Raw genomic sequence first — 44,829 nt, 5'->3', positions numbered from 1 at the left:
TCGTTGATCTCCGCCGAGGTGCCTTCCTGGGCGCGGATGCAGCCGGCGAAGTAGCGGAAGTGATCGGCGGCCAGCGGCACGTCGGCGTTCAGGGTCTCGCGTACGGCCTTGCCGTTGTCCCAGGTTTCGGCCACGGCCAGCAGCTCGAGGTTGGCTTCGATGCGGTCGGCGATCTTCAAGAGGATCAGCGCGCGGTCCTGCACTGACGTTTTGCCCCAGGCATCGGCGGCAGCGTGGGCGGCATCCAGGGCCTTGTCGATGTCCTTGGCATCCGAGCGCGGAAATTCGCCGATGGCCGAGGCATCCACCGGGCTGGTGTTGGTGAAGTACTGACCGCCCACCGGCGCGACGAACTCGCCGCCGATGTAGTTGCCGTAGCGCGATTTGAGGGTGACGACGGCGCCTGCGGTACCGGGTTTGGCATAGATCATTGACGTTCTCCCATTACGAGTTCTTGTAGTTTTCAGGGGCGGGTCGCGAGCACGACCGGGGCTCGCCATGAACTATGAGACGAATTCATGTGGCCGACTTGACGCTAGGCGAGGCTGGCTGTTCTGCAAAGTCAAATTTCGACGTTGTCGTGTGGCGTGTCGCGCTGGATCAACTGGGAGTGCTTAATTTCGGTGCGAGTGTTTCCGAATGACCCGTTTTAGGGCTTTTCAAGCAGGCCGTAGGAATGGTGTGCAGCGAGGGACCCGGCAGGGCGCGGTTATTGACGACGTATTCAATAACCGGCGTGTTTCTTGCTTTCAGACACAAATTGTCACCAAGGAGGCGCCATGAGCTCTGTCCTCGTCCAGCCTGACCTGTCCGCCGGCCTGCCGCTGCTGTCCGGCAGCCCGTCCAATACCGGCGTTCTGGCCGCCGCCGCCAGCGGCCTGTGCGGCTTTATCGAAAAGCACGGCGGTGATCCCGATCGCATCCTCGGCGTATCCGGCATCGACCCCGAATCCCTGCGCCATCCCACCTTGAGCCTGGCCTTGCCCAATTATTGCCAGGTGCTGGAAGAGGCGTCGCGCCAGTCCGGGTGCGACAACTTCGGGCTGTACTACGGTCAGCAGTTCAAGCCCCAGGCGCTGGGGCTGCTTGGCTATATCGGCCTGTGCTCGGCGACCGTCGAACAGGCGCTGATCAACTTCGCCCGTGCCTTCCCGCTGCACCAGCGCAACAGCCTGATCCGCCTGGTGGACGAGGGCGAGTGCTACCGCTTCGATTACCAGGTGCGCCACGGCGCGATTCTCTGTCGCCGCCAGGACGCCGAGTTGACCCTGGGCATGGCGCTGAACCTGGTGCGCCACGTACTCGGCCCACAGTGGGCACCGCGTGCGGTGCACTTCGAGCATCCACGGCCCGAGCACTGGCACGAGCACTGCAAAGTCTTCGACGCGCCGGTGTACTTCGAGCAGCCGTTCAATTCGCTGGTCATCCCCAAGCGCGGGCTCGAGCGCGCCATGCCACAGGGCGACCCCGTGCTGCTGTTGGTGATGCAGGACTCGCTCAGCCAGCTCAGTGCCCTGAGTGGCCGTGGCGAACGGGACCTGGCCGATGACGTGCGCGAGCAGATCCGCCAGCAACTGCTGATGGGCGAGCCCGTGCTGGAACTGGCCGCCGAGCAACTGAGCATGAGCAGTTGGTCACTGCAGCGTCGCCTACGCGACCAGGGCCTGACCTTCACCGCCATGGTGGACAAAGTGCGTTGCGAACTCGCCACCCACTACCTACGCCAGCATCAACTGCCCATCTCCAACCTGGCACCGCTGCTCGGCTACTCCGAAGTCAGCGCCTTCTCCCGCGCCTTCCGCCGCTGGTTCGGCGTCAGCCCACGGCAGTGGCGGCATGAGAGTGATGGGGTCGGTGGGCGTCGGCACTAAGTGCTGGACGCCTTCAGGCGCGTACTAGCGATTCGCCCGTTGCTCGACAGTTGCACCAGGGCAACACCTACCAGAATGAGCGCGATGGCGACCCAGGCGCTTGCGGTGACCGGCTCGCCGAGCCACCAGCCGATCAGCAGCGCGACCACGGGCGGGATGTAAGTCACGGCAGAGGCTGCCAGTGCGCCCAGGGCGTCGACGATGAAGTAATACGCCAGGTAGGCAGCGCCCGTTCCCAGCAAGCCGAGGCCGAACACCAGGCCAACCCAGGCATGGGTGTCATCGAACACTGCGCCGATGCCGTGAAAAGGCGTGACGATTGCCAGCAGCGCCAGGGCAAGACCGGTCTGGTAGGTGGTCAGTGCCACGGCCGGCAGGCCCAGGGGGATGATGAAGCGCTTGGCGTAGACGAATGAGCAACCCACGCTCAGGGAGCCGAGAATCATGTAGATCACGCCGTTGAGGTCGATGCCGCCCTGTGCCGACCAGGGCTTGGCCACCACGACGATGCCCAGAAACCCAAGGCTGATGCCGAGCGTCTTCAATTGAGTCAACTGTTCGCTACGCAGAAAGAGCCAGGCGCACAAAAAGGTGAATAGCGGAATCGCGCCACCCAGCATGCCGGCGATGCTGGTATCGAGTAGCGCGGTGCCCTTGGCGAAGGCGAAGTAGTAGAGCGCCGTTGCCAGCAATGACATGACGAGAAAGTGATGGGCGTGTTTCCAGTGCTCACGACGCAGCGCGCCCGTGGCCACTGCATAGATCAGTACCGGGAGAAACCCGAACAGCACGCGCAGCAGGGTGATCTGCAGCGGCGAGATAAACGCGGCAGCCGTTTTGACGAAAACAAAATTGCTGCCTCAAATAATGCCCAGAAAGGCGAACACGGCAATCGCAGACTTGTTCATGGCGGTTCTCGATTCAGAGATGGATACGCTACTGGCAGCGCTGCCCTATCGATGGGCAGTTGACGTAGCGCCAGCGCAGCGAACGCTATAGGCTGACAGCAGCGTAACAAGCTCACGCACTCTGCAGAGAGGCAGAGAAACTTTTTCGAGCCAATAGAAAATCCATCGTCATGCAGCCAGGCTTTGCCAGATTGCCGTCACTCAACGCGTTGCGCGTATTCGAAGTGGTGGCGCGTCACCTGAATTTCCGTATCGCCTCCGAGGAGCTGGGGGTGACCCAGGCTGCAGTCGCCCAGCAGATCCGTGGGCTGGAGGCGAGCCTGGAGGTTCGCTTGTTCGAGCGCCTGCCGCGCGGTCTCGCACTTACCGATGCCGGGCGCAGCTACAGCGAAAGCGTGCGTCGCGCATTGGCAATGATTGAGGAGGCGACCCGGCTGCTGCGCCCCATGCCTTCGCAGCTCACGGTCAGCGTTACGCCCACCTTTGCCTCCAAATGGCTGATACCGAAGCTGGGAAACTTTGCCGAAAGCAATCCGCAAATCGATCTGCGGTTACTGGCCAGCGAGCGAATCTGCCATTTCCAGACCGATGGCGTTGATCTTGCCGTGCGCTATGGCCAGCCGCCGTTTGGCGCGGGGCTCAATGTCGAGTTGTTGATGGAGCAGCAGATCGTCGCGGTGGCCAGCCCAGCGCTGTTGACGGATAAGGGCACGCCTGACTCCTTCGAAGCCTTGCAGCGCTTTGTCGCGTTGCACGATGCGCATAACTTCTGGCCCGAGTTCACGGCTACGGTCTTTCACGAGCATCCATCACCTACCGGCAGGAATCTGCACTTCAACCAGACTTCACTGGCCATCGAGGCCGCCATCGGAGGGCAGGGCATCACGCTCGCCAGCCATGCATTCGTAAAAGACGACATTGCCGCCGGCCGGTTGGTGCAGGTGTTCGCCCAGCAGTTGCACCTCAACAAGGCGTTCTATCTGGTCTGGCCGCGCAAAGCGCCGGAGGCCGAGGCATTGGGGGTGGTTCGCCAATGGCTGAAGAGCCAGGCTGCAGACAACTCGTCAAAGGGCTAGGCGAAGTCGGCCTATCTCCCGCGCCTTCGCCGCGGGGGGGGCGCGTCAGCCCGTGCTGGTCTTGCAGTCAGGTGTTTGGTTGCGCTCATTTATAAAGCTCGACGGCGCGACGCCGAACTGCCGGCGGAACGCTGCGGCGAAGGCGCTCTGGCTTTCGTAACCATGCTGCAGGGCCACTTGCAGCACGGGCTGGCCTTCAGCCAGGGCCTCCAGCGAGAGCAACAGGCGCGCCTGTTGGCGCCAGCGGCCAAAGGTGATGCCGGTACTGGTCAGAAAGCGGCGGTGAAAGGTTTTCGGGCTCATGGCCAGTTGCTCTGCCCAATGCTCGGCGCTGTCGTCCTGCGCCGGGTTTTGCGTCAGAGTCAGGCACACGCGGGTGATGCGTTCGTCATCCGGCCAGGGCAGGTGGAAGGGCAGTACCGGCAGGCTACGCAGTTCATCGAGCAGAAAGCGCATTAGTCTCCCGTCACGGCTGTCCGCACTGTATTGCGCCGGCACCTGGGTCGCGGCCAGGATGAGTTCGCGCAGCAGCGGTGATACGTCGATCACGCAGTTGCCGGTCGGCAAGCCATCGATGGCGTCGGGGTGGACGAACAGGCTGCGCATGCAGGCTTTGCCGCGAATGCGCAGGGCGTGCTCGACGCCTGCCTGCACCCACACGGCGCGGGTCGGCGGTATGACCCAGCGGCCAGCCGGCGTTTCCACCACCAATACCCCGGAAATGGCATAGATCAACTGCGCACGCGGATGGCTGTGGGCGGGTACTTGGTGGCCGTTGGAGTAATCGACCGAAACGCCGGTGACCGGCATGGCCTGGGATTCTTGGGGGAGATGGCTGTGGTCGACCATGGGAGCGTCCATGCTATGCGGCCTATCAGCTTAGCGGTAGGAATGACCATTTGGCGATAACGAGCGACCATTTGTCGTGAGTGGTCAGCCGCCCGGCTGCCTATGCTGGGCACCTGTCTGACCGGAACCGCGCCATGAACCTTCAGCTGCCCTCGCTACCGCTACTAGCCCTGAGCTTCGGCCGGAGTCTGTCGCCGCGTGTGTGGCGTCGACTTGCGATCTCCCCCAGATCCCGGCCTTGAATCAGCCCGCCATGGCGGGCAGGGGAGATCGGTACCGTCCGCTTTCCCGCTCAAGGTTCACTCCATGCTGCGCAATCCGCAAACCAAGTACCGCGCTTTTCCCGTCATTGATCTGCCTAATCGTCGCTGGCCATCGCGCCGTATTACCCAGGCGCCGGTGTGGCTGTCCACCGACCTGCGTGACGGTAACCAGGCGCTGTTCGAGCCGATGAATCGGCAGCGCAAGCTGCAGTTGTTCGGCGAGTTGGTGCGCCTCGGTTTCAAGGAGATCGAAATGGGCTTTCCAGCCGCCTCGCGCACCGATTTCGAAATCATCCGCAACTTGATCGACGAAGGCGGCATTCCCGATGACGTCACGCTCATGGTCATGACCCAGCTGCGCGAGGACCTGATCGACGAAACCGTACGCGCCGTGGCAGGCGCGCGGCGGGTGATCGTGCACCTGTACAACGCCATCGCGCCGGTCTGGCGGCGGGTGGTATTCGGCTTGTCGGTGGACGAAGTGGAGCAGCTGGTGGTGCGCCACGTGCAATTGCTCAAGGAAAAGGTGGCGGCGCACCCCGAGACCGAATGGGTGTTGCAGTACTCCCCGGAAACCTTCTGCATGGCCGAGCTGGAGGTGTCGCTGCGCATGTGCAACGCCGCCATCCGCACCTGGGATGCCGGCCCCGGTCGGTCGATCATCATCAACCTGCCGACCACGGTGGAAGTGGCGACGCCCAATGTGTTCGCCGACCAGATCGAATGGATGGACGAGCGCCTGGAACGCCGTGAGCATGTGGTGCTCTCGGTGCACCCGCACAACGACCGCGGCACCGGCGTGGCCTGCGCCGAGCAGGCGCTGCTGGCTGGCGCCCAGCGGGTGGAAGGCTGCCTGTTCGGCAATGGTGAGCGCAGCGGCAACCTCGATCTGGTCACCCTGGCGCTGAATCTCTATACCCAGGGCGTCGACCCGCATCTGGATTTTTCCGATATCGCTGGCGTGGCGCGCGTCGCCGAAACCTGCACGGGGCTGCCGATCCACCCGCGTCATCCCTATGTTGGCGATCTGGTTTTCACCGCCTTTTCCGGCTCGCACCAGGATGCCATTGCCAAAGGCTTCGCGGCACAGGACCCGAATGGCGTCTGGGAAGTGCCGTACCTGCCGATCGACCCCAAGGATCTGGGGCGGACCTATGACAGCATCGTGCGGGTCAACAGCCAGTCGGGCAAAGGCGGCATCGCCTACCTCTTGCAGCGCGACCATGGCGTGTCGATGCCGCGGCGAATGCAGGTCGAGTTCAGCGCCATCGTGCAGAAGATGGCCGACAGCAGCGAAACGGAGCTGGCCAGCGCCGAGCTCTGGGCCTTGTTCCAACGCCCCTATCTGGCCCCGGCACGTGCCGGTGGCGAACTGGCCTATCTTGGCCACCAGTTGTTCGAAGATGAAGCTGGGCAGGGCGTAACGCTGGAGATCATGTTGCCGGACGGGCGCCGGCAGACGCTGCGGGGTATCGGCACCGGCCCCATCGACGCTGCCGTGGCGGCGCTTGGCTTGCCGATCCGCATTGACAGTTACGAGGAGCGCAGCCTAGGTGGCGGAGCCGCCGCCGATGCCCTGGCGCTGGTCGAGGTGGCCTGGCCGGGTGTGGCCGGCTCGCGCTTCGGTGCCGGCAGCCACGCCAATATCGTCGTTGCCTCGATCCAGGCGTTGCTGGTCGCGGTGTCACGCTTTGATGATGGCCTGGCACAGCTGGCCGCAGATTGAGCGAGAGCGCTCGATAGCCGTTAAGGGCACAGCAGCGCTGACCTCACACAGAGCCAAGGCCTGCGTGAGGTCAGCCCTCGTTTCGCTCCAGCCCACCGGCAACCTGCAGAACCTGCTCGCGCAGCCAGATGCTGGCTGCATCCTCATGGTTGCGCGGGTGCCAGTAGGCGTTGAGCGACAGCGATGGCAGATCGATCGGCGGTTCGAACAGATCCAGCGAGCTGGCGAACTGCTTCAGCAGGCGGCGTGGCAGCGTGCACAGCAGATCGGTGCCCGCCACCAGCGCTGGCGCGGTGGCGTAGCTCTGCGTCGACATCAGCACCTGGCGGCTGCTGCCCAGCTTGGCCAGAACCCGATCGACGATGCCGACAAAGGGATCGCCCGCTGATGACACCAGCAGATGCGCTGCGCTGCAGAACGTTTCCAAATCCAGCTCTCGCGCCCCGCGCGGATGACCTTTGCGCTGCGCGCTGACGAAGTGATCGGTGAACAGCTGACGGCCCACCCAGCCTTCGTTGACCGTCTCGCCAATACCAATGAACAGGTCGATTTCACCGTGCTCCATCTGCTGGGAAAGGGTATCGAGATCGGGCTGGACGAAACGCAGACGCGCCAGCGGCGCCTGTTCACGGATGCGGTTGAACAGATCGGCGCCCACCATCAGCGCCGGGTTCTCATGCAAGGCCACCACAAAGATGCGCTGGCTGGTGGCGGGATCGAACACCACAGGCTCCAGCAGGGCGGACATGCCGTTGAGCACCTGCTGCAAGGTCAGGCGCAGGGCCAATGCCCTGGGTGTCGGCAGCACACCGCGCCCGTTGGGCGCCGCGATGAACAGTCGTTCACCGAACACCCGGCGCAGGCGTGTCAGACGGGCAGACATCGCTGGCTGGCTGATGCCCAGGCGCAGAGCCGCGTGGGTGATGTTCTGCTCGTCCAGCAGGGCATCCAGGGTCAGCAGCAGATCCATGTCGATACCCGAGGGCAACTTCATGCAGGCAATCTCCTAGGGCTCTTTGCGATCGACATAGGTCAGGGGAACCCAATCATAGCCGCCGCGGGCATTGCCACGCAGGTGGCCCATGCCGGGGTAGGGCAGGTGGGGCGCGGCGATCAGGGCGCGCTGCTTGGCGAAGGCGGCGAACTGCGCCTTGCGCACGGCGGCGGCCTTGGCCTGGTTCTGGTCGAAGGTGATCGTCACGCCGGGCATGGGAAATTGTACTGCTGCCACGTGAATGAGATCGCCCACGAAGGTCAGGCTCTCGTCGGCGCTGGTCAGCTTGTAGAAGGCCGAGCCCGGCGTATGCCCGGGATGCAGCGTGGCGGTGATACCTGGCAGCACCTCTTCGCTTTGCGAGAAGGTGCGCAGCTTGCCGGCGTCCAGGTAGGGCTGCAGGGTCAGGCGGGCGATGTCGAAATACTTCTGCTCGTAGCCGGTGCGTTTCTGGTTGATTTCATCGAAGAAGAAATCCACGTCGGGTTTGCCGACATACACCGTGGCATTGGGGAACACCCGTTGCCCGTCCCTGACCAGCCCGCCGGAGTGATCCGAGTGGGCATGGGTGAGCAGCACGTCGGTGATGTCTTCAGGCTTGAGGCCCTGGCCGGCCAGGTTCTCGAGCAAACGCCCACCGTTGCCGGGGCCGAACAGCTGGCCGGCGCCCGTATCGACGAGCACCTGGTGGCCTGGCAAGGTTACGAGAAAGCTGTTGATCGAGGTTTCCAGCGGGTTGCGCTGGAAGCTCTTCATCAACAGCCTGTCGATGTCCTCGGGTTTGGCGCCCTTGAGCAGGGCATGCACGTCGATGGGGATGGTCCCGTCGCTCAGCGCCGTCACCTGCACATCGCCAACCCGCATCTTGTAACCGCCAACCTGCTGCTACACGACGTGCGCGGGTAGGGGATCGGGCTGGGCGTGTGCCAAAGGGAATTGCCACAAGGTGGCCGCGAGTAGAACGGCAGCGAATGCTTTGTTAGGTTTGCGCATGGTGATGTCTCCTGAATGTGAGGCATCAGCGTAGAGGGGCGAGTGGTATCCAGGTAGGTAACTGGGATTGATATCGGGTATCCATGATATGGATGGGTCGCCGGCCTACCGCTTGCAGATGGGTAACCTCTTGAGCAGGTGAGCCTGTTTTATGATGTGCACTCGCGAATATCGGAAAAGCCCGGGAGGTAGTCATTGAGCATTGAGATCAACCTGCAGGACCGCTATGTCGGATGCCTGCTCGGCCTGGCTTGCGGCGATGCTGTCGGCACTACCCTCGAATTCAGCCCTCGCGAGACGCTGAGGCCCATCACGGATATGGTCGGCGGTGGCCCCTTCGCCCTAGCGCCTGGCCAGTGGACAGACGACACCTCGATGGCGCTCTGCCTGGCAGAAAGTCTGCTCTCGAAGAACGGTTTCGATGCCCGGGACCAGATGACGCGGTATCTCAATTGGTGGCATTGGGGTTACTGGAGCGCGACGGGGCAGTGCTTCGATATTGGGACGACAGTCAGGCAGGCGCTGATGGCCTTTGAGGAAAGTGGAGAGCCATTCGCCGGTTCCATTGATCCGCAAGCGGCCGGGAACGGCTCGATCATGCGCTTGGCTCCAGTCATCCTCTTCTACTATCCGGACCTGACCTCAATGGAATGGGCCGCTGAGCAGAGTTCGCGCACAACCCATGGCGCCCCCGAGGCCATCGAATCGTGCCAACTTTTGGCAGAGGTGGTTTCCAAGGCATTGGCAGGGCACAAGAAAGACGATGTGCTTAGCCTTTCTCCCGGGCAGTACTGTGAACCGGCAATCAAAGCCCTTGCTTCGGGCAGCTTCAAGAACAAGTACCGCGACCAGATCAGAGGGACCGGATACTGCATTGCTTCACTCGAAGCCGCACTCTGGTGTTTCTGGTCCACTGACTCGTTCGAGGCAGCAGTGCTGCAAGCCGCCAATCTCGGTGACGATGCCGACACCACCTCGGCGATCGTTGGCCAGATAGCCGGTGCGTTCTATGCGAGGCAGGGTATTCCGGCGCGATGGCTGGAGAAGTTGCACCTGTGCGCTGAGATCGAGGGTATTGCCATCGCGCTGTTCGAATCAGCCCAGCTTCGCACTGGGCAGGGGCGTGTGGATGCCGGCGACTTTGGCACAGCACCATCGCCTACTTCTTGAGGGCTCAGGCTCCAGCTCGAATGCGCTGCAGTACGTTCTGAGCTTCTGGGCGCTTCGAAGTCCAGGCACCTGCCGCACCGCAGCAACCCGCTTGTATCACCAGGCCTTTATCACCGAGCTGTTCCAGCACGCCTAGTTCAGCAGCTGGTTGAACGTCGCCTTGCTGGTGCAGCTGCCCAGGCGATATCGCTAATGTCCTCGATTGCCTTGGGCTCGCTATCAGGCTCGTCGGAGCTAAATCCTTTTTAGCTTGCTGAAACGTTTCATCAAGTTTATAAAAAATGACACAACTCCAAAAAAGGCTGTAGTCATGACCCCACTCAAACTCTTCGTCGCGCTCGGCGCACTGTCCGCTGCCTCCCATGCCATGGCCTGGGATTACGTTTTGCTCGACTCCGACAAGGCTGCCCAGAACTGGCAGATCACCAGCGAGCAACTCGGCGCCAAAACCGACAAACCCTTCAGCGTCACCCTGCGCACCTTGCACGGCGGGCGGCAGGAAGGCGTGAGCATCGTCGATATCGATAACGGCACCATGAAGCTGTCCGTGGTGCCGACACGCGGCATGAACGTCCTGCAGGCTTCGGTCGGCGATGTGCGTATGGGCTGGGATTCCCCGGTCAAGGAAGTGGTCAACCCGGCCTTCATCGAGCTCAATGGCCGCGGTGGCCTGGGCTGGCTGGAAGGCTTCAACGAGCTGGTCACCCGCTGCGGCTACGAATGGGTCGGCCACCCCGGCATGGACAACGGCGAATTACTGACCTTGCACGGCCGGGCTGCCAACATTCCGGCCAGCAAGGTCACACTCCACATCGATGAAAAGCCGCCCTACGCGATCACCCTGCGTGGCGAGCTGAAAGAGCAGGCGTTCAAGAAGGTAGATTTTTCCGTGGCCACCGAACTGGTCACCGAACCGGGCAGCGTGACCTTCGCCCTCAACGACACCCTGACCAACAACGGCGACTATGCGAAGGAATACCAGGCGCTGTACCACAGCAACTTCAGCACGCCGTTCCTTGAGCAGGGCGCGCGGTTCGCCGCGCCGGTGAAGCAGGTGTCGCCGTTCAACGACAAGGCCAAGGGCGACCTGGCCGATTGGCAAACCTATCGCGCGCCCACCAAGGATTACGACGAAACCGTCTACAACGTGGTGCCCTACGCCGATGCCAAGGGCGACACCCTGACCGTGCTGCACAACAAGGCCGGCAGCCTGGGCGTTTCGGTGGGCTTCAACACCCGGACACTGCCCGTGTTCTCGTTGTGGAAAAACACCGACACCCAGGGCCAGGGGTACGTCACCGGGCTGGAACCCGGCACCAGCTTCTCCTACAACCGTCGTTATCAGCGCCCGCTGAACCTGGTCCCGACCATCGCGCCCAAGGAACATAAACAGTTCCAGATCCGCTACAGCCTGCTGGCGGACAAGGCGGCGGTGGACAAGGCCTTGAAGCAGGTGAGCACGATTCAGGATGGGCGCAAGACCGAGGTGCGGCAGACGCCGTTGGTTGACCTGACCAAGGAGTGACGCCGGCTGGCGCATTGCCGGCCGCTCTTGCGCAGGTGCATGCGGCCCGGCTCAGTCGCTGAACAGCTCGAACATCAGTTCACGAAACCACTGGTTGGCGGGCTCCTTGTGAAAGCGCGCATGCCAGAACAGGTTGATGGCGATTTCCGGCAAGGGCACCGGCAATGGCAGGGCTGCCAGGCCGAAAGGCACCAGACAGGTCTCGGCGAAGCGTTCCGGCACCGTGGCGACTAGGTCGCTGCGTTGCAGAATGTGCCCCACCGCAACGAAGTGCGGTACTTGCAGACGAATATCGCGCCTGACCCCGGCGCGGCGCAGGTACTGCTCGACCTCGCCGTGGCCGGTGCTGGCTGCTGCCACGTGCACATGGCCATGGCTGCAGAACGCTTCGATGCTCATGGCTTGCTGCACCAGCGGGTGATCGCGGCGGCACAGGGCCACATAGCGATGCACGAACAGCCGACGCTGATAGAAACCACTTTGCAGGTTGGGTTGCAGGCCCACAGCCAGGTCGATGGCACCACTGGCCAGATCGTCGGACAGTTGTGCGTCACTGCGTACGGTGCTCACCGAGATGCCCGGCGCACGTTGCAGCAGGGTCTCGATCAGCCGCGGCATGAACCAGATTTCGCCGATGTCGGTCATCGCCAGATTGAACGGGCGCTCGCTGCTGGCCGGGTCGAACGCCGCCGTGCGCATCAGCGCCTGGCGTAACAGGGCTATGGCCTGGGCTACCGGCTCGGCCAGGCTCAGCGCATAGGGTGTGGGCTGCATGCCCCGGCCGGTACGCACGAACAGGTCATCCTGCAGGGCGCAGCGCAGGCGCTTGAGGGCATTGCTCATGGCGGGCTGGGTGAGGCCCAGATGCTCGGCGGCCACCGATACCTGTCGGTCGAGGAGCAACTGGTGCAGTACCAGCAAGAGATTCAGGTCGAGATCACGCAGGTTCATGCTGAGCCTCTGGCACAGGAAGACCAAAATTATTCACAGTTGTGATAATGGCTATATTCTTCGCTGCATTTATCAATATCGCAACCCGCCGCATGATGAGCCCATTCCAATAACAATCAGCCCCACGGGTAACCCTCATGCAGAACTCTCCCTTGCGTATCGCCATCGTTGGCGGTGGCATCGCCGGTGTCGCCCTGGCACTGGACGTGTGCCGTCATCCCCATCTTGACGTTCGTCTGTTCGAGTCCGCCGCCGCCTTCGGCGAGGTAGGTGCAGGCGTATCGTTCGGCGCCAATGCTGTACGCGCCATCGACGGTCTGGGGATCGGTGAGCCTTATGGACAGATCGCCGACCAGACTCCTGCGCCCTGGCAGGATGTGTGGTTCGAATGGCGCCGTGGTGCCGATGCCGGCTACCTGGGTGCCAGTGTGGCGCCGGGGGTAGGGCAGTCCTCGGTGCATCGCGCCGACTTTCTCGACGCTCTGGCCAGCCGCCTGCCACAGGGCATCGCCTGTTTCGGAAAGCGCGCGGTGCAGGTGCAGCAGGGCGAGGACGAGGTCCGGGTGAATTTTGCCGATGGCAGCTCGCACAGCTGCGACCTGCTGATCGGTGCCGATGGCATCAAATCCTCGATCCGTGACCACGTCCTGGCAGGACTGGAGGCGCCGCTGGCCCAACCGCGCTACAGCGGCACAACGGCCTATCGTGGCCTGATCGACAGTCAGGTGCTGCGTGCGGCCTACCGCGAGCGTGGGCTGAATGAACATCTGATCGATGTACCGCAGATGTACCTGGGTCTTGATGCACACATTCTGACTTTTCCGGTCAAGCAGGGCCGGCTCATCAACGTGGTGGCCTTTATCTCTGATCGCAGCCAGGCCGAGCCACAGTGGCCGGTCGGGCAACCCTGGGTGCGCAATGCCAGCCAGGCGGAGATGCTCGAGGCCTTCGACGGCTGGGGCGATGCCGCACGGGTACTGCTGCAATGCATCGGCGCGCCGACCCTGTGGGCATTGCACGATCTCGCTGAGCTGCCGGGCTATGTGCATGGCCGCGTGGCGCTCGTCGGCGACGCCGCCCACGCGATGTTGCCGCATCAGGGCGCGGGGGCCGGCCAAGGGCTGGAAGATGCCTGGCTACTGGCTCGCCTGCTGGGCGACGCACAACTCGCCGGCGGTGATGTGCAGGCGCTGCTGGCCGCCTACGACACCGTGCGCCGCCCACGCGCCTGCCGGGTTCAGCGCACCTCCCGCGAAGCCGGCGAACTCTATGAGCTGCGCGACCCGGCCACGGCAGCGGATGAAACCCTGCTGGGCCAGACCCTTGCCGAACGCTTCGCCTGGCTATGGGAACACGACCTGCAAGGCGACCTTCGTCGGGCCCGGCAGGCCATCGGTGCCTTACAGAACGCCTGACTCGCCTGATCACAACAACAAGAAAGAGCCATGCCATGCACAAGACTCCTGTCACTGCCCTGCTGGACGGGGCGAGTTTCAATGCCTTCCATGCCCGCGTGCTGCTGTGGTGCGCGCTGATCATCATCTTCGACGGCTATGACCTGGTCATCTACGGTGTTGTGCTGCCGTCGTTGATGAGTGAGTGGGGCCTCAGCCCCTTGCAGGCCGGCGCACTGGGCAGTTGTGCGCTGGTCGGGATGATGTTCGGTGCCTTGTTCTTCGGTTCGCTCTCCGACCGTATCGGGCGGCGCAAGACCATCGCCTTCTGCGTGACACTGTTCAGTGGCGTCACGGCGCTCAATGGCCTGGCCAGCAGCCCCGAGGCGTTCGGCCTGTGCCGCTTCATCGCCGGGTTGGGCATCGGCGGGGTTATGCCCAATGTGGTGGCGCTGATGAACGAGTACTCGCCGCGCCGCTCGCGCAGCACCCTGGTGGCGCTGATGTTCAGTGGCTACTCGCTGGGCGGCATGCTGTCGGCCGGGCTGGGCATCGTGCTGATTCCGCAATGGGGCTGGCAGGCGGTGTTCTACGTGGCGGCAGTGCCTTTGCTGTTGCTGCCGTTGCTGGTGCGCCAGTTGCCCGAGTCCATGACCTACCTGGTATGTAGCGGGCAGACCCAGCGTGCCCGGCAGACCCTCGCGCAGGTGGTGCCGGGCTATCAGTCCACGGCAGGCGATGAACTGGTCTTGGAGGGTGACGGCAAGGCCAGTGTGGCCATCGCGGAGCTGTTCCGCGAGGGCCGGACCTTGAGCACGCTGATGTTGTGGCTGGCGTTCTTCTGCTGCCTGCTGATGGTCTACGCGCTGAGCGCTTGGCTGCCCAAGCTCATGCACAGTGCCGGCTATGGCCTGAACTCCAGCCTGACGTTCCTGCTGGTGCTCAATGTCGGCGCGATCGTCGGGGCCATCGGCGGTGGCTGGCTGGGCGACCGGGTCGGGCTGGAGCGGGTGCTGCTTGGCTTCTTCTGCTGTGGCGCGCTGGCGCTCGGCCTGCTGGCTTTCAAGGCACCGCTGGCGGTGCTGTACCTGCTGGTGGCGGTAGCGGGTGCCTGCACCATTGGTACGCAGATTCTCGCCAATGCCTGCGCCGTGCAGTACTACCCGGCGCAGGTGCGTTCCACAGGTTTGGGATGGGCCATGGGCATCGGTCGCACGGGGGCGATCATCGGTCCCCTGCTGGGCGGTGCCTTGCAGGCCTCGGGCCTGCCATTGCAGGCCAGCTTCCTGGCCTTCGCCTTGCCAGGCTTGATCGGCGCTGCGGCTGTGCTGGTGTTCCTGCGCCGCAGCCGCGCCATGGGGGAACCGGTGCAGCCTGCAGGAGCGGCTTCAGCCGCGAAGCACATTCCCGGCTGAAGCCGCTTCTACAGGTCCCGCGCAGGCCTCAATCTGCAGTCCTGGGCATGTGCGGGGTGGACAGGGTTTTGGCTGGCGCCGTGTTGCCCAGAATGATCGCCTCGATATCCTCGATCAGCCTGTCGAGGATCGCGACCACGGCTGGGTCGAAGTGCCGACCGGTGTGTTCTCGGATCAGCTCCAGCGTTCTCGCGGGGCCAGGCGGTCTAGTGGGGGGCGGGCTTTTCTCGCTTTAACGTGTCAGCCAATCACCAAACAATCGGCCTGTCATCCCAAGCCCAAAAGCTCCCGCTGTCGTCCGGCCCGTGGGCGCCTATCACTTCCAGAATGCGATCCGCTGAAAACGCCGGTTCGAACAGCTGGCCCTCCGGCACGTTGGCCTGGAAGGGTTGGGACAGCTGCGTGTCCGTCGTGCCAGGGTGGATTGCCAGGATGGTGGCGGCGGGGTTCAGGCGTTTCAGTTCGATGCTGGCCGTGTGCAGCAGTTGGTTGAGCGCTGCTTTGCTGGCGCGATAGCTGTACCAGCCTCCCAGGCGGTTATCGCCGATGGAGCCAACGCGTGCGGAGAGGGCGGCGAAGGTCGCGGGTTGCTTGCGCAGCAGGGGGAGCAGGTGTTTGAGCAGCAGGATCGGCGCAAAGGCGTTGGTCGCGAAGGTTGCCTGCAGGCTTGCCAGGGTCAGCTGTGACAGAGCCTTTTCGGCTTTGGCGCCGTCTTGATGGAGGATGCCCAGGGTACTGATGGCCAGGTGCAGGTGATCGCATTCCTCGAGCACTGCCCGCGCCAGGGCTTCGAGGGAGTGCTCGTCGCGGGCGTCGCAGTTGAACCGTCTCAGGCGCTGGCCATGGCGCTCGGCAAGCTTTTCCAGCTCTGCAGAAGTGCTGGCTTGTCGCGCCATGGCCCAGACCTGAGTCACGTCATCGCGTTCGAGCAAAGCCGTGCATAGCGCCAGGCCGATACCTCGGCTGGCGCCGGCTATCAGCACCTGTGCATCGCTGTTCAGTCCGGGTAGCAAACGCATCACTCACCTTGAAAGGCTTGGCCGAGGTGCTTGTTAGGACTACAGGGTAGGGCGTGACGTTCAGGTGAGTGGCGCAGCGCTTCGCGTTACAAGTTCACAGGCTGCTAGGTGCCCGCGCCACTCAATACGCCGCCAGAATCCCCTGCGGGTTATAGCCGTGGATCACCGTGCCGTTGACCTGGAGCACCGGCACACCACGACCGCCCAAAGCATCGTAGGCGCGGCGGGCTTCGGGGGATTTTTCGATGTCCATTTCGGTGTAGGGGATGCCGCGCTCGCCGAGAAATTCGCGGGTCTTGGCGCAGTAGCCGCACCAGCTGGTGGCGTAGAGGATGACTTCACCCTGGCCGGCCACCTGCTGCGGTTTGCCCAGCAGCATCGGCTCGAGGCGATCCCAGTGTTGCCAGGCGGCGAGCACCACGATGATCAGCAAAATCCGTTTCATGAGGGGCGTCTCGGCAGAATGGCCTCGCGTTTATCGCTCAATCCTTGCGGCGTTTCAACTGGTCGGTCAGCTGCGTCGGCAGGTTGCGAATGGTCAGGGTGTCGGAGGCTTCGTCGTACTCGATCTTGGATCCCAGCAGGTGGGCCTCGAAGCTGATCGACAAACCCTCGGCGCGGCCGGTGAAGCGGCGGAACTGGCTCAGGGTGCGCTTATCCGCGGGAATCTCCGGCGACAGGCCGTAATCCTTGTTGCGGATATGGTCGTAGAAGGCCTTGGGGCGTTCCTCGTCGATCAGCCCGGAGAGCTCTTCCAGGGTCATCGGCTCGCCCATCTTGGCCTGGCTGGTGGCGTAGTCGACCAGGGTGTCGGTCTTGGCGCGGGCCTGCTCTTCGGGCAAATCCTCGCTCTCGACGAAGTCGCTGAAGGCCTTGAGCAGGGTGCGGGTTTCGCTGGGCGAGTCGACGCCTTCCTGGCAGCCGATGAAGTCGCGGAAGTACTCCGAGACCTTCTTGCCGTTCTTGCCCTTGATGAACGAGATGTACTGCTTGGACTGCTTGTTGTTGCGCCATTCGCTGATGTTGATGCGCGCCGCCAGGTGCAGCTGGCCGAGGTCCAGGTGCTTGGCCGGGGTCACGTCCAGCGCGTCGTTCACGGCCACGCCTTCGCTATGGTGCAGCAGGGCGATGGCCAGGTAATCGGTCATGCCCTGCTGGTAGTGGGCGAACAGCACGTGGCCGCCGGTGGACAGGTTGGACTCTTCCATCAGCTTCTGCAGGTGCTCGACGGCCTGGCGGCTGAAGGCGGTGAAATCCTCGCCGTCTTCCAGGTAGGTCTTCAGCCAGCCGCTGAACGGGTAGGCACCGGATTCCTCGTGGAAGAAGCCCCAGGCCTTGCCCTGCTTGGCGTTGTAGCTGTCGTTGAGGTCGGCCAGCATGTTCTCGATGGCCTGGGAGGCGCCCAGTTCGCTGTCGCGGGCGTGCAGCACGGCGGGCGTGCCATCGGGCTTCTTGTCGATCAGGTGGACGATGCAGTGACGGATCGGCATGGGAGGTCCTTGTGACAGCGAGTTGGAGGCGGCCGGTAATTGTACCCGAGCAGGCCGTCACAGGTGCAGCGTGCCAGCCTTGTCGTGAGTAACGCGCCGCAATAGAGTGCCGGCTGACACTCGATGACCAGGGAAGGGCGCTCCATGTCCGCTTTCAACCCCAATGCTCAGCTTCCTTCGCCAGCGCTGTTGGCGCAAATCGAGGCGCTGGTCGACCGCGGCCTGCACCTGCAGGCCTATGTCCTGGCCAGCGAGCAGGGCGATCCGCGCTATTGGCAGGGTGCCGAGGCCATGGGCTGCATGGCACGCCTGGCCGGGCACATCGGTGCGCCACGGCTGGCCGACGTGCTGACCTGGCTGGCGTACCGCCGCTACCCGGAGTCTGCCCCGGCGCGGCTGCGCTTCCTGCGCATGCAGATGGCCCGGCGTGGGCACTACCGGGCATGGCGCCTGCTGCAGAACTTCGGCGACTGGCTGCCGGCCGATGGGGCACAACGGGCCGAATGGCTGTCGTTCAAGGCCTACCTGTACGCCTCGCTGCGCGACTTCGAAACGGCCCAGGCGCTCTACGAGCAGGCCTGCCAGCACGGTGACGATGACCCGTGGCTCTTGGTCGAGCGCAGCCATGGCCTGGAGCTGGAAGACCGCCGCGAGGAGGCCCTGACCCTGTGCGAACAGGTGCTGGCCCGTCAGCCGGACTTTCGCTCGGCGCTGACCCAGGCGGCCGGCCTGCAGTTGCAGTTGGGGCAGACTGACGCCGCGTTACAGCTGCTGCGTCGCGGCGCCCGGGAGATGGAGAACACGACGATCTGTGCCCACTTGGTCAACCTGCTGATCGAGCGCGAAGAGCTCGACGAGGCCCGCACCTGGCTCGACCACATGCAGACGCTGCAGTGCATCGAGGAGCGTAGCTCTGCCGACTGGATCGCCGCGCGCCGCTGCGACATCGCCTGCCTGCAGGGTGACTACGCCGCCGGCCGGCAGTTGGCGGAGAAGGCCGGTGGCGGGTTCTACGAGAAGATCCAGGCGCACCTGGCCAGCCCCAGCGGGCGCCGGGTGCTGTTGCCCGTGCCTTTCGTGCGCCAGCACCACATGACCTGCGTGCCGGCAACGCTGACGGCGATTTCCGATTACTGGGGCAAGCGCGTCGAGCACCTCGAGGTCGCCGAGGAGATCTGTTACGACGGCACCACGCACCAGGCCGAGCGCGCCTGGGCCGAGCGTAACGGCTACCTGGCCGTGGAGTTTACCGCGGACTGGGCCAGCAGCCGGGCGCTGATCGACCGCGGCATACCCTTCACCCTGACCCTGCAATACACCGGCAGCGGGCACCTGCAGGCGCTGGTCGGCTATGACGAGCCGCGCGGCACCCTGCTGGTGCGCGATCCGGCGCAGCCCCACCATGGCGAGAGCCTGGCCGAGCTGCTGTTCGAGTCGCAGCGCGCCTCCGGGCCGCGCGGCATGCTGCTGTTGCCACCCGACCAGGCTGTGCTGCTGGACGGTCTGAGCCTGCCGGATCGCGAGCTGTGGGATGTCTACTATCGCTTCACCAGTGCCCTGGAAGCACACCAGCGTGACGAGGCGCTGGCGGCTTACCAGGCTCTGCAGGCGCTGAGCCCCGAGCATCGGCTGACCTGGCAGGCGCAGCGTTCGCTGGGCTGGTACGACGGCCAGGAACGCGAAGTGCTGCAGGGCACTGAGGCGCTGCTCGCGCAGTTCCCCGACGATGCCAACCTGATCCTCTCCAAGGCCACCTCACTGGCCCAGCTGCAACCGCGCGGCGTGCAGCTCGAGTGGCTGGGCGGGCATTGCCAGGCGCGCTGGAACGAGCCGACCATCAGCGTGCGTTACGCGGAGTTACTCAGCGAGGATGGCCGTTGCCAAGAACAGGTGGCCGGCATTCTGCAGCGCGTGCTGCTGCAGACGCCTACCCAGGCCCGCGCCTGGAACAGCCTGGCCAGCCTGCGCTGGGGCGAGAATCGCCGCGAAGAAGCCTGCGAGCTGTATCGCCTGGCGGCCTGCCTGCATGCGTCCCACGAAGGCTACGCAGTGCAGTATTTCCGCGCCCTGCGGGCGCTGGGCAGAACCGCCGAGGGCCTGCAGTTCCTCGAGCGGCGCCAGGCGCGACTGGGCCGGCTGTCGGCAGCGCCGAGCCTGACCCTCAGCGAAACCCTGGAAGAAATGCAGCGCCCCTACGAGGCGCAGGCCATGCTGGAACAGGCGCTGACCTGGCGCCCGGCAGACGGTGAGTTGCTGCTTGGCCTGGCCGAGCACCTGGGGCGCAACGGTGATGCCCAGGGCTGCCAGGCGCTGCTTGCCCAGGCCGAGCCATTGTGCCGGCGCGCGGCCTGGCTGCGTGCCGCGGTGCAAGCCGGCATGCGGCGCATGGATGAGCCGCGCCAGACCTTGGCCTGGGCGCGTGAGGCCGCCATGCTCGAGCCGCTGGCAGTAGGGGCGCACCGCCTCTGCGTCACGCTGCTCGAACAAGGGGAGGGCAGCGAGGCCGCCGACGCCTATGTCGAGGCGCTGGCCGCCGAGTATCCGCACCATCTGGGTATCGCCGAGCTGCAGATCGAGCGGGCCAAGCGACGTTCGCTGCCGGCCACCGAGCAGGCTCTGCGACGTCTGCTGGACAATCATCCGGAACACGCCTGGACGCTGCGCGAGCTGGCCGGTTGCCTGGCACGCCAGGGCCGCCGTGCCGAGGCTCTGGATGTGTGCCGGCAGGCCGGCCTGGTCGATGCCCAGAACACCTATTTTCACTCCACCCACGGCTTCGTGCTGCTGCAGGATGGTCAGCGCGAGGCCGCCCGCGACGCTTTCCAGCGGGCTCTGGGCCTGTTCGCTGACAACGAGTACGCCAGCAACATGCTGCTCGATACCTGCGAAAACCATCAGCAGGCCGTCGAAACCCTGGGCGCCATCCATGCCGAGCTGGTCCGCCAGGTGACCTTCGGTGATGGCTGGCTGGCCTACGAGCAACAGGCGCAGCGCTTGCTCGAACCTCAGGCGCTGCTCGAGCAACTGCGTGAAGCGCTCGTTCAGCGCGAGGATCTCTGGCAGCTGTGGGTGGTGGTCGCCCGTCAGCAGGCGCGCATGGAGCAATACGCGGCAGCCGCCGACACCCTGAGCCGTGCCATCGAACGCTTTCCGCTGCTGCTGCGGCTGTCGCTGGAGCTGGCGCGGCTGCACAAGCAGCAGGGCGAGCTGGACGCCTGCTGCCAGGCCCTGCAGGAAAGCTTTCGCATCAACCCGCTGTGGACGCCCACGGTGAGCCTGCACGTCGACTGCCTGCTGGAGCAGGACGGGCGCCTCGACGAGGCCGAGCAGCAGTTGCGCCAGGTGGTGTCGCAGGTACCGGAAGACACCGAGCTGCGTGCCTACCTGGCATACGTGCTGGGGCGCCGCGAGGCGTTCGCCGAGGCCGCCGACCAGACCGAGCGGGTGCTGCGCGCCGAGCCGGGCCACGAGTGGGCGTGGAATCAGCTCAAGTACTATGCCGAGCAACTGCAGAGCGGCGAGCGGCCACTGCAACTGGCCAGGCAACTGGTGGAAAACCGTCCTGGCGATGTCGACGCCTGGCTGGCCCTGGCGGACCTGGAAACCGACCGCGAGGCACGGGAGAACGCCCTGCGCGCAGCGCTGGCTTACAGCCCGCGCAACCGTGCCATCAACGACCGCTTGCTGCAGTTGCTGATGGAAGGCGAGCGCTTCGACGAAGTACGCGAGTTGCTCGCCGCGCCCTGCTGGGGAGGCAAACCGCCGGTGGAAATGGCCCTGTATGGCCCGCGTGCCCTGCGCGCCGAAGGCGACAGCGGCGCCATCGAGGCGCTGCGCGCGCTGCTGGCGCAGCATCCGGACTACTACGATGGCTGGCGGCAACTGGCCGATTGGCATGACGAGGATGCTCACCACCCGGCTTACATCGCCGCGGCCCGTGAGATGGTGCGCCTGGAGCCGCGGCTGGCCATGGCCCATGGCTTCCTTGGCCACGCGCTATTGCTCAACGGCGACAGGGCCGAAGCGTTACCGGCCTTCGAGCAGGCCTGGGCGCTGGATGGGCGCTACCCGTTCGCGGCGCTCAACACCTTCGACCTGCTGTGTGAGCTGCATGGTACGAGTGCGGCTCTGGAACGCCTAGATGCCCTGCTCGAAGCAGGCGATCCGGTCACTGCCTGGCGCCGCGTGCTGCCCATTGCCAGGGGTAACGGCGACAAGGCGCTGCTGCAGCGCGCGCTTAGCGCACTGGCCAGCGACCCGGCGGGCGAGGCCAACTGGGAGCGGGATGTCGCCGACTTCCCTGTGCGCGAACCGGTGCTGCGCCGGGTGCTGGATGCCGGCGTGGTGGCCGGCGAGCTGCACAGCGCGGCGGTGGAAACCTGGCTGGGCTGGCGCACCCACGACATGTTCAGCAACCTGACACTGTCGGCGGCCTTCAACAAGGCGCTGCGCAACGACTCCAGGCATGCCGCCAAGTGTGCGATGTTCCGGGTGCTGGGCCGGCACCCGTATGCCAACCGGATCCTGCTGGGGTCCACCCTCAAGCGTTGCCGCCAGGCGTTGGCCGAAAGCGCCGACGTGTGGGGCGCGGCCAGCTATGCGCTGATCGAGAGCAAGCGCTATGGCTTGATGTTCGAGACCCTGAGCGACTGGCGCCGGCCCGATACTCAGGCCTGGTGCCTGGGCAACCTGGCGCTGGGCTATCGCATCCGCGGCCTGAATGACGTTGCTGCCGAGGTGTCGTGCCTGGCCCTGGAGCGTGAGCCAAACGACGTCGATTCGATGGTCTGGCTGGCGGTCGATGCGGCCCTGGACAACGATCAGGCCGCATTGGAACAGTGGCTGGGACGCCTGGAGGGCGCCTCCACCCGTGACTTCTATGGCGCGCTGATCAAGCTTGCCCGCTCGGCTGTCGCCAATCAGGACCCGGCCCGGGCCCGTGAGACCCTGCGCCAGGCCGAGGACATGGCCGGCTCGAGGCACCTGGCATTCTGGCGTTTGCGCCAGCGACTCGGCGTACGCCTGGGCTGGCACGGCGAGTTCCCGCCGGCACGCTGGCGCTGGCAGTTACGGCGCTGGTGGCAGAGCTGAGAGGTTAGTACGCCGCAGCAGTGGCAGGCGATCAAAAATCAGCAAGCCGGCCAGCAGGCCTGTGGCGTACAGCGCATCGAAGCCCAACGTCAGCAGCAGGCCCAGGCACAGCAGTGTGCTGAGCCCGGCCAGCCAACGCCACAGGCCGCGCAGCAACAGCCAGCCGGCTGCCATGCTGAGCAGGTAGATGACGATGAAGTTACCGTTGGCGTAGCGGATAAGTTGGTCGAGCGACAGCGACAGGCTCCAGATCAGCGTGGCGCTCAGGGCGCAACTGAGCACCACCAGCAGCAGCGCCCTGGCCGGTACGCCATTGGCGTTGCGCACCGCCAGCATCCGCGGCAGCTTGCCCTCGTCGGCCAGGCTCCAGATCAGCCGCGAGAAGCCCTGGATATACACGTTCATCGAGGCGAAACAGGCCAGGTAGCCGATGCTCGCGCTGAGCCAGCGGGCCTGGTCGCCGAGCAGCACGTCGAGCATCAGGGGCAGCGAGGCGGCATCGGTGCGCGCGTCGCCGTAGGCATGGAAACTCAGCACCGCCACCGAACAGGCCCAGTACACCAGCCCGGCGAGCAGCACGCCGAGCAGCAAGGCGAGGGGGAAGTCGCGCTGCGGGTTCTTGAATTCCTCGCCCAAGTGGGTGAAGGCCTCGATGCCGACGAAACACCAGAACATCACGCCCAGGGCCACCGGCAGCAGCTGCCAGTTGCCTGCCAGGGGCGGCAGCAGCGGTTGCTCGGCGTGGGGCAGGTCGCCCTTGAACCAGATCAGCGCGATGGTGGCGACGATGGCCAGGGCGATGACGATTTGCACGCCGCCTGAGGTACGGGCCGGGCGCTGGCCGAGCAGCAGAATGATGCCCAGGGTGGCGAGCTGGATGGACAGGACCGCCAGGTCGCTGAGGTTGAACAAGGCGTGCCAGAAGCCGCTGGCGATGTTTAGTGCCGCCGGTAGTCCCACCGGAATCACGGCGAGAAACAGCCAGGCGCTGGTGCGCTCCATGGGCGCGCCGAATGCGCGACCGATCAGGTGCGGCGCACCGCCGGCGTGCGGGTAATGGCGGCCGAGCTGAGCGAAGGTGAAGGCCATCGGCAGAATCAGTACGATCAACAGCAGCCAGGCCCACAGCGAAATCTCGCCGGCAGCCGTGGCCGCCAGCGCGGGTATCACGAAAACCCCGGTGCCCAGCAGTGAGGTGCTCAGCAAACCCACACCCTGCAGCAGCCCCAGTTCCTTGTTCAATCGGCTCATGTTGTATGCTCTCGCTCCTGACGCGGCCCCTGGCAGAGCGCCTGCCGGCCGTATCGCCATGGTAAGGCCGCTTCGCTTGGGCGGCTGCTGGCGAAGTGTCGCCGATCACCGACGAAACGGCGGCAATGGCCGTCATCCTGTTTGCAGAGAGCTTCAGTGGACAAGTTCGATCAACGCATCATCGCCCTGTTGTGCGCCGACGCGCGCCTGACCGTTACCGAGGTGGCCCGCCAGGTCAACCTGTCACGTTCCGCGGTGAGCGAGCGGATACGCCAGCTGGAAGCGTCCGGGGTCATCCAGGGCTATCACGCGCGCATTGCCGAGCCAGCGGCGATAGTGGTCAAGGCCTATCTGGAGCTGTTCTACAAGGGCGGACGCTGCGAGCAGTACGTCGAGCGTATGCGCGCCTTCCCGGAAGTGCGCCGCTGCTCGGGCATCAGCGGCGAAACGGACATGCTGATCTATCTAGAAGCGGCTTCCATGGAACGGCTGGCCGAAGTACGCGGCGAAATCGAAAACCTGCCGGGCGTGTTCAAGGTCAAGACCCATATGGTGGTGAAGGATTGGGTGATGTGAGGTGGGCCGGGCATGCGCAAGCACGCGATAACCTTGGTTCTGTTGCCCGGTATGGACGGAACAGGTTCGCTGTTTCAGCCCTTGATTGATTGCAGTGGCGACTTCTTCGATATTCGGGTTATCAGCTATCCAACTGATGAGGCATTGGGTTACGAGGCACTGGAATGGATGGTGCTCTCATCGTTACCCCGCGGCGAGCCCTATATCCTGCTTGGCGAGTCGTTTTCCGGCCCCATTGCGATCTCTATTGCTGCGACGCGGCCGCCTGGGCTGATTGGCTTGGTTCTATGCAGCACCTTCGCGGTAAGTCCGCGGCCAGCGGTCACTGCACTTTGGGCAATGGCCACGGCGTTTCCCCCTAGGCTGGCCCCCTCTGTGGCCCTTGAATATCTGCTGCTTGGCAGGTTTTCCAGCAAAGCGCTTAGCTCAGCCTTGAGCGCAGCCATTCGTCCAATGTCGCCGGCCGTTTTTTCTGCCAGGGTGAGGGCCATCCATAACGTAAACGTGCTGCCGAAGCTGAAATATGTTTCAGTGCCCATTCTGTATTTGCAGGCGCTGGAGGATCGACTTGTGCCTCGGTCAGCCGCTGGCCTCATGCAAATAGAGGTTCCAGGCACTCGCGTTGTATCGGTTGTTGCCCCGCATTGTCTACTGCAAACTGCTCCTGGCGAGGCCGCCGCTGCCATCGGAGCGTTTGCCGAACAGCTGTAATTGAATACTTCCAGCACTGTCGCAGAGGAGCCAAAAATGCTGTTCGCCGATGCCTTCAAGTACAAGCAATGGGCCAATGCAGAGCTGCTCGCCTTGGGCGAACGCCAGCTGAATCAGATGCCTGAAAGCGATGCGGAGTTTTTCGTGCGTATCCTCAACCACACTACGGTGGTCGACAGCCTGTTTATCAGTCGCCTGTCCGGTGAAGCAGAGTGCTACAGCGGTGACAATACCCGCGAGACGCCCACGTTCGACGAGCTCAGGGCACGCATCGTGCAGAACGATGCCTGGCTAGTCACCTTCGCAGAACGTGCAACAGCTGAAGAACTGCAGCGGGTTATCGTCTTTCGTTTCACCGATGGTGATCTCGGCCAGTTATCAGTTGAGGAAGTGCTGCTGCACCTGCTGACCCATGGCAGCAATCACCGCGGCATGGCCGCGCGGACGCTGGCGATCAATGGGCTCGAACGACCCAAGGATACCTTTACGCGGTATCTGCACGAGGCGCAGCCGGGCAGGCGCGAGCTTGCCCGTGAAGCGCTCGGCTGAGCCTCTAAATTAGTTCGAGCTAAGCGGCCAGCGCCTCCGTATAGGCCTGCATCAGCAGCTGCCAGTCGCTCTCGGGCATCGCCCCACAATGACGCTTCAGCTGGCGCATGTCGTGGCGCGAGGCGTCGGCAGTGCGCCAGCGGCGGCGGCTTTTTTCCAAGTCGAGCAAGGCAGTATCGGCCTTGGGTGAGCTGCCCTCATCCTCTTGAACCCTGACAAAGAGATGCTTGGCGTAGCAGCAACCGTGCTGCCAGCGGCCGCGATGCATGCGTGCGAGGGTTGCCCCCAGTGCAGTCAGCATGCACTGGGTGTGTTTGGCGCTGTGTTCTGTTTCGTACCATTGCTCCAGGCTGATAAAATCTGTCAGCGCCTGTGTGATCAGCAGGGCCTGCCACTGGCCCTCATTCCGTCTGGCCGAGCCATAGATCAGTTTGGGTACCGTGACGCCGAGCTGAGAAAGCGCGCGGTAAGCGTAGATTTCACGCAAGATAGTCGGCCGACCCAGTGGATAACGCGGGCTACGGTACAGGTGGCTGGTCTGGCGTTTGCTGTAAAGCGTCGGATGGGAAGTGTTACGTGGCAGCAGCAGCTGCACACCACTTTCACCGGCACGCCGCTGATTGGGCGGTTCCACCCAGGCGCCTTGGCATTGCCACCAACGCTCGAATGTCGAGCTTGCCTGAGATACTCCTCGATAGCCGATTACCATTGCCATCACAGAGTCTCACGCTTGCGCAGTACGTAGGTTCGCCACATAGCATAGCCGGGTAAAAAATCCCGATGCCCCAGAATCTGGAATCCCGCTTCACGAAACTCGGACTCGATTTGCTCCCGGCGCACCACGAAGCGGTTCTCGCCCGCGCCGCGGCGTTTTTCCAGGCGGTTGCGCCGCCAGGCCTTGTAGTTGCCATCGACCCACAGCGAAACGATCACCGTATCACGAGTCACCCGGTGAAATTCACGTAATGCCGCCAAACGGTGTTCCGTTGATTGGAAGTGATGCAGCAGACGAATGCAGAACACGCAGTCCACCGCGTTGTCGCCTAGGGTGATATCGAAGGCGGAAGTCTTGAAGGTTTGCACTCGGCCGACCACCTCGGGTGGTTGGGCGGCCAGCGCCGTGGCGAGCATGTCGGCCGAGTTGTCGGCGGCCAGGATCACCCGGTTCGGTTGCTCGGCGAGCAGCGGCCAGAAGCGGCCCGCGCCGCAAGGCAGGTCCAGCACCAGATCGGGCTCGCCGGCCAGGCGTAGGGCGCTGCGTCCGACCTGCACGTCACGCCAGTGCGACAGGCGTCGGGCCAGGCCGTCCTGGTGCTTGTGCAGGTAGCTCTGGGCGTGTTGCAGGTCGTATTTGCCGGAGAAGGCCAGTTCGATGGAACGGGATTTGGACATGACGAGGCACCTCTTGGGAAGTGCCTCGATGCTAGTCAGGCGGTTCTGATGAACTCGTCAAACAAAAGTGAAAAAAATGTCAGTTGGCCGGCTGCAGTACCACCTGAAAACAACTGCCGGCTACCGGCAGGCTACGTACGGTGATCTGCCAGCCCTGATGGGCGCAAATACGTTTGACCAGCGACAGGCCCAGCCCCAGGCCCTCGCCGCGGGCCTGTTCGCCGCGCACGAAGGGGTCGAATATCTGCGCGTGCTGCTGTTCCGGGATGCCGACGCCGCTGTCCTCGACGCGGAAACCGTCCGCCTGCAGGGTCAGTTTCACGAAGCCGCTTTCGGTGTAGTGCCAGGCATTACGCAGCAGGTTGGCCATTACCGTGCGCAGCAGCGTGGGGTTGTAGATGCCCTCATGATGTCCCTGTACCTCGAGGCTGAAATCCAGGCCTTTCTCGGCCATCAGCGGCGCCCAGGTGTCCACCTGATCGTCGGCAATCTGCTGCAGGCTGGCGCTGCCGGCGAACAGGCTTTCATTACCTTTCACCCGGGCCAGTTGCAGGAAGGTCTGCACCAGGTCCTGCATCTCCGCGCTGGCGCGCTCGATGCGCTCGACCTGCTTGCGCTGTGTGGGTTGCAGGTCGGCCTGCAGCAGCAACTCGCAGGAGCTGCCGATGACCATCAGCGGCGTGCGCAGCTCGTGGCTGACGTCGCTGGTGAACAGCCGCTCGCGCTCCAGCGACTGGCGCAGGCGGCCCAGGGTGCTGTCGAAGGCCGCTGCCAGCTGGCCCACTTCGTCGTCTGCGTATTCCGGCGCCATGGCCGGTGCCAGCGGCAATAGCTGATCGCGGTGGCGTACCTGGTTGGCCAAGCGGCTGACCGGTTGCATGACCCGCTGCGAAATGAACCAGCCCAAGACCAGTGCGCACAGCACCGACAGCAGAAAGCCTGCCAGCACCACGTTGAACAGTACCCGTTCGCGCCGTTCGAACTCGCTCTGATCCTGCACCAGCACGTAGCGGTCACCCCTGATCAGCCGGGTGAACACGTAGTAAGCCTGGTCGCCTTCGAAGCTTTCGCTGAACCCCTCCGGCTTGTGAGCGTAGCGCTTGGGAATCGAATACTGCGGAGAGGTGGAGGCGAAGAAACGGGTTCGCGAATCCAGACGGGGTTGCTGGCCGCTTTGCAAGTCCTGCTGCATCACCACATCCAGTTCCAGGGACAGCCCCTCGGACACCAGGTGCTCCTCGATCAGGTGCACGATCGCCACGATGCTCAGGGAAAACACCCCGCTGACCAGAATGGTCATGGTCACGAAGGCGATAAGGATACGCCGGCGAAACGGCTGCTTACTTTGCATCGGGAATCGCCGCCAGCCGGTAGCCCACGCCATGCACGGTGTGCAGCAGGGCGGTGGCGAAGGGTTTGTCGATGGCTTGGCGCAACTGGTGCACGTGGCTGCGCAGGCTGTCGCTATCCGGGCAGTCATCACCCCACAGGGCCTCTTCCAGCGCCTCGCGGCGCACTACGGCGGGGGAGCGCTGCATGAGGATCATCAACAGCTTCATGCCCAACGGATTGAGTTTGATGGGCTGGCCGGCGCGGGTCACGCTGAGCATGTCCAGGTCGTAGGCTAAATCGGCGACTTCCAGCAAACGTCGGCGATTGCCCTGGGAGCGGCGCAGAATGGCTTCGATACGCGCCACCAGCTCGGACAGCGCGAAGGGCTTGATCAGGTAATCGTCGGCGCCGGCGCTGAGGCCCTGCAGGCGATCCTCTAGGGCATCGCGGGCGGTGAGCATGAGGATCGGGATGCTGCTGCGCGCCTCTTCACGCAGGCGGCGGCACAGCTGATAGCCGTCCAGCCCGGGCAGCATGATGTCCAGCACGATCAGGTCGTAGTGCCCCTGGGTGGCCAGGTGCAGGCCGCTCAAACCGTCCTGGGCGCAATCGGCCGTGTACCCCTTGAGCTGCAGGTAGTCGAGGATATTGGCCAGGATGTCGCGGTTGTCTTCGATCACCAGAATGCGCATGCAACGTTCTCTTCACGGGGATTGACGTTTTTTTCACAAAGCCATGACGAAGCCCTCACGGGGCCATCGCGAAACTGAGCTCGTTCATCCAGCCAGGATCATACGATGCCACAGCTTCGCTACGCCCAACTACGTTACCTCACCATTGTCCTGCTGGCCTGGACAAGCATCTTCCTGTTGACCCGCGGCGCGCTGCTGGTCGCCCACTGGGGCGACGCCAGCGCCGGCCCCCTGGAGATCCTGCGCATCTTTGCGGTGGGATTGGTCTATGACGCGACCTTCCTGTTGTATGCCGCGCTGCCCCTTGGGCTGTACCTGCTGCTCTGCCCGCAGCGGCTGTGGCGCAGTCGCGCCCACGGCGCGTTCCTTCACCTGCTGCTGGGCATCAGCCTGTTCGTGATGCTGTTCACCGCCACCGCCGAATGGCTGTTCTGGGACGAGTTCGGCGTGCGCTTCAACTTCATCGCCGTGGATTACCTGGTGTATTCCGAGGAGGTGATCAACAACATTCTCGAGTCCTATCCGGTGTATCCGCTGATCGCCGCGCTCGCCCTGGTGGCGGTGTTCCTGGCTGTGGCCTTGAAGAACCCGGTAAGCCGGACGCTGAATGCGCCGCTGATGCCGCGCAAGAAGGCCTTGGGCGCCTGGGGGGGGCTGCTCGCCGTGGCGCTGCTGGCGACCCTGGCGATCAACCAGAATGTGCCCCGTGGCCTGGGCGGCAACGCCTACCAGAACGAGCTGGCCAGCAACGGCCCGTTCCAGTTCTTCGCGGCTTTTCGCAACAACGAGCTGGACTACATGAAGTTCTACGCCACCCTGCCTGATGAGAAGGTTGGCTCGCTGTTGCGCCAGGAAGTGGCCGAAAGCAACGCCCGCTTCGTTAACGATGACCCCGAGGACATCCGCCGGGTGATCGACAACCCCGGCCCCGAGCAGCGCCATAACGTGGTGCTGGTCACCGTCGAGAGTCTGAGTGCGCGCTACCTGGGCGCCTTCGGCGATCCCCGTGGCCTGACGCCGAATCTCGATGCACTGAGCAAGCAGAGCCTGTTCTTCAGCAACCTGTACGCCACCGGCACCCGCACCGACCGCGGCCTGGAGGCCATCACCCTGTCAATGCCGCCAACGCCCGGGCGCTCGATCGTCAAGCGTATCGGCCGCGAATCCGGTTATGCCAGCCTTGGCCAGCAGTTCCGCGCCAAGGGCTACGACAGCGTGTTCATCTACGGCGGGCGCGGCTACTTCGACAACATGAACGCCTTCTTCGGTGGCAACGGCTACCGGATCGTCGACCAGAGCAGCGTGCCCAGCGATGAGATGGTCTTCCAGAACGCCTGGGGCATGAGCGACGAAGATCTCTACGCGCAGACCCTGCGCGTCGCCGATACCGAGCATGCCGCCGGCAAGCCGTTCTTCCTGCAACTGATGACCACCTCCAACCACCGCCCTTACACCTACCCGGAAGGGCGCATCGACATCCCCTCCGGCAAGGGCCGCGACGGTGCGCTGAAGTACACCGACTACGCCATCGGCCGCTTCCTCGCTGAAGCGAAGAGCAAGCCCTGGTTCGCCAATACCCTGTTCGTGTTCGTCGCTGACCACACCGCGGGCAGCGCCGGTAAGGAAGACCTGCCGGTGGCCAACTACCACATCCCGTTGTTCATCTACGCGCCGGGCATCATCGAGCCTGCCGAGGTCAGCAAGCTGACCAGCCAGATCGACATCGCGCCGACCCTGCTGGGCCTGCTGGGCTTCGATTACACCTCGACCTTCTTCGGCCACAACGTGCTGCGTGATGACGCGCTGGCCGGTCGTGCGCTGATCGGCAACTACCAGCACCTGGGCCTGTTCGACGGCCAGAACCTGGCGATTCTCAGCCCCAAACGGGCCATGCGCCGCCATGACGACGCCCTGGGCATCAGTCGCGAGCAGACGACCACCAAGGCCGACCCGCTGATGGCGCGCGATATCGCCTACTACCAGGGTGCCAGCCACGGCTTTACCCACGATCTGCTGAGCTGGCAGCCCGATCATTCGGCCGCCGTGGCGGTTAAACCATGAAGCTGGCCGAGGAGTACGCCATGTCATCCGCTCGCAGCCCGTCGCGGTTCTTCAACTTTCGCCTGTGGCTGGGGCTGCCGCTGGGCCTGATGGCTCTGCTGCTGGTGCTCGATCCCAAGCCGCTGGACTTCGCCCTGGCCGAAATCCTCTATGACCCGGTCACAGGGTTTATCGGCGGGCGCAGTTCCTGGTTGGAAAACGTGCTGCACGACCAGGTCAAGATTCTGGTCATCTGCCTGGGCGTGGCGTGCATCGCCGCCTTTCTCATCAGCCTGTTGCCGGTGCGCCTGCGTAGCTGGCGCCGCGAGCTGGGCTACCTGGTGTTGGCGCTGGGGCTGTCGACCAGCATCGTACCGCCGCTCAAGACCCTGACCGCCGTGCAATGCCCCTGGAGCCTCACCCAGTTCGGCGGCCACGAGGCGTTCAGCCCGCTGATCGGTGAGCGCCCGGTTACCGACAAGCCCGGGCGTTGCTGGCCGGGTGGCCATGCCTCCACCGGTTTTTCCCTGTTGGCGCTGTACTTCGCCTTGCGTGACCGCCGACCACGTCTGGCGCGTTGGGCGCTGGGCTTTGCCCTGACCCTGGGCTGCGTGCTGTCGCTGGGGCGGATGATGCAGGGCGCGCATTTTCTCTCCCACAACCTATGGACGTTGCTGCTCGACTGGCTGATCGCCGTGGTGGGCTACCGCGTACTGCTCTATCACAAGGCGGCGCAGCCGGCGCTGCCCTCACCGGTCCTGTCTAGGGAGCTACACGGATGAAGACCCTGAACCTGCGTGCACTGCTGCTCGCCGTCTTCCTGTGTGTGCCTGGCGTACCTGCCTGGAGCGCCATGCAAAGCCCGGCGGCGGACCTGCAATGGGCGACGCCTGTGGACAAGAGCTTCAACCTCTATCGCATGCAGCCCGACCTGTATCGCAGTGCGCTGCCCAAGGCGAGTCAGCAGGGCGAGCTGCAGCGCCTGAAGATTGCCACGGTGATCAACTTCTATCAGCGCAGCGATGCCGAGTGGCTGAACGACCCGAACATTCGCCTGATCCAGCAGCCATTGCACGCCGACCGTGTCGACGATGCCGACGTACTGCAGGCGCTGCGCAGTATCCGCGAGGCGCAGGCGCGCGGCCCGGTACTGATCCACTGCAAGCACGGGCAGAACCGCACCGGACTGATCGCTGCCATGTACCGCATCGTCTATCAGGGCTGGAGCAAGCAGCAGGCGATTGCCGAAATGCGCGGTGGCGGTTTCGGCGGCCAGGAACGCTTCGAGGATGCCGAGCGCTACGTGCGCGAGGTCGATCTGACGCGCTTCGGTCAGGCCCTGGCCAGCGGCGCCTGCAGCACCAGCCCCTGGGCCTACTGCGCGTTGCGCGACAAGCTGCTCGACGCGCTCAACGAGTAGCGAGGTGATCACCATGGTCAGCAGAGTTTCGGTTCTTATGGCAGTGCTGCTGGTGCCGCTGCTGGGGGGGTGCCAGAGTACCCGCGACTACCTGCTGGCCCAGGGATATCCGCCAGCCTTCGCCTCCGGCTACGCCGATGGTTGCACCAGCGGCGACAGCGCGGCCAAGGCGCTCGGTGCATTTCGCAAGAACGTGCCGGTGTACCTGGCCGACAAGCAGTACGCCACCGGCTGGGACGATGGCTTTCGCCAGTGCCAGGCCAGCGCCACGGCCGCCATTGAACGGCGCTTGCTGCCGGACAGTGATCGGGATCGTGACTGGAAGCATCAGGTCGACCAGGACATGGCCAAGGCCATGAGCCGATCCCTGAAGGGTAGCTAGCTGCATACCGAAGCGTCTTTAAAAAGTCATGGCGACAGGGCACATTGGTGCGCTCGCTGGCTGCATGCCGGCGCTGCTTTCAGCTGTCCTGTCGAGAAGCCTGCATGCCCGCTACCCCTCCTGATGACCGTCGGCCCTGGTCGATCTTTCTGATCTTCCTGCGTTTGGGGCTCACCTCGTTCGGTGGGCCAGTCGCCCATCTCGGCTACTTTCGCCAGGAATTCGTCAGCCGTCGGCGCTGGTTGAGTGAGGCCGCCTATGCCGAGCTCATCGCCATCGCCCAGTTCATGCCGGGGGCTGCCAGCAGCAAGTTCGGCATGGCTATCGGCCTGTCGCAAGCGGGTTACCGCGGCGCGCTGGCAGCGTGGCTTGGCTTCACGCTACCGTCGGCATTGCTGCTGATGGCCTTTGCCCTGGGCCTGGCGGGGCAGGGCGATATCCTGGCGTCCGGCGCCCTGCATGGCCTGAAGATCGTTGCCGCCGCCATCGTCGCCCAGGCGGTGTGGGGCATGGCGCGCTCGTTGTGCCCGGATACGCGACGGCGCGTCTTGATGCTGGGGGCCGCTGCCGTCGCGCTACTGGTGCCGGGCGCTGTCGGGCAGCTGGCAGTGATTATCGGTGCCGGGCTCGTGGGCGTTGCGGTGCTCGACACGAAAGCGCAAACCCTGGCCGATGCGCTGCCGGTTGCCATCAGCCGCCGCGCCGGCGCGCTGTGGCTGGCGCTCTTCGCGTTGCTGCTGGTTGGCTTGCCGCTGCTCGCACATGTTGCCGACAGCCCGCTACTCAGCCTGTTCGAGGTGTTCTACAGAACCGGCGCCCTGGTGTTTGGCGGCGGCCACGTGATGCTGCCGTTGTTGCAAGCCGAGCTGGTGCCTAACGGCTGGCTGGGCAACGACCTGTTCCTCGCCGGTTACGGCGCTACCCAGGCGGTGCCGGGGCCGCTGTTCACCTTCGCTGCCTTTCTAGGCACGGCCATCGCCGGTGTGCTGGGCGGGCTGCTGTGCCTGGTGGCGATCTTCGCGCCGTCATTTCTGCTGCTGGTCGGCGTGCTGCCCTTCTGGGCACGACTGCGCACCCGGGCACACTTGCAGGCGGCACTGGCGGGGGTGAATGCCGGGGTGGTCGGCCTGCTGCTGGCCACGCTCTATCAGCCGGTAGGCACCAGCGCCGTCGGCAGTCTGCTGGACTTCGCCCTGGTGCTGCTCGCACTGGTGGCGCTGATGGCCGGCAAGCTGCCGCCCTGGCTAGTTGTCGTAACTGGCGCACTCATCGGCTGGCTTGTACTGTGACGGCCCACTCCATCGGCAGGGAAAGCAGCATGGCATTCGACTGGCACGGCGGCACCATCACCCGCGACACACAGGTAAGCCGCGATTACCGCAACACCCAGAACGTGCGGCGCTTCATGACGCAGCAATGCGGCGCTGCGTTTCGCTTCGATCGGCCGTTCATGGCCTGGATACGCAGCGGCACGCCGCAAACCATGGGCGATGTGGTGGACGAGTGGCAGCGACGTAATCCCGCTGCCCAGGCCTGAGACCGTTCTTTAATCGCTGCCGTGGCGCAGGCGCTCTACCAGCGCCGGCAGCTCGCTCATACGCCCGATCAGGTGGTGCACGCCCAGTTGGCGCAGGGTTTCGCCATGCTCGGGTGGAATGTGGCTGGCGCCGAGAAAACCGATTACCTGCATGCCGGCGGTCAGCGCCGCGGTAGCGCCGGTGGCGCTGTCCTCGACCACCAGGCAGCGGCTCGGGTCGACGCCAGCGCGTTCGGCGGCCAGCAAGTAAAGATCCGGCGCCGGCTTCGGTCGCTCGACCTGATCGGCACTGAAGGCGCCAACAGTGACGCGCTCGGTCAGCTCGCAGCGCTGCAGGGCGAAGGCTAGAGCATCGGCATTGCTGTTGGAGGCAACGGCCAGCGGCAGGTCGATCTGCATCAGCGCCTCGCGCACGCCGGCAATCGGCTGCCCCTGTTCGCGGACCAGCGCCTTGGTGATGGCGCGGTTCTTTTCCAGGAAACCTTCGGGTAGCGGCTTGCCGAAATGCGCCTCGGCGCGGGCGATGATGTCAGCGGTCTGCAGGCCGAAGGTGCCGGCCAGCACCACCTCCAGCTCATGGGCCGGATAATGCTCGGCCAGTGCCGAGTGCAGGTGGTGCTCGGCGATGATCTCGCTGTCGATCAATACGCCGTCGCAGTCGCAGATCAGCAGTTCGATGGGCGGTTTCGGCGGCATGGCAGGCAGTCTCCTGTAAGGCGGGGAGGGCCTGTGTAACACAGAAACCCGTTCAGTTCGAACCGCTCGCCACTGTCTCGGCCGGCCGTTGCAGCAACAGAAGTGGCAAGCCGGCGGCCAGGATCGCCAGGCCGAGCAGAGCGCCAACCCCGGCATACAGGGTGCTCGACCAGAACAGCCCCAGGCAGCTGGCGGCGAACAGCAGGGGCAGCAGTGGGTACAGCGGCACGCTGAATGGTCGGGCGCGATCCGGGTTCCGGCGACGCAGGCGTAATAGCGACAGGGCGGTCAGGCACATGAACAGCCAGAACACTGGTGCGGTGTAGGCGACCATGCTCTGTACGCCGTTCTCGCTCAGGGCGCCGAACAATAGCAACGGCAGGGTAATCAGGCATTGCACCAGCAGCGCGCGCACCGGTGTGGCGGCGCGATCGTTCCAGGCACCGAGCATCGACAGCTGCGGCACGTCACGGCCCAGGGCGTAATAGACCCGCGAGCCGGTGAGGATGGTGGCATTCAGCGTGCTGATCGCGGTGATGCAGATCAGCACGCTGAGCAGCACGCCGCCCCAGGGCCCGGCGACGATGGTCATCAGGTCGGCGCCGATGGCGCTGGACTGGCGTAGGCCGTCGAGGCTGAAGATGTTGAGGAACACCAGGTTGGCCAGCAGGTAGACGCCAGTCACCACCAGGGTGCCGATCAGCAGCACGCGGCTCATGTTGCGACCTGGGTTGCGCAATTCGCCGGACAGGTACGCGGCTTCGTTCCAGCCGCCGTAAGTGAGCAGCACGAACACCATGCCCATGCCGAGCATACCGGCCATGTTACCGCCGGCATCGGCGGCGGCTGGCGCCACGTCGGCCACCGGTTCGGCCAGCAGCAGGCCGGCAACGATCACCGTGATCAGCGCCAGCAAAGTGATGCCGGTAAACAGCACCTGCAGGCGTTTGGACTCATAGGTGCCGAGCACGTTGAGGGCGGTCAGCGCCAGCACCACGATGGTGGCGTGCCAGGCGCTGCCGTATTTACCGAGCGGCAGCAGGCGTTGGGCGTAATCGCCGTAGATGAAGGCGACCACGGCGATCGCCCCGGTCTGGATCACCGTGCCGCGGGCCCAGGCGAACAGCAGGCTGACCTGCCGACCCCAGGCCAGGTTGAGGTAATGGTATTCGCCGCCACGGTCCGGGTAGCCGGCGCCCAGCTCGGCGTAGCACAGCGCGCCGACCAGCATCACCAGGCCGCCGGCCAGCCACAGGCCGATGTACACGACGGTGTTGTCGGCGTGCTGGGCGACCAGTGGCGGAAAGCCGAAGATGCCGACGCCGATCACCACGCCGACCAGCATGGCGACGCCGTCGATCACCGACAGGCCGGGTTCGCGTGTCATTGCGCGAGCGCTCATGGCTTAGCTCCGTTGTGCTCGCCAGCCGGTCACCGCGCCTTCGGCGGCAATCGGTTCGATACGGTCGCCCTCGACCTGGCCGACGTACAGCTGGCCGTCGACCTCGAAACGCACTTCGGTGCCGTTCAGGCGCCCACGCAGGCGTTCCTGATGCTGGGTGATGCCGGTGATTTCTTGAAAGCGCTGCTCAAGATCGACGGTGAAGCGTTCGCCCTCGAGTTCGACCGTCCAGTTGCCCTGGATCTTGGCTGGCACCACCCACAGATAGATGCGCGCGCCTTCGACCAGGTCGCTGCGATCCGGCTCCCAGTCCTCCATGCTGAAGGCGTGGGACACCACGCGGGTGCCGGGCTCGAGGGTGTCGAGAATGACCGGGCGCAGGCGCATGTTCACGGTGTTCAGCAGGTACATGGTCAGCACGTCGGCGTCGGCGATGTCCTTCTTGAACAGGTCGCCCTGCTCGAACACCACCTTGTCGGCGACACCGGCCTGCTCGGCGTTGGCCACCGCTTCCTCGATGCGCTGCGGGTTCAGATCGATTCCGTAGGCGGCCTTGGCGCCACGGTCCTTGACCGCCGAGATGGCGATGCGGCCGTCGCCGGAGCCCAGGTCCACCACGTAGTCGTCGGGGCCGACATCGGCCATTTCCAGCATGCGCGCCACCACCGGTTCCGGTGTCGGCACATAGGGCACGTCGAGGGCGATGGTCTGGGCCTGGGCGGCGGATTGCAGCAGGCCGAACAGGGCCAGCACAGAAGCGCACAGGGTTAGGGGGCGAACGGCTGCGGTGGTCATCGGCGGATACCTCTCAGCGAAGTCGGCAAGGGAAGGGGGAACGATTTTCCGACTGGGGCCTTTGCGCCAGGGTTCGACCCGTGCAACCGGGCGTTGCGGCGATTTGCCCGGCAATTGGCCCGTAGGCCCCGTACCCAGGCGCCTGCCGGGTGTGTTACCTCATGTGAAGTCATTGCCTTGATCGCGCCGAAAAGGCATGGTGGCCGCATTTTTCAGCCATTGGATTTCGCCGCGCATGCGCCTTCTGCACACCTCCGACTGGCACTTGGGCCAGCACTTCATGGGCAAGACGCGCCAGGCCGAACACCAGGCATTCTGCGCCTGGCTGATCGAGCAGGTGCGTGAGCACGGGGTGCAGGCGGTGCTGATCGCCGGTGATATCTTCGACACCGGCTCGCCGCCCAGCTACGCCCGCGAGCAGTACAACCACTTTGTGGTGGCCTTGCGGGAAACCGGCTGCCAACTGGTGGTGCTCGGCGGCAACCATGATTCGGTGGCCATGCTCGGCGAGAGCCGCACCTTGCTGGCGCAACTCGGCACCCGGGTGATTCCCGGCGTTGGCGCCCACCTGCACGAACAACTGCTGATGCTCGAGGGCACCGATGGCGCGCCGGCGGCGCTGCTCTGCGCCATCCCGTTCATCCGCCCGCGCGATGTGCTGCGCAGCGAAGCGGGGCAGAGCGCGGCGGACAAGCAACTGTCGCTGCAGCAAGCCATTCACGCCCATTATCAGGCGCTGTACGAGCTGGCCCTGGCGCGCCGCAGCGAACTCGGTGCGGCGCTGCCGATCATCGCCACCGGGCACCTGACCACCGTGGGCGCCAGTGCCAGCGAGTCGGTGCGCGAGATATACGTCGGCGCGCTGGAGGTTTTCCCCACCTCGTCCTTCCCAACCGTCGATTACGTCGCCCTGGGCCATATCCACCGGCCGCAGAAGGTCGGCGGCCTGGAGCACATCCGCTACAGCGGCTCGCCGATCCCGCTGAGCTTCGACGAAGCCCGCCAGCAGAAGGAAGTGCTATTGGTCGACCTGGATGCCAGTGGCTTGCGCGAGGTGCGCGCCTTGCCGGTGCCGCGCTTCCAGGCCCTGCAGTCGGTGCGCGGTTCGCTGAAAACGCTGGCGGCGGCGCTGGCCGAGGCGGCGCGCGAGGGTAGCGGCGAGCGCCCGGTGTGGCTGGAAGTGCAGGTCGAAATTGACGATTACCTGAGCGACCTGCAAGTACGCATCGCCGCGCTGTGCGAAGGCCTGCCCGTGGAGGTGCTGCGCATCCGCCGCGCACGGGGCACGGCGGTCGCCAGCCTGCAGGGCGAGCAGGGCATGCTCGACGAACTGACGCCGGAGCAGGTGTTCGACCAGCGCCTGGCCAGCGAAACCCTGGAGCCCGAGCAGGCGCAGCGCCTGCGTGGGCTCTACAGCCAGGTGCTGGCTGAGTTGCGCGACGAGCCGGCCTGATTCAGACCTGTTCATGATCTTGCAGCCCAGGTTCGTCGATTTTGGCAGCTAATTGGCGGTAGCAGCTGGTGAACGGAGTACTTGTAGGATGGGCTTCAGCCCCGAGCTCTTTGTTTGCCTTGATAAAAAGCTCGGGGCTGAAGCGGATCGCCGCCCGGCCCCTCCTACGGGTTACGCGAAAGGCTGCTTCTGCCTTGTAGCTGCCGCCTCATGCTTATAAAGGTCATGAACAGATTCTCACGCCTTGAAGAAACTCACCCGCTCGAGCAGCCGGCGGGCCAGGGCCGATAACTCTTCACTGGCCGCGGAAACCTGAGTGGAGCCGGCGGTGGTTTCCACAGTGCTGGCGTGAATGCGGCTGATGTTCTGATTGACGTCTTCGGCCACCAGGCTCTGCTGTTGGGCGGCGCTGGCGATCTGCGCGTTCATGTCCTTTATTGCGCCGACTTCCTGGCGAATGCGGCCCAGCGCCTGTTCGGTTTCGGCGGTCTGCTCGACCGTCTTGCGGGCCATCTGGCTGCTGGTCTGCATGATCTGTGCAGCGCCGCTGGCGCCGGCCTGCAGCTGTTCGATCATGCCGCTGATTTCCCGGGTCGAGGTCTGCGTGCGGCTGGCCAGCGAGCGCACTTCATCGGCCACCACGGCAAAGCCTCGGCCATGTTCGCCGGCACGGGCCGCTTCGATGGCGGCGTTGAGAGCGAGCAGGTTGGTCTGGTCGGCGATGGAGGTGATCACCGCGATGATGGTTTCGATATTGCTGCTGTCGCGAGCCAGTTGCTCGACCTGCTCGGCAGCCGAGTCGAGTACCTTGGCCAGTTCATGAATCGCCTCGCCGCCCTGGGTCACCAGGCGGCTGCCGGTTTCCACTTCACCGTCGGCGTTGCGGGTCGCCGAGGCGGCGGTGCCGGCGTAACCGGCCACTTCGTTGACCGTTGCCGCCATCTGGTTGATGGCGGCGGCCATCTGCTCGGCCTCTTCGGATTGCGCCTGCAACTGGCGATTGTTGCTGGCCGAGGTGGCGCGCAGCTGGTCGGCAGACAGGTTCAGCTCGTGGGCCGCGTGGCGCACCTGGCTGATGGTGTCGTTCAGGCGCGCGCTCATGTCCTTCACCGCGCCCATCACGCTGTTCGGGTAGCGGGTTTCGATGCGCTGATCGAGGGCGCCGCCAGCCAGGCGCTGGATGACATCGGCCACCTGATGCGGCTCGGCGCCGAGGGTCGAGCGCAGGCGGCGGATGATCAGCAGCGAGACGATCACGCTGAGCAGGATCGCCACGCTGGTGACCGTGACGATCAGCAGGCCGAAGCCGCCCGCGGTTGCCCGCACCCCATCCAGACTCGCGGTGATGTCCTTTTCCTGCAGATCGATAAAGGCGTTGATGCGCTTGAGCCATTCCGTGTACGCGGCAGCCACCTCGCGGGCGAGCAGTGCCTGGGCGCCCTCGATGTCGCCGCTCTGGCGCTGGCTGATCAAGCGCTGGGTCAGGTCGCGGGCGCTGCTCTCGATGGCCTTGATCTGGCTGAGCTGGCGCTGTTCTTCGGCGCTGGAATGGTTGCCGGCAACCAGCCTGTCCAGCGGCGCGGCCGACTCCTGATAGAAGGCGTTGAGGCGCTCGATGTTCTGCAACTGGGTGTTCATCGCCGCCGGATCGCGGGCCAGCACCAGATCACGGATGGCGATGGCGCGGTCGTGCACGCTGCCGCGGAAGTTGATCGCGTAGCGCTGCTTGAGGCTGGCGCCGTCGTTGACTTCGCTGAGGCTGCTGTCGATTACCTGCACGCGCTGAATACCGACCAGGGCGACCAGAATCATCAGCGACAGCACCAGCCCGAAGCCCATGGCCAGGCGCTGGGCGATCGTTAAGGGTTGCGACATCTTCGACGTACCTATGAAGGGAGGGCGGCCGAGCTGATCGCGCGTATCGACGCGCGCGCCATGAAGGGTGGCCAGAGGAGTGCTGAGGCTATTGGTTTGGCGGCGGAAATCAAGCGTTTTGTAGTGGCGGATTGATGCTATAGCCTGGCTCTATGGCCAGTGGTCAGTGAGTTTTGCAGCAGGCAGGCGTCAAGGGCTCGGGTTGCTGCCTCGTCGGCCGGCTCACTGAGCGAGCCAGCCAACGAGGCTCGCAGTCACACGCGGAACTGCCCCAGCAGGCGACCGAGTTGCTCGGCCAGCTGATTGAGGTGCTGGCTGGCAGCGCTCGACTGATCGGCCGACTCGGCGGTGCTGTGGGCCAGGGCGGCGGTCTGGGTAACGTTCTGGTTGATGTCGTCGACCACGTGAGACTGCTGCAGGGTGGCGCTGGCGATCGAGGCGTTGAGGCCGGTCAGGTTGCGCAGCGACTGGGCGATCTGCGCCAGGCTTTCGCCGGCCTGGCTGGCCTGTTCGACGGTCAGGCGCGAGGCCTGGCTGCTGTCGCTGATGGCCTTCACCGCTGCCTGGGAGTTGCCCTGCAGGCGCTCGATCATGCCCTGAATTTCCGCCGTGGATTTCTGCGTGCGCTGGGCCAGCAGCCTTACCTCGTCGGCGACCACCGCAAAACCGCGGCCCTGCTCGCCGGCGCGGGCGGCCTCGATGGCGGCGTTGAGTGCCAGCAGGTTGGTCTGCTCGGCAATCGAGCGGATCACTTCCAGTACGCCGCCGATCTGCGTGCTTTCGCTGGCCAGCGACTCGATCACCGCCACGGCCTTGTCGATGGTGCCCGATAGCTGGTCGATCTGCTTCAGGCTGGCCTCGATGTTGTGCTGGCCCTGGCGCGCCTGCTCTTCGGCAGTGTGCACCTCGCTGGAGGCATGCTCGGCGTTCTTGGCCACGTCCTGCACGCCATAGGTGACTTCGTTGACCGCGGTGGCGACCAGCTCCATCTGCTGGGCCTGCTGCTGGCTGTGTTGTTGAGCAGCAGTGGAAATGTCGCCGAGCGAATGGGCGGCCTGGTCGAGGGAGGAGGCGGAGTCGAGCAGTTGGCGGATCACCTGGCGCATCTTGCCGGTGAAGGCATTGAAGTGCCCGGCCAGCGCCGCCAGCTCGTCACGGCCCTGGTCATCGAGCTTGTGGGTCAGGTCGCCTTCGCCACTGGCGATGTTGGCCATGGCGGTGACCGCCTGCTGCAGCGGCGTGGCGATGCTGCGCGAAATCATCACCACCAGGGCGATCAGCAGCAAGGTGGCCGGCACGCCGATGGCCAGTGCTTTCAGAGCCTGGGATTTGAATTCGGCCTGCACATCGTCGACGTACACGCCCGAGCCGATGATCCAGCCCCAGGGCTGGAACAGTTCGACGTAGGAAATCTTCGGCACCGGCTCGCTGGCGCCCGGCTTCGGCCAACGGTAGTCGATTGACCCAGCACCCTGGCTTCGGGTGATGGCCACCATGTCGTTGAACAGTGCCTTGCCGTCCGGGTCCTTGATGGCCGACAGGTTCTGCCCCTCGAGCTTGGCGTTGGTGGGGTGCATGATCATGGTCGGCGTCTGGTCGTTGATCCAGAAGTACTCCTGGCCGCCGTAGCGCAGGCCGCGGATCACCTCAATCGCCTGCTTCTGGGCCTGCTCGCGGCTCAGCGTGCCGCCTGCTTCCAGGCCCTGGAAGTACTTGAGGACGCCGACCGCGGTCTGCACCACGTGCTGGGTCTTCTCGGCCTTGCCGGCATACAGGCCATCGTTGATCTGCTTGAGCATGTAGGCGCCGAGCAGCACCAGCATCAGCACTGGTAGGGCGATGATGAGCCACAGGCGACGGTTGATCGGTAAGCGACGCAGGCTGTTCATGGGGGCATTCCTGAATTGTTGTTCTTATTAGTGACTGCCACGTCGAGGTGACAGCGATCGGTAAGCACGTGGTAGCACTTAGTCAGCACGGCGTAAACGAAAAAATTTAGCTTTGCGCTTTTTACCCCCAACGCCGCTCAGAGCGCCCTAGCACGGGGCTTTCAGATCGCCGGGCGTCTGCTCGGGGTTGGCTTGGAAAGCCGCTCGCCCTGCATAGGAAGCGCAGGGCGGGAAGGGCTGTCAGCAGATGTCGATCTGGTAGCGGAAGTTGGCCGCCGCAGCGCGCGACAGACGGTATTCCAGCGGGCGGCGGTCGTAGCCCAGGGCCGTGCGCTCGATCACCACGATGGGCTCGCCTTCGCCGATGGCCAGGGTGCTGGCCATGTCGGCATCGGCGCAGCCGACCGTGAGGGTTTCCCGGGCCGAGGCGATGCACTGGCCGCACTGCTTTTCGTAGAAGGGATAGAGCAGGTCGCCAAAGGTGGCTGAGTCGATATCCATCAGGGCGCCGAAGCGCGAGGCGGGGAGCCAGATTTCCTCGTGGAACAGGGGGCGATCCTCGACCATGCGCAGGCGCTCCATGCGCACCACCTGCTCGCCGCTTTTCAACTCCAGTGCCCTGGCAATCTCCTTGGCTGGCTTTTGCAGGGTCTTGGCGAGGATTCGACTACTGGGAATTTCCTGCCCGCCGCTGGCATTCACCTGGCGGAAGAAACGCGCCAGCGACGCATCGAAGTTCGGCCGGCGCACGAAGGTACCGCGGCCCTGACTGCGCAGCAGCAGCCCCTCGTTGACCAGGGTATCCACTGCCTTGCGCACCGTGCCGATGGCCACGCCGTAGAGCCTGGTCAGCTCCGCTTCGGTAGGAATCGGCGCGCCGGGCGACCACTCGCCGGCGGCGATCTTGGCGAGCATTTCCTCACGCAGTCGTTGGTAGAGGGGCAGGCGTTCGTCGTATCCGAGTGTCATTGCGTCAGGGCGTCCGGTTGCAGCAGGCGGCCGACACTCTACACCGGCTGGTCGATTGACAAAATGGCTGAAGCAAATATATGGTCAACTATTCATATATATGACTTCATGTCGTGACAACAGAGCTGGCGCCTATGCCGGCCTCCATAACAATCGATCAGGTACCGCTTCAATGAGCCTCTCCAGCCCTGCCATCACCGGCATCGACACCCACGCGCACATCTTCCGCCAGGATCTGCCGATGGTCGCCAACCGCCGCTACAGCCCCGCCTATGACGCGCTGGTCGAGCAGTACCTTGGCCATCTGGACGCCCATGGCCTGTCCCACGGCGTGCTGATCCAGCCCAGTTTTCTCGGCACCGACAACAGCTTCATGGTCGAGGCGCTACGCCAGCAGCCGGAGCGCCTGCGCGGCGTGGCGGTGGTCGACGTGGCGGTCACCGATGCACAGCTGGACGCGCTCGCGGCAGCGGGTGTGGTGGGCATTCGCCTGAACCTGATCGGCAAGGAGTTGCAGGACTACAGTGGCCCCGCCTGGGCCGCGCTGTTCGAGCGCCTGGCAATCCGTGGCTGGCAGGTGGAAATCCAGCGCGGTATCGAGGACCTGGCGCAGATCGGGCCGGCCATCGTCGCCACCGGTGTGAACCTGGTCATCGACCATTTCGGCTTGCCCACCGGCGGCATCGATTCGCACAAGCCCAGCCACCAGGCGTTCCTGCAGCTGCTGGGCAATTCGCGGGTGTGGCTGAAGCTGTCGGCGGCCTACCGCAGCAAGACCGACGCGGTGCAGTCCGCGGCCGTGCTGGCCCAGGTCCGTGAGGCGGCTGGCGGCATCGAGCGTTTTCTGTGGGGCAGCGATTGGCCCAACACCCAGTTCGAAGATCGGACAGACTATGCCGAGCAGTTCGAATTGATTCAGGCGCTGCTGCCCGATGCGGCCGAGCGTCACCAGGTCCTGGTCGCCAACCCGGCCCGCCTTTTCGGTTTTTCCAACAAGCGCTGATCCCATTCGAACAACAACAGGAAACCCCTCATCATGATGAGCATCATCGTCGTCGCGGCCATCGTTGTCGCGGTCGCTCTGGGCTACAAGACCAAGATCAACATTGGCCTTTTCGCCATCGCCTTCGCCT

General features: G+C 64.4%; 39 protein-coding genes and 1 pseudogene (1 of these 40 only partly in view). 20 read left to right on the top strand and 20 right to left on the bottom strand.

The window, feature by feature from the left end; genetic code table 11:
- The coding region (locus BM279_RS18795) for an aldehyde dehydrogenase family protein (RefSeq protein ID WP_143103618.1) at positions 1 to 431 on the bottom strand (431 nt) is incomplete at its 3' end.
- 348 nt (positions 432 to 779) lie between these two features.
- On the opposite strand from BM279_RS18795, the gene qhpR reads away from it, so the two are divergent.
- A complete protein-coding gene (gene qhpR, locus BM279_RS18790) occupies positions 780 to 1,871 on the top strand; it encodes an AraC-like transcriptional regulator QhpR (RefSeq protein WP_093506233.1) in 1,092 nt (363 codons plus the stop codon).
- Here the strand turns inward: qhpR and BM279_RS23720 are convergent.
- Positions 1,868 to 2,719, bottom strand: a pseudogene (locus BM279_RS23720) (DMT family transporter); the annotation flags it as partial. The gene qhpR and the pseudogene BM279_RS23720 overlap by 4 nt on opposite strands.
- Before the next feature lie 230 nt (positions 2,720 to 2,949).
- Between BM279_RS23720 and BM279_RS18780 the strand changes: the two are divergent.
- Entirely contained in the window at positions 2,950 to 3,855 is a 906-nt protein-coding gene (locus BM279_RS18780; protein WP_093506231.1) for a LysR substrate-binding domain-containing protein, read from the top strand.
- A 45-nt stretch (positions 3,856 to 3,900) separates the two neighbouring features.
- Here the strand turns inward: BM279_RS18780 and BM279_RS18775 are convergent, their stop codons facing one another.
- A complete protein-coding gene (locus BM279_RS18775; protein ID WP_093506229.1) occupies positions 3,901 to 4,704 on the bottom strand; it encodes an AraC family transcriptional regulator in 804 nt (267 codons plus the stop codon).
- Positions 4,705 to 5,010: 306 nt separating this feature from the next.
- Here BM279_RS18775 and BM279_RS18770 point away from each other — a divergent pair, with 306 nt between their 5' ends.
- Positions 5,011 to 6,693 carry a 2-isopropylmalate synthase gene (locus BM279_RS18770; protein WP_093506227.1) on the top strand — a complete coding sequence of 561 codons (1,683 nt, stop codon included), beginning with the start codon at positions 5,011 to 5,013 and terminating at the stop codon, positions 6,691 to 6,693.
- A 70-nt stretch (positions 6,694 to 6,763) separates the two neighbouring features.
- Here the strand turns inward: BM279_RS18770 and BM279_RS18765 are convergent, their stop codons facing one another.
- The gene (locus tag BM279_RS18765) at positions 6,764 to 7,687 is read right to left on the bottom strand and encodes a LysR family transcriptional regulator (protein WP_093506225.1); all 924 of its coding nucleotides are present in this window, start codon (positions 7,685 to 7,687) and stop codon (positions 6,764 to 6,766) included.
- A gap of 12 nt (positions 7,688 to 7,699) precedes the next feature.
- On the bottom strand, positions 7,700 to 8,551 hold the full coding sequence (locus BM279_RS18760; RefSeq protein WP_208604547.1) for an MBL fold metallo-hydrolase: 852 nt from the start codon (positions 8,549 to 8,551) through the stop codon (positions 7,700 to 7,702).
- 330 nt (positions 8,552 to 8,881) lie between these two features.
- On the opposite strand from BM279_RS18760, the gene BM279_RS18755 reads away from it, so the two are divergent.
- Together BM279_RS18755 and BM279_RS18750 are read left to right on the top strand one after the other, a co-directional pair.
- Positions 8,882 to 9,850 carry an ADP-ribosylglycohydrolase family protein gene (locus BM279_RS18755; RefSeq protein WP_167363171.1) on the top strand — a complete coding sequence of 323 codons (969 nt, stop codon included), beginning with the start codon at positions 8,882 to 8,884 and terminating at the stop codon, positions 9,848 to 9,850.
- 310 nt (positions 9,851 to 10,160) lie between these two features.
- Positions 10,161 to 11,375, top strand: a complete 1,215-nt coding sequence (locus BM279_RS18750) for an aldose 1-epimerase family protein (protein WP_093506222.1) — start codon at positions 10,161 to 10,163, stop codon at positions 11,373 to 11,375.
- Positions 11,376 to 11,426: 51 nt separating this feature from the next.
- On the opposite strand, the gene BM279_RS18745 is transcribed toward BM279_RS18750, so the two are convergent.
- Complete coding sequence (locus BM279_RS18745) at positions 11,427 to 12,326, bottom strand: LysR family transcriptional regulator (RefSeq protein WP_093506220.1); 900 nt, start codon at positions 12,324 to 12,326, stop codon at positions 11,427 to 11,429.
- A gap of 137 nt (positions 12,327 to 12,463) precedes the next feature.
- Between BM279_RS18745 and salA the strand changes: the two genes are divergently transcribed.
- Together salA and BM279_RS18735 are read left to right on the top strand one after the other, a co-directional pair.
- Entirely contained in the window at positions 12,464 to 13,741 is a 1,278-nt protein-coding gene (gene salA / locus BM279_RS18740) for a salicylate 1-monooxygenase (RefSeq protein ID WP_093506218.1), read from the top strand.
- A gap of 35 nt (positions 13,742 to 13,776) precedes the next feature.
- Complete coding sequence (locus BM279_RS18735) at positions 13,777 to 15,135, top strand: MFS transporter (RefSeq protein WP_093506216.1); 1,359 nt, start codon at positions 13,777 to 13,779, stop codon at positions 15,133 to 15,135.
- A gap of 248 nt (positions 15,136 to 15,383) precedes the next feature.
- On the opposite strand, the gene BM279_RS18730 is transcribed toward BM279_RS18735, so the two are convergent.
- From BM279_RS18730 to yejK, 3 genes are all read right to left on the bottom strand, one after another.
- Positions 15,384 to 16,154, bottom strand: coding sequence for an SDR family NAD(P)-dependent oxidoreductase (locus BM279_RS18730; RefSeq protein WP_093506214.1), 771 nt, complete (start codon positions 16,152 to 16,154; stop codon positions 15,384 to 15,386).
- Between the two features lie 121 nt (positions 16,155 to 16,275).
- On the bottom strand, positions 16,276 to 16,599 hold the full coding sequence (locus BM279_RS18725) for a glutaredoxin family protein (protein ID WP_093506212.1): 324 nt from the start codon (positions 16,597 to 16,599) through the stop codon (positions 16,276 to 16,278).
- Between the two features lie 37 nt (positions 16,600 to 16,636).
- Positions 16,637 to 17,644 carry a nucleoid-associated protein YejK gene (gene yejK / locus BM279_RS18720; protein WP_093506210.1) on the bottom strand — a complete coding sequence of 336 codons (1,008 nt, stop codon included), beginning with the start codon at positions 17,642 to 17,644 and terminating at the stop codon, positions 16,637 to 16,639.
- A gap of 144 nt (positions 17,645 to 17,788) precedes the next feature.
- Between yejK and BM279_RS18715 the strand changes: the two genes are divergently transcribed.
- Entirely contained in the window at positions 17,789 to 22,735 is a 4,947-nt protein-coding gene (locus tag BM279_RS18715) for a C39 family peptidase (RefSeq protein WP_143103617.1), read from the top strand.
- Here BM279_RS18715 and yjeH read toward each other — a convergent pair.
- On the bottom strand, positions 22,712 to 23,986 hold the full coding sequence (gene yjeH / locus BM279_RS18710; protein WP_093506206.1) for an L-methionine/branched-chain amino acid transporter: 1,275 nt from the start codon (positions 23,984 to 23,986) through the stop codon (positions 22,712 to 22,714). The genes BM279_RS18715 and yjeH overlap by 24 nt on opposite strands.
- 156 nt (positions 23,987 to 24,142) lie before the next feature.
- Here yjeH and BM279_RS18705 point away from each other — a divergent pair, with 156 nt between their 5' ends.
- From BM279_RS18705 to BM279_RS18695, 3 genes are read left to right on the top strand one after another with little or no spacing between them, the layout of a single operon-like run.
- The gene (locus tag BM279_RS18705) at positions 24,143 to 24,562 is read left to right on the top strand and encodes an Lrp/AsnC family transcriptional regulator (RefSeq protein ID WP_093506203.1); all 420 of its coding nucleotides are present in this window, start codon (positions 24,143 to 24,145) and stop codon (positions 24,560 to 24,562) included.
- A 12-nt stretch (positions 24,563 to 24,574) separates the two neighbouring features.
- Positions 24,575 to 25,273 carry an alpha/beta fold hydrolase gene (locus tag BM279_RS18700; protein WP_093506201.1) on the top strand — a complete coding sequence of 233 codons (699 nt, stop codon included), beginning with the start codon at positions 24,575 to 24,577 and terminating at the stop codon, positions 25,271 to 25,273.
- A 36-nt stretch (positions 25,274 to 25,309) separates the two neighbouring features.
- On the top strand, positions 25,310 to 25,822 hold the full coding sequence (locus BM279_RS18695; RefSeq protein WP_093506199.1) for a DinB family protein: 513 nt from the start codon (positions 25,310 to 25,312) through the stop codon (positions 25,820 to 25,822).
- Between the two features lie 19 nt (positions 25,823 to 25,841).
- Here BM279_RS18695 and BM279_RS18690 read toward each other — a convergent pair whose 3' ends face one another.
- From BM279_RS18690 to BM279_RS18675, 4 genes are all read right to left on the bottom strand, one after another.
- Entirely contained in the window at positions 25,842 to 26,537 is a 696-nt protein-coding gene (locus BM279_RS18690) for a lipopolysaccharide kinase InaA family protein (RefSeq protein WP_093506197.1), read from the bottom strand.
- Positions 26,537 to 27,214 carry a class I SAM-dependent methyltransferase gene (locus BM279_RS18685; protein ID WP_093506195.1) on the bottom strand — a complete coding sequence of 226 codons (678 nt, stop codon included), beginning with the start codon at positions 27,212 to 27,214 and terminating at the stop codon, positions 26,537 to 26,539. Before BM279_RS18685 ends, BM279_RS18690 begins: the two co-directional genes overlap by 1 nt.
- 79 nt (positions 27,215 to 27,293) lie before the next feature.
- On the bottom strand, positions 27,294 to 28,565 hold the full coding sequence (locus BM279_RS18680; protein ID WP_093506193.1) for a sensor histidine kinase: 1,272 nt from the start codon (positions 28,563 to 28,565) through the stop codon (positions 27,294 to 27,296).
- Complete coding sequence (locus BM279_RS18675) at positions 28,555 to 29,238, bottom strand: response regulator transcription factor (RefSeq protein WP_093506191.1); 684 nt, start codon at positions 29,236 to 29,238, stop codon at positions 28,555 to 28,557. Before BM279_RS18675 ends, BM279_RS18680 begins: the two co-directional genes overlap by 11 nt.
- 105 nt (positions 29,239 to 29,343) lie before the next feature.
- Here BM279_RS18675 and BM279_RS18670 point away from each other — a divergent pair, with 105 nt between their 5' ends.
- From BM279_RS18670 to BM279_RS18645, 6 genes are all read left to right on the top strand, one after another.
- Positions 29,344 to 31,299 (top strand): LTA synthase family protein, encoded by a 1,956-nt coding sequence (locus tag BM279_RS18670; RefSeq protein WP_093506189.1) that lies wholly within the window; start codon positions 29,344 to 29,346, stop codon positions 31,297 to 31,299.
- Positions 31,300 to 31,319: 20 nt separating this feature from the next.
- Positions 31,320 to 32,060 carry a phosphatase PAP2 family protein gene (locus BM279_RS18665; RefSeq protein ID WP_093506257.1) on the top strand — a complete coding sequence of 247 codons (741 nt, stop codon included), beginning with the start codon at positions 31,320 to 31,322 and terminating at the stop codon, positions 32,058 to 32,060.
- A complete protein-coding gene (locus tag BM279_RS18660; protein WP_093506187.1) occupies positions 32,057 to 32,698 on the top strand; it encodes a dual specificity protein phosphatase family protein in 642 nt (213 codons plus the stop codon). The genes BM279_RS18665 and BM279_RS18660 overlap by 4 nt, the downstream gene beginning before the upstream one ends.
- Before the next feature lie 13 nt (positions 32,699 to 32,711).
- Positions 32,712 to 33,080: a hypothetical protein gene (locus BM279_RS18655; RefSeq protein ID WP_093506255.1), complete on the top strand. Its 369-nt coding sequence runs from the start codon at positions 32,712 to 32,714 to the stop codon at positions 33,078 to 33,080.
- Between the two features lie 104 nt (positions 33,081 to 33,184).
- Entirely contained in the window at positions 33,185 to 34,369 is a 1,185-nt protein-coding gene (gene chrA / locus BM279_RS18650; protein WP_093506185.1) for a chromate efflux transporter, read from the top strand.
- A gap of 29 nt (positions 34,370 to 34,398) precedes the next feature.
- Positions 34,399 to 34,617, top strand: a complete 219-nt coding sequence (locus tag BM279_RS18645; RefSeq protein WP_093506183.1) for a DUF6434 domain-containing protein — start codon at positions 34,399 to 34,401, stop codon at positions 34,615 to 34,617.
- 9 nt (positions 34,618 to 34,626) lie between these two features.
- On the opposite strand, the gene BM279_RS18640 is transcribed toward BM279_RS18645, so the two are convergent.
- From BM279_RS18640 to BM279_RS18630, 3 genes are read right to left on the bottom strand one after another with little or no spacing between them, the layout of a single operon-like run.
- Positions 34,627 to 35,313 (bottom strand): HAD family hydrolase, encoded by a 687-nt coding sequence (locus BM279_RS18640; protein ID WP_093506181.1) that lies wholly within the window; start codon positions 35,311 to 35,313, stop codon positions 34,627 to 34,629.
- 52 nt (positions 35,314 to 35,365) lie between these two features.
- A complete protein-coding gene (locus BM279_RS18635) occupies positions 35,366 to 36,715 on the bottom strand; it encodes an APC family permease (RefSeq protein WP_093506179.1) in 1,350 nt (449 codons plus the stop codon).
- Between the two features lie 3 nt (positions 36,716 to 36,718).
- Positions 36,719 to 37,510: a 50S ribosomal protein L11 methyltransferase gene (locus BM279_RS18630; protein WP_093506177.1), complete on the bottom strand. Its 792-nt coding sequence runs from the start codon at positions 37,508 to 37,510 to the stop codon at positions 36,719 to 36,721.
- Between the two features lie 235 nt (positions 37,511 to 37,745).
- On the opposite strand from BM279_RS18630, the gene sbcD reads away from it, so the two are divergent.
- On the top strand, positions 37,746 to 38,963 hold the full coding sequence (sbcD, locus tag BM279_RS18625) for an exonuclease subunit SbcD (protein ID WP_093506253.1): 1,218 nt from the start codon (positions 37,746 to 37,748) through the stop codon (positions 38,961 to 38,963).
- 237 nt (positions 38,964 to 39,200) lie between these two features.
- On the opposite strand, the gene BM279_RS18620 is transcribed toward sbcD, so the two are convergent.
- The 3 genes from BM279_RS18620 to BM279_RS18610 all read right to left on the bottom strand — a co-directional run bounded on the left by BM279_RS18620 (position 39,201) and on the right by BM279_RS18610 (position 43,696).
- Positions 39,201 to 40,838: a methyl-accepting chemotaxis protein gene (locus tag BM279_RS18620; protein ID WP_093506175.1), complete on the bottom strand. Its 1,638-nt coding sequence runs from the start codon at positions 40,836 to 40,838 to the stop codon at positions 39,201 to 39,203.
- A 254-nt stretch (positions 40,839 to 41,092) separates the two neighbouring features.
- On the bottom strand, positions 41,093 to 42,727 hold the full coding sequence (locus BM279_RS18615; RefSeq protein ID WP_027905902.1) for a methyl-accepting chemotaxis protein: 1,635 nt from the start codon (positions 42,725 to 42,727) through the stop codon (positions 41,093 to 41,095).
- A gap of 240 nt (positions 42,728 to 42,967) precedes the next feature.
- The gene (locus BM279_RS18610; protein WP_093506173.1) at positions 42,968 to 43,696 is read right to left on the bottom strand and encodes a GntR family transcriptional regulator; all 729 of its coding nucleotides are present in this window, start codon (positions 43,694 to 43,696) and stop codon (positions 42,968 to 42,970) included.
- Positions 43,697 to 43,868: 172 nt separating this feature from the next.
- Here BM279_RS18610 and BM279_RS18605 point away from each other — a divergent pair, with 172 nt between their 5' ends.
- Together BM279_RS18605 and BM279_RS18600 are read left to right on the top strand one after the other, a co-directional pair.
- Positions 43,869 to 44,699, top strand: a complete 831-nt coding sequence (locus BM279_RS18605; RefSeq protein WP_093506171.1) for an amidohydrolase family protein — start codon at positions 43,869 to 43,871, stop codon at positions 44,697 to 44,699.
- Positions 44,700 to 44,732: 33 nt separating this feature from the next.
- Positions 44,733 to 44,829: the 5' end (the start) of an SLC13 family permease gene (locus tag BM279_RS18600; protein WP_093506169.1), read on the top strand. Its footprint extends 1,205 nt past the window's final position; the window shows 97 of its 1,302 coding nt (coding positions 1-97); the start codon lies at positions 44,733 to 44,735; its stop codon lies beyond the right edge, outside the window.

This window comes from Phytopseudomonas straminea, assembly GCF_900112645.1.
Taxonomy (GTDB): domain Bacteria; phylum Pseudomonadota; class Gammaproteobacteria; order Pseudomonadales; family Pseudomonadaceae; genus Aquipseudomonas; species Aquipseudomonas straminea.
The sequence above is the reverse complement of the archived record's forward strand: the minus strand, read 5'-3'. Positions and strand labels throughout refer to the sequence as shown.

Excerpts from the sequence above, each read along its gene's own strand:
- qhpR (WP_093506233.1), top strand. The coding sequence starts at position 780 with ATGAGCTCTGTCCTCGTCCAGCCTGACCTGTCCGCCGGCCTGCCGCTG.
- BM279_RS18780 (WP_093506231.1), top strand. The coding sequence starts at position 2,950 with ATGCAGCCAGGCTTTGCCAGATTGCCGTCACTCAACGCGTTGCGCGTA.
- BM279_RS18775 (WP_093506229.1), bottom strand. The coding sequence starts at position 4,704 with ATGGTCGACCACAGCCATCTCCCCCAAGAATCCCAGGCCATGCCGGTC.
- BM279_RS18770 (WP_093506227.1), top strand. The coding sequence starts at position 5,011 with ATGCTGCGCAATCCGCAAACCAAGTACCGCGCTTTTCCCGTCATTGAT.
- BM279_RS18765 (WP_093506225.1), bottom strand. The coding sequence starts at position 7,687 with ATGAAGTTGCCCTCGGGTATCGACATGGATCTGCTGCTGACCCTGGAT.
- BM279_RS18760 (WP_208604547.1), bottom strand. The coding sequence starts at position 8,551 with ATGCGGGTTGGCGATGTGCAGGTGACGGCGCTGAGCGACGGGACCATC.
- BM279_RS18750 (WP_093506222.1), top strand. The coding sequence starts at position 10,161 with ATGACCCCACTCAAACTCTTCGTCGCGCTCGGCGCACTGTCCGCTGCC.
- BM279_RS18745 (WP_093506220.1), bottom strand. The coding sequence starts at position 12,326 with ATGAACCTGCGTGATCTCGACCTGAATCTCTTGCTGGTACTGCACCAG.
- salA (WP_093506218.1), top strand. The coding sequence starts at position 12,464 with ATGCAGAACTCTCCCTTGCGTATCGCCATCGTTGGCGGTGGCATCGCC.
- BM279_RS18735 (WP_093506216.1), top strand. The coding sequence starts at position 13,777 with ATGCACAAGACTCCTGTCACTGCCCTGCTGGACGGGGCGAGTTTCAAT.
- BM279_RS18730 (WP_093506214.1), bottom strand. The coding sequence starts at position 16,154 with ATGCGTTTGCTACCCGGACTGAACAGCGATGCACAGGTGCTGATAGCC.
- BM279_RS18725 (WP_093506212.1), bottom strand. The coding sequence starts at position 16,599 with ATGAAACGGATTTTGCTGATCATCGTGGTGCTCGCCGCCTGGCAACAC.
- yejK (WP_093506210.1), bottom strand. The coding sequence starts at position 17,644 with ATGCCGATCCGTCACTGCATCGTCCACCTGATCGACAAGAAGCCCGAT.
- BM279_RS18715 (WP_143103617.1), top strand. The coding sequence starts at position 17,789 with ATGTCCGCTTTCAACCCCAATGCTCAGCTTCCTTCGCCAGCGCTGTTG.
- yjeH (WP_093506206.1), bottom strand. The coding sequence starts at position 23,986 with ATGAGCCGATTGAACAAGGAACTGGGGCTGCTGCAGGGTGTGGGTTTG.
- BM279_RS18700 (WP_093506201.1), top strand. The coding sequence starts at position 24,575 with ATGCGCAAGCACGCGATAACCTTGGTTCTGTTGCCCGGTATGGACGGA.
- BM279_RS18695 (WP_093506199.1), top strand. The coding sequence starts at position 25,310 with ATGCTGTTCGCCGATGCCTTCAAGTACAAGCAATGGGCCAATGCAGAG.
- BM279_RS18690 (WP_093506197.1), bottom strand. The coding sequence starts at position 26,537 with ATGGCAATGGTAATCGGCTATCGAGGAGTATCTCAGGCAAGCTCGACA.
- BM279_RS18685 (WP_093506195.1), bottom strand. The coding sequence starts at position 27,214 with ATGTCCAAATCCCGTTCCATCGAACTGGCCTTCTCCGGCAAATACGAC.
- BM279_RS18680 (WP_093506193.1), bottom strand. The coding sequence starts at position 28,565 with ATGCAAAGTAAGCAGCCGTTTCGCCGGCGTATCCTTATCGCCTTCGTG.
- BM279_RS18675 (WP_093506191.1), bottom strand. The coding sequence starts at position 29,238 with ATGCGCATTCTGGTGATCGAAGACAACCGCGACATCCTGGCCAATATC.
- BM279_RS18670 (WP_093506189.1), top strand. The coding sequence starts at position 29,344 with ATGCCACAGCTTCGCTACGCCCAACTACGTTACCTCACCATTGTCCTG.
- BM279_RS18665 (WP_093506257.1), top strand. The coding sequence starts at position 31,320 with ATGTCATCCGCTCGCAGCCCGTCGCGGTTCTTCAACTTTCGCCTGTGG.
- BM279_RS18660 (WP_093506187.1), top strand. The coding sequence starts at position 32,057 with ATGAAGACCCTGAACCTGCGTGCACTGCTGCTCGCCGTCTTCCTGTGT.
- BM279_RS18655 (WP_093506255.1), top strand. The coding sequence starts at position 32,712 with ATGGTCAGCAGAGTTTCGGTTCTTATGGCAGTGCTGCTGGTGCCGCTG.
- chrA (WP_093506185.1), top strand. The coding sequence starts at position 33,185 with ATGCCCGCTACCCCTCCTGATGACCGTCGGCCCTGGTCGATCTTTCTG.
- BM279_RS18645 (WP_093506183.1), top strand. The coding sequence starts at position 34,399 with ATGGCATTCGACTGGCACGGCGGCACCATCACCCGCGACACACAGGTA.
- BM279_RS18640 (WP_093506181.1), bottom strand. The coding sequence starts at position 35,313 with ATGCCGCCGAAACCGCCCATCGAACTGCTGATCTGCGACTGCGACGGC.
- BM279_RS18635 (WP_093506179.1), bottom strand. The coding sequence starts at position 36,715 with ATGAGCGCTCGCGCAATGACACGCGAACCCGGCCTGTCGGTGATCGAC.
- BM279_RS18630 (WP_093506177.1), bottom strand. The coding sequence starts at position 37,510 with ATGACCACCGCAGCCGTTCGCCCCCTAACCCTGTGCGCTTCTGTGCTG.
- sbcD (WP_093506253.1), top strand. The coding sequence starts at position 37,746 with ATGCGCCTTCTGCACACCTCCGACTGGCACTTGGGCCAGCACTTCATG.
- BM279_RS18620 (WP_093506175.1), bottom strand. The coding sequence starts at position 40,838 with ATGTCGCAACCCTTAACGATCGCCCAGCGCCTGGCCATGGGCTTCGGG.
- BM279_RS18615 (WP_027905902.1), bottom strand. The coding sequence starts at position 42,727 with ATGAACAGCCTGCGTCGCTTACCGATCAACCGTCGCCTGTGGCTCATC.
- BM279_RS18610 (WP_093506173.1), bottom strand. The coding sequence starts at position 43,696 with ATGACACTCGGATACGACGAACGCCTGCCCCTCTACCAACGACTGCGT.
- BM279_RS18605 (WP_093506171.1), top strand. The coding sequence starts at position 43,869 with ATGAGCCTCTCCAGCCCTGCCATCACCGGCATCGACACCCACGCGCAC.